This is a genomic window from Pseudomonas graminis, from assembly GCF_004364335.1.
Classification (GTDB): Bacteria; Pseudomonadota; Gammaproteobacteria; order Pseudomonadales; family Pseudomonadaceae; genus Aquipseudomonas; species Aquipseudomonas graminis_D.
Window position 1 is genome coordinate 518,690 of sequence record NZ_SOCR01000002.1, and the last position, 42,352, is coordinate 561,041.

Annotated in this window: 37 protein-coding genes and 4 tRNA genes (1 of these 41 only partly in view); 21 read left to right on the top strand and 20 right to left on the bottom strand. The window is 62.3% G+C overall.

What is annotated here, in order from left to right; all coding sequences use genetic code 11:
• Positions 1-993, top strand: partial view of an acyltransferase family protein gene (locus EC919_RS04765; RefSeq protein WP_166650486.1) — the 3' portion only. The gene continues 153 nt to the left of window position 1, outside the view; only the last 993 of its 1,146 coding nucleotides appear in the window; its start codon lies off the left edge, out of view; its stop codon occupies positions 991-993.
• A 1,007-nt stretch (positions 994-2,000) separates the two neighbouring features.
• Here the strand turns inward: EC919_RS04765 and asd are convergent.
• The 4 genes from asd to leuC all read right to left on the bottom strand — a co-directional run bounded on the left by asd (position 2,001) and on the right by leuC (position 6,529).
• Positions 2,001-3,113: an aspartate-semialdehyde dehydrogenase gene (asd, locus tag EC919_RS04775; RefSeq protein WP_065986059.1), complete on the bottom strand. Its 1,113-nt coding sequence runs from the start codon at positions 3,111-3,113 to the stop codon at positions 2,001-2,003.
• Positions 3,114-3,194: 81 nt separating this feature from the next.
• Complete coding sequence (leuB, locus tag EC919_RS04780) at positions 3,195-4,277, bottom strand: 3-isopropylmalate dehydrogenase (RefSeq protein ID WP_074885033.1); 1,083 nt, start codon at positions 4,275-4,277, stop codon at positions 3,195-3,197.
• A 172-nt stretch (positions 4,278-4,449) separates the two neighbouring features.
• Entirely contained in the window at positions 4,450-5,094 is a 645-nt protein-coding gene (leuD, locus tag EC919_RS04785; protein ID WP_133771699.1) for a 3-isopropylmalate dehydratase small subunit, read from the bottom strand.
• Between the two features lie 10 nt (positions 5,095-5,104).
• Positions 5,105-6,529, bottom strand: a complete 1,425-nt coding sequence (gene leuC, locus EC919_RS04790; protein ID WP_133771701.1) for a 3-isopropylmalate dehydratase large subunit — start codon at positions 6,527-6,529, stop codon at positions 5,105-5,107.
• 155 nt (positions 6,530-6,684) lie between these two features.
• Between leuC and EC919_RS04795 the strand changes: the two genes are divergently transcribed.
• Complete coding sequence (locus EC919_RS04795; protein WP_133771703.1) at positions 6,685-7,572, top strand: LysR family transcriptional regulator; 888 nt, start codon at positions 6,685-6,687, stop codon at positions 7,570-7,572.
• 407 nt (positions 7,573-7,979) lie between these two features.
• Here the strand turns inward: EC919_RS04795 and EC919_RS04800 are convergent, their stop codons facing one another.
• From EC919_RS04800 to gltX, 9 genes are all read right to left on the bottom strand, one after another.
• Positions 7,980-8,423 carry an Hsp20 family protein gene (locus EC919_RS04800; RefSeq protein ID WP_133771705.1) on the bottom strand — a complete coding sequence of 148 codons (444 nt, stop codon included), beginning with the start codon at positions 8,421-8,423 and terminating at the stop codon, positions 7,980-7,982.
• Positions 8,424-8,538: 115 nt separating this feature from the next.
• Positions 8,539-9,498, bottom strand: coding sequence for a tRNA dihydrouridine synthase (locus EC919_RS04805; RefSeq protein WP_133771707.1), 960 nt, complete (start codon positions 9,496-9,498; stop codon positions 8,539-8,541).
• Between the two features lie 75 nt (positions 9,499-9,573).
• Positions 9,574-10,014, bottom strand: coding sequence for an acyl-CoA thioesterase (locus EC919_RS04810; protein WP_133771803.1), 441 nt, complete (start codon positions 10,012-10,014; stop codon positions 9,574-9,576).
• Between the two features lie 147 nt (positions 10,015-10,161).
• Positions 10,162-10,701 carry a TetR/AcrR family transcriptional regulator gene (locus EC919_RS04815; RefSeq protein ID WP_133771709.1) on the bottom strand — a complete coding sequence of 180 codons (540 nt, stop codon included), beginning with the start codon at positions 10,699-10,701 and terminating at the stop codon, positions 10,162-10,164.
• A 190-nt stretch (positions 10,702-10,891) separates the two neighbouring features.
• Positions 10,892-10,967 (bottom strand) — tRNA-Glu (locus EC919_RS04820).
• 52 nt (positions 10,968-11,019) lie between these two features.
• Positions 11,020-11,095 (bottom strand) — tRNA-Ala (locus EC919_RS04825).
• A gap of 55 nt (positions 11,096-11,150) precedes the next feature.
• Positions 11,151-11,226: transfer RNA gene (locus EC919_RS04830), tRNA-Glu, on the bottom strand.
• An 83-nt stretch (positions 11,227-11,309) separates the two neighbouring features.
• Positions 11,310-11,385: transfer RNA gene (locus EC919_RS04835), tRNA-Ala, on the bottom strand.
• A 218-nt stretch (positions 11,386-11,603) separates the two neighbouring features.
• A complete protein-coding gene (gltX, locus tag EC919_RS04840; protein WP_133771711.1) occupies positions 11,604-13,085 on the bottom strand; it encodes a glutamate--tRNA ligase in 1,482 nt (493 codons plus the stop codon).
• Positions 13,086-13,342: 257 nt separating this feature from the next.
• Between gltX and EC919_RS04845 the strand changes: the two genes are divergently transcribed.
• Positions 13,343-14,398: an HlyD family secretion protein gene (locus tag EC919_RS04845; protein WP_133771713.1), complete on the top strand. Its 1,056-nt coding sequence runs from the start codon at positions 13,343-13,345 to the stop codon at positions 14,396-14,398.
• 49 nt (positions 14,399-14,447) lie between these two features.
• Positions 14,448-15,938, top strand: coding sequence for an MDR family MFS transporter (locus EC919_RS04850; RefSeq protein WP_208294948.1), 1,491 nt, complete (start codon positions 14,448-14,450; stop codon positions 15,936-15,938).
• Positions 15,939-16,112: 174 nt separating this feature from the next.
• Here the strand turns inward: EC919_RS04850 and uvrB are convergent, their stop codons facing one another.
• Positions 16,113-18,128 (bottom strand): excinuclease ABC subunit UvrB, encoded by a 2,016-nt coding sequence (uvrB, locus tag EC919_RS04855; RefSeq protein ID WP_074885065.1) that lies wholly within the window; start codon positions 18,126-18,128, stop codon positions 16,113-16,115.
• Positions 18,129-18,461: 333 nt separating this feature from the next.
• Between uvrB and EC919_RS04860 the strand changes: the two genes are divergently transcribed.
• The gene (locus EC919_RS04860) at positions 18,462-19,658 is read left to right on the top strand and encodes an amino acid aminotransferase (RefSeq protein ID WP_133771715.1); all 1,197 of its coding nucleotides are present in this window, start codon (positions 18,462-18,464) and stop codon (positions 19,656-19,658) included.
• An 870-nt stretch (positions 19,659-20,528) separates the two neighbouring features.
• Here the strand turns inward: EC919_RS04860 and EC919_RS04870 are convergent.
• The gene (locus EC919_RS04870; protein ID WP_133771719.1) at positions 20,529-21,491 is read right to left on the bottom strand and encodes an isopenicillin N synthase family dioxygenase; all 963 of its coding nucleotides are present in this window, start codon (positions 21,489-21,491) and stop codon (positions 20,529-20,531) included.
• Positions 21,492-21,797: 306 nt separating this feature from the next.
• Here EC919_RS04870 and EC919_RS04875 point away from each other — a divergent pair, with 306 nt between their 5' ends.
• From EC919_RS04875 to EC919_RS04915, 9 genes are all read left to right on the top strand, one after another.
• Positions 21,798-23,174: an FAD-binding oxidoreductase gene (locus EC919_RS04875; RefSeq protein ID WP_133771721.1), complete on the top strand. Its 1,377-nt coding sequence runs from the start codon at positions 21,798-21,800 to the stop codon at positions 23,172-23,174.
• Between the two features lie 135 nt (positions 23,175-23,309).
• Positions 23,310-24,161 carry a transporter substrate-binding domain-containing protein gene (locus tag EC919_RS04880; RefSeq protein WP_133771722.1) on the top strand — a complete coding sequence of 284 codons (852 nt, stop codon included), beginning with the start codon at positions 23,310-23,312 and terminating at the stop codon, positions 24,159-24,161.
• A gap of 205 nt (positions 24,162-24,366) precedes the next feature.
• On the top strand, positions 24,367-25,026 hold the full coding sequence (locus EC919_RS04885) for an amino acid ABC transporter permease (protein ID WP_133771725.1): 660 nt from the start codon (positions 24,367-24,369) through the stop codon (positions 25,024-25,026).
• Positions 25,023-25,694, top strand: a complete 672-nt coding sequence (locus EC919_RS04890; protein WP_133771727.1) for an amino acid ABC transporter permease — start codon at positions 25,023-25,025, stop codon at positions 25,692-25,694. Before EC919_RS04885 ends, EC919_RS04890 begins: the two co-directional genes overlap by 4 nt.
• A 62-nt stretch (positions 25,695-25,756) precedes the next feature.
• Entirely contained in the window at positions 25,757-26,569 is an 813-nt protein-coding gene (locus EC919_RS04895) for an amino acid ABC transporter ATP-binding protein (protein WP_133771807.1), read from the top strand.
• A 54-nt stretch (positions 26,570-26,623) separates the two neighbouring features.
• Positions 26,624-27,361: a histidine utilization repressor gene (hutC, locus tag EC919_RS04900; protein WP_133771729.1), complete on the top strand. Its 738-nt coding sequence runs from the start codon at positions 26,624-26,626 to the stop codon at positions 27,359-27,361.
• 93 nt (positions 27,362-27,454) lie between these two features.
• Positions 27,455-27,739 (top strand): hypothetical protein, encoded by a 285-nt coding sequence (locus tag EC919_RS04905; protein WP_133771731.1) that lies wholly within the window; start codon positions 27,455-27,457, stop codon positions 27,737-27,739.
• 318 nt (positions 27,740-28,057) lie between these two features.
• Complete coding sequence (locus EC919_RS04910) at positions 28,058-29,383, top strand: MFS transporter (RefSeq protein WP_133771809.1); 1,326 nt, start codon at positions 28,058-28,060, stop codon at positions 29,381-29,383.
• Positions 29,384-29,510: 127 nt separating this feature from the next.
• On the top strand, positions 29,511-30,344 hold the full coding sequence (locus EC919_RS04915; RefSeq protein WP_133771733.1) for an oxidoreductase: 834 nt from the start codon (positions 29,511-29,513) through the stop codon (positions 30,342-30,344).
• A gap of 471 nt (positions 30,345-30,815) precedes the next feature.
• Here EC919_RS04915 and EC919_RS04920 read toward each other — a convergent pair whose 3' ends face one another.
• Positions 30,816-31,577 carry a FadR/GntR family transcriptional regulator gene (locus tag EC919_RS04920; protein WP_133771735.1) on the bottom strand — a complete coding sequence of 254 codons (762 nt, stop codon included), beginning with the start codon at positions 31,575-31,577 and terminating at the stop codon, positions 30,816-30,818.
• Positions 31,578-31,822: 245 nt separating this feature from the next.
• On the opposite strand from EC919_RS04920, the gene EC919_RS04925 reads away from it, so the two are divergent.
• The 7 genes from EC919_RS04925 to EC919_RS04955 all read left to right on the top strand — a co-directional run bounded on the left by EC919_RS04925 (position 31,823) and on the right by EC919_RS04955 (position 38,455).
• Positions 31,823-32,563, top strand: a complete 741-nt coding sequence (locus tag EC919_RS04925) for an SDR family oxidoreductase (protein WP_133771737.1) — start codon at positions 31,823-31,825, stop codon at positions 32,561-32,563.
• An 80-nt stretch (positions 32,564-32,643) separates the two neighbouring features.
• Positions 32,644-33,489: a fumarylacetoacetate hydrolase family protein gene (locus EC919_RS04930; RefSeq protein ID WP_133771738.1), complete on the top strand. Its 846-nt coding sequence runs from the start codon at positions 32,644-32,646 to the stop codon at positions 33,487-33,489.
• An 80-nt stretch (positions 33,490-33,569) separates the two neighbouring features.
• The gene (locus EC919_RS04935) at positions 33,570-34,847 is read left to right on the top strand and encodes an L-fuconate dehydratase (protein ID WP_133771740.1); all 1,278 of its coding nucleotides are present in this window, start codon (positions 33,570-33,572) and stop codon (positions 34,845-34,847) included.
• 162 nt (positions 34,848-35,009) lie between these two features.
• Positions 35,010-35,903: an amidohydrolase family protein gene (locus EC919_RS04940; RefSeq protein WP_133771742.1), complete on the top strand. Its 894-nt coding sequence runs from the start codon at positions 35,010-35,012 to the stop codon at positions 35,901-35,903.
• The gene (locus tag EC919_RS04945; RefSeq protein WP_133771744.1) at positions 35,900-36,676 is read left to right on the top strand and encodes an SDR family oxidoreductase; all 777 of its coding nucleotides are present in this window, start codon (positions 35,900-35,902) and stop codon (positions 36,674-36,676) included. Before EC919_RS04940 ends, EC919_RS04945 begins: the two co-directional genes overlap by 4 nt.
• Entirely contained in the window at positions 36,673-37,035 is a 363-nt protein-coding gene (locus EC919_RS04950) for an L-rhamnose mutarotase (RefSeq protein WP_133771746.1), read from the top strand. Before EC919_RS04945 ends, EC919_RS04950 begins: the two co-directional genes overlap by 4 nt.
• 187 nt (positions 37,036-37,222) lie before the next feature.
• Positions 37,223-38,455, top strand: coding sequence for a sugar MFS transporter (locus EC919_RS04955; protein ID WP_133771748.1), 1,233 nt, complete (start codon positions 37,223-37,225; stop codon positions 38,453-38,455).
• A gap of 206 nt (positions 38,456-38,661) precedes the next feature.
• On the opposite strand, the gene fhuF is transcribed toward EC919_RS04955, so the two are convergent.
• From fhuF to EC919_RS04975, 4 genes are read right to left on the bottom strand one after another with little or no spacing between them, the layout of a single operon-like run.
• A complete protein-coding gene (fhuF, locus tag EC919_RS04960) occupies positions 38,662-39,375 on the bottom strand; it encodes a siderophore-iron reductase FhuF (RefSeq protein ID WP_133771750.1) in 714 nt (237 codons plus the stop codon).
• 42 nt (positions 39,376-39,417) lie between these two features.
• On the bottom strand, positions 39,418-40,251 hold the full coding sequence (locus tag EC919_RS04965) for a N(5)-hydroxyornithine transformylase PvdF (protein WP_133771752.1): 834 nt from the start codon (positions 40,249-40,251) through the stop codon (positions 39,418-39,420).
• Positions 40,252-40,262: 11 nt separating this feature from the next.
• Complete coding sequence (locus tag EC919_RS04970; RefSeq protein ID WP_133771755.1) at positions 40,263-41,255, bottom strand: TauD/TfdA family dioxygenase; 993 nt, start codon at positions 41,253-41,255, stop codon at positions 40,263-40,265.
• A 34-nt stretch (positions 41,256-41,289) separates the two neighbouring features.
• Positions 41,290-41,490 (bottom strand): MbtH family protein, encoded by a 201-nt coding sequence (locus EC919_RS04975; protein ID WP_074885105.1) that lies wholly within the window; start codon positions 41,488-41,490, stop codon positions 41,290-41,292.
• Between the last annotated feature and the right edge of the window lie 862 nt (positions 41,491-42,352).

Below are 42,352 nucleotides of genomic sequence, written 5' to 3' on the forward strand. Positions count from 1 at the left end.
CTGCTGTACCGGCGCTACGTCGGCACGCTGAACACCCCGCGGCAACTGGGCGACTTCATGATTGCCCGCGCCTGCCGGGTCATGCCGCTGCACATCGCGGTGTTGTTGTTCTTCATCGGTTTCGAGTGTTTGAAGCTGGTGCTGGAACGCTATGGTCTGCTGTTGAATTTCCCGGCGTTCAGTGGTGACCGGGCGCCTGGGGAGATCCTGCCCAATCTGTTGCTGATCCAGGCGTGGTGGCCGGGCTTCAATGCGCTGTCCTTCAACTATCCGTCGTGGTGGGTCAGCGTCGCGTTTTATCTGTGGCTGATCTTCGGGCTGATCTGCTACGCGCTGCCGGGGATGGCGCGGACGATTTTTACGCTGCTGGGCGGGTTGGCGTTTGTCGGGCTGTTCGCGGATTCCGATCTGCTGACGCGCTATGTGTTGTGGGGCGCAGCCTGTTTTTTTGCGGGCACGGTGACGTATCGGCTGTACGCGCGTCTGCGGAATTTCGCACCGGGGGGGGTGCTGGGCAGTGTGCTTGAGGTGGGGGTATTGGCGACCATCGGCTGGCTGATGGTGGACGGCGAAGCCCCGCTGACAATAGAGCTGGCGTTGCTGTTTTGCCTGGCGATTCTGGTGTTCGCCTGGGAGGCCGGGGTGGTTTCGCGGCTGTTGCAGGTGCGGGTGTTTCCGGCGCTGGGCACGTTGTGGCTGTCGATTTACCTGACCCATGCGGCGGTAATTTTCGTGGTCGCGACCGGGCTGACGCTGGCGGCGAAGTTTGGCGGTTATCCGCTGTTGGTGGACAAGCCAGGGGAGATTCCGGGGTCGCTGGTAAGGTATCTGAGTACGGGCAGTGCGTTGAACGACAATCTGTTGATGCTGTTGGTGGTCGTGGCGGTTGTGGTGGTTTCGATGGTGGCGCATCGGTATATCGAGGTGCCGGGCGTGCGGTTTGCTGCTGTCTTAAGATCAAGGTCAAATTCAAGATCAGAAGCATCTGCCTAGGGGCAGATTGTTTCTGCCTTCGGCGAGTTACTTGGAAAAGTCGAAAGTCGCACCATCCCCAAGTAACCAAGGGTGCTTGCTCCTGGTTTGGCCCCTCGTTCCTCGGGGTTCCCTCACTCCGACGACGCTCCGTGGGCCCGCGCCGAACGGACATCCATGTCCTGACGGCGCTCTCGCGGCATCCATGCCGCTCGGCCCACTGCGCGTCGTCTGCGTTCGGCCTGCACCCAAGTCGCGTTTTGCGGTGTTCGGGCTTTTTGCGTAGGAAGATCAAGATCAACAGCTTCCCGGCTGAAGCCGGTCCTACAGGACACCGCATGCATTCAGTGGGACCGGCTTTAGCCGGGAAAGCGTCAATGGGCACGGCGCGAAATTGATGGCGAATGAACCGGCCCCCTTATTGATTGTTGATCGTCCCCACGCTCCGCGTGGGAATGCATCCTGTGACGCTCCGCATCAGATCGCTGGCTTGATGCGCATACTCTGCAGGACGCCAAGCGTCCGAGGCGGCATTACCACGCAGAGCGTGGGAACGATCGGATTCGACGCCAAACCGTGCGGCGGATGAAGATCAATTGTAGGAGCGCGCTTGCCCGCGAATGATGGTGGGTCAGCTTCATCTGTGTGACTGACAGAACGCCATCGCGGGAAAGCGCGCTCCTACACTGGATTCCGTCAGCCTTTATCTGCTTTTGATCTTCATACGCAAAAAGTCCAGACGCCGCCAATCGCGACTTGGGTGCAGGCTGAACGGAGGTCTCGCGGAGTGGGTCGAGCCGCATGGATGCGGCGAGAGCTGCCCCCCGCCATGGATGGCGGATGGCAGCGGGCCCACGGAGCGGGGCCGGAGTGAAGGAACCCCGACGCAGGAGGGGCCAAACCGAGAGCAAGCACCCTTGGTTACTTGGGGTGCTTTTCCAAGTAACTCGCCGAAGGCGAAACGTCTGCCCCTAGGCAGACGCTCTTGAACTTGGCGTACTAAGTCACGCTGCAGGGCCGCCGGGCAATTACCGCTCTAGCAAAATCCGCAGCATCCGACGCAACGGCTCGGCCGCGCCCCACAACAACTGATCGCCCACAGTAAACGCGCCCAGATACTGCGAACCCATGTTCAACTTGCGCAAACGCCCCACCGGGATATTCAACGTCCCGGTCACCGACGTCGGGCTTAGCTCCTGAATGCTCGCTTCGCGATTATTCGGCACCAGCTTCACCCACGGGTTGTGCTGACTGATCATCCCCTCGATATCAGCGATCGGCACATCCTTGTTCAGCTTGATCGTCAGCGCCTGACTGTGGCACCGCATCGCACCGATGCGCACGCAAATACCATCCACCGGAATCGGGCTCTTGAAGCGGCCCAGAATCTTGTTCGTCTCCGCCTGCCCTTTCCACTCCTCGCGGCTCTGACCGTTCGGCAGCTCCTTGTCGATCCACGGGATCAGACTGCCCGCCAGGGGTACCCCGAAATTCTCGGTCGGGAAGCCCTCGCCACGCATCGCGTCCGCCACCTTGCGGTCGATGTCCAGAATCGCACTCGCAGGGTTCGCCAGCTCGTCGGCCACCGACGCATTGATCGCGCCCATCTGCTTGATCAGCTCACGCATGTTCTGCGCGCCAGCGCCGGAAGCGGCCTGATACGTCATGACGTTCATCCACTCCACCAGACCGGCCTCGAACAGCCCGCCCAGGCCCATCAACATGAGGCTGACGGTGCAGTTGCCGCCGATGTAGTTCTTGGTGCCGGCGTCCAGCTGCTGGTCGATGACCTTGCGGTTGACCGGATCCAGGATGATCACCGCATCGTCCTGCATGCGCAGGGACGACGCCGCGTCGATCCAGTAACCCTGCCAGCCTGCTTCGCGCAGCTTGGGGAATACTTCGTTGGTGTAGTCGCCGCCCTGGCAGGTCAGCACCACGTCCAGGGTCTTGAGCTCGTCGATGCTGTAGGCATCTTTGAGCGGCGCGACGTCCTTGCCCACCGACGGGCCTTGGCCGCCGACGTTGGAGGTGGTGAAAAAAACCGGCTCAATGAGATCGAAATCCTGCTCTTCCAGCATGCGCTGCATGAGCACGGAACCGACCATCCCGCGCCAACCGACCAGACCTACACGTTTCATCGCAACTACACCTTAATTAAAAGTGGGGCCCCGACCGCAGAGAGCCACAGGGCTCAACCTGACAGTCGTGGGCCCGAGATATTACAGATTGCGCAGCGCGGCGACTACGGCATCGCCCATTTCCTGCGTCCCGACCCGGGCATTGCCTTCGGACCAGATGTCGCCGGTGCGCAGGCCCTGATCCAGCACCAGGCTGACGGCTTTCTCGATGGCATCGGCGGCGGTGTGTTCGTTGAAGCTGTAACGCAGCATCATCGACACCGACAGAATGGTCGCCAGCGGGTTGGCCACGCCTTTGCCGGCGATGTCCGGCGCCGAACCGTGGCAGGGCTCGTACATGCCCTTGTTGTTCGAATCCAGCGACGCCGACGGCAGCATGCCGATGGACCCGGTGAGCATCGACGCTTCGTCGGAGAGGATGTCGCCGAACATGTTGTCGGTGACGATCACGTCGAACTGCTTCGGTGCGCGGACCAGTTGCATGGCGGCGTTGTCGACGTACATGTGGCTGAGTTCGACGTCCGGGTAATCCTTCGCGACCTGCTCGACGATCTCGCGCCACAACTGGCTGGAGGCAAGCACATTGGCCTTGTCCACCGAGCAGAGCTTCTTGCCACGCACGCGGGCCATGTCAAAGCCGACACGGGCGATGCGGCGAATCTCGCTTTCGCTGTACGGCAACGTATCGTAGGACTGACGCTCGCCGTTTTCCAGTTCGCGGGTGCCGCGCGGTGCGCCGAAGTAGATACCACCGGTCAGCTCGCGAACGATGAGGATGTCCAGGCCAGCGACGATTTCGGGCTTCAGGCTGGAGGCATCTGCCAATTGCGGATAAAGGATCGCCGGGCGCAGGTTGGCGAACAGGCCCAGTTGCGAGCGGATCTTCAGCAGGCCGCGCTCCGGGCGGATGTCGCGTTCGATGGCGTCCCATTTCGGGCCGCCCACGGCGCCGAGCAACACGGCGTCAACCGCGCGGGCGCGCTCAAGGGTCTCATCTGCCAGCGGCACGCCATGCTTGTCGATGGCCGCGCCGCCGATGACGTCGTGGCTCAGTTCGAAACCCAGCTGATATTTCTCGCTGGCCAGTTCCAGCACCTTGACCGCCTCGGCCATGATTTCCGGACCAATGCCATCACCTGGGAGAATCAGAATCTGCTTGCTCATAACGTCCTCGTTTCAATAAGTGCATCGGCGCTTTAAAAGCGCCGATTATGTAAGCAGGTGCTATGCCGTCTGTAGGAGCCGGCTTGCTGGCGAATGCGTCTTTTCAGTCACCATCGCGTCGCCTCGCACACTGAGTTCGCCAGCAAGCCGGCTCCTACAGGGCGCGCATCAATCAGGCATCCCTGAACAGCCACGGCTGCGCTGCGCGATGTTTGCTCTCAAACGCGGCAATCGCCTCGCCGTCCACCAGGGTCAGGCCGATGTCGTCCAGGCCGTTGAGCAGGCAGTGCTTGCGGAAGGCGTCGATTTCAAAGCGGTAGACCTTGCCGTCTTCACGGGTCACGGTCTGCGCTTCCAGGTCCACGTTCAGCTGATAACCCGGGGTTGCCTCGACCACTTTGAACAGCTCATCGACTTCGCTTTCGCTCAGGATGATCGGCAGCAAGCCATTCTTGAAGCTGTTGTTGAAGAAGATGTCCGCGTAGCTCGGCGCGATGATGCTGCGAAAGCCATATTCTTCCAGCGCCCACGGGGCGTGTTCGCGACTCGAGCCGCAGCCGAAGTTTTCCCGGGCCAGCAACACGCTGGCGCCCTGATAACGCTCGGCGTTGAGCACAAAATCCGGGTTCAGCGGGCGCTTGCTGTTGTCCTGATACGGCTGGCCCACGTCGAGGTAGCGCCACTCGTCAAACAGGTTCGGCCCGAACCCGGTCCGGCGGATCGACTTCAGGAACTGCTTGGGGATGATCTGATCGGTGTCGACGTTGGCGCGATCCAGCGGAGCGACCAGGCCGGTGTGTTGGGTAAAAGGCTTCATACGGGGCTCCTTATGCCTGGCTCATGGTGCGAACGTCGACGAAACGGCCGTTGACCGCTGCCGCTGCCGCCATCGCCGGGCTGACCAGGTGAGTACGCCCACCGGCACCCTGACGGCCTTCGAAGTTGCGGTTGGAGGTCGAGGCGCAGTGCTCGCCGCTCTCGAGGCGGTCCGGGTTCATTGCAAGGCACATCGAGCAGCCCGGCTCGCGCCATTCAAAGCCGGCTTCGATGAAGACCTTGTCCAGCCCTTCCCGCTCGGCCTGTTCCTTCACCAGACCCGAACCCGGCACGACGATCGCCTGCTTGATGGTCGACGCCACTTTGCGGCCCTTGGCGATGTCCGCCGCGGCGCGAAGGTCTTCGATCCGCGAGTTAGTGCAGGAACCGATGAACACGCGATCCAGTTGAATATCGGTAATCGCCTGATTGGCCTTCAGGCCCATGTACTTCAGTGCGCGTTCGATGGAGCCACGCTTGACCAGATCGGCTTCCTGCGCCGGATCGGGTACATTCTGATCCACGGCCACGACCATTTCAGGCGAGGTGCCCCAGCTGACTTGCGGCTTGATCTGGGTCGCGTCGAGCTCGACCACGGTGTCGAACACCGCGTCGTCGTCGGACACCAGGTCCTTCCACGCTTCGACGGCTGCGTCCCACTGCTCGGCAGTCGGCGCGAAAGGACGACCCTTCACGTAGGCAATGGTCTTTTCATCGGTCGCCACCAGTCCGACGCGGGCGCCGGCTTCGATGGACATGTTGCAGATGGTCATGCGGCCTTCGACGGACAGGTCGCGGATGGCGCTGCCGGCGAATTCGATGGCATGGCCGTTACCGCCGGCGGTGCCGATCTTGCCGATGATGGCCAGGACGATGTCCTTGGCCGTGACGCCGAACGGCAGCTTGCCTTCGACCTTCACTTGCATGTTCTTCATTTTCTTGGCGACCAGGCACTGGGTCGCGAGGACGTGCTCAACCTCGGAAGTGCCGATACCGTGGGCCAGCGCGCCGAACGCGCCGTGAGTGGAGGTGTGCGAATCGCCGCAGACCACGGTCATGCCCGGCAAGGTGGCGCCCTGCTCCGGGCCGATCACGTGAACGATGCCCTGACGGATGTCGTTCATCTTGAATTCGGTGATGCCGTACTCGTCGCAGTTGTCGTCCAGTGTCTTGACCTGCAAGCGCGACACCTGATCGACAATGGCGTCGACGCCGTCCTTGCGGTCCGGGGTGGTCGGCACGTTGTGGTCGACGGTGGCAACGTTGGCGTCAATGCGCCATGGTTTGCGTCGGGCCAGGCGCAAGCCTTCGAAAGCCTGAGGCGAGGTCACTTCGTGGATGATGTGACGGTCGATGTAAAGCAGCGCGGAGCCATCGTCGCGCTGCTTGACCAAATGCGAATCCCAGAGCTTGTCGTAGAGCGTTTTGCCGGCCATCAGACGGTTCCTCATCAGCGTATTTCTATGCCCCGGCCGCCGATGTCGCAATGACACCGTAAAGACCCTTGGCTTGTGGGGGTGATGCTATGGAATATGCTTAAATAACTCAAATTCATATTTTTCATGCTTTGCATAACCAACAGGAATCCGAGATGGATCTGGCTAATCTCAATGCCTTTATCGCCATCGCCGAGATGGGCAGTTTCTCGGCGGCTGGCGAGCGCCTGCACCTGACTCAGCCGGCGGTCAGCAAGCGCATCGCCGGTCTGGAGCAGCAACTGGACGTGCGGCTGTTTGATCGGCTGGGCCGCGAGGTCAGCCTGACCGAAGCCGGACGCGCCCTGCTCCCCCGGGCCTATCAGATTCTCAACGTGCTGGACGACACCCGTCGGGCGCTGACCAACCTGACCGGGGAAGTCACCGGGCGCTTGACCCTGGCGACGAGTCACCATATCGGTCTGCACCGATTGCCTACGTTATTAAGGACGTTTACCAAGACCTACCCGGACGTCGCGCTGGACATTCAGTTTCTCGATTCGGAAGTGGCCTACGAAGAAATCCTCCATGGCCGCGCAGAGCTGGCGGTGATCACCTTGGCGCCCGAGCCCCACGCTCTGGTGAAAGCCGTGAAGGTCTGGGACGACCCACTGGATTTCGTCGCCGCGCCCGAACACCCGCTGGCAACCCAGGCCAACGTCAGCCTGGCCGACCTGGCCCGCTACCCGGCAGTGTTTCCGGGCGAGAACACCTTCACTCACCACATCGTCAGCGAGCTGTGTGAGGCGCAGGGTCTGAAGCCGAATATCGCCATGAGCACCAACTACATGGAGACGATCAAGATGATGGTGTCCATTGGCCTGGCGTGGAGCGTGCTGCCCCGGACCATGCTCGACGAGCAGGTTACCCCCATCCCGTTGCCGGGTGTCCAGTTACGGCGCCATCTGGGGTATATCGTCCACACCGAGCGCACGCTTTCAAATGCCGCGCGGGCGTTCATGGCGCTGCTGGATGCCCAGGCCGCTGGGTTGGAGCAATTGTAGGCGCGCGCTCGATGGCGAACCCCGTCCAACCTCACCCACTCAGGCGGCTGACAGACCGCATTCGCCAGCAAGCCGGCTCCTACACCGGTTTTCGGAAAATGATCAGTCGTGGCTGATCGCGAGATCCGTAGGAGCCGGCTTGCTGGCGAACGCGGTGGGCCATTCTGCGCTGCGTCATCTGGATGACTGCATTCGCGGGCAAGCGCGCTCCCACAGGTTTTGCGGGGATCAGGGATTGGCCGGGTGCCAGGTCGAGCCCTTGATTCTGCCCGGAGGGCGTAGGAGCGCGCTTGCCCGCGATGGGCTGCGCGGCAATCGTGAATGCTGATCGGCGCGACACTCACGATGAGCACGCGACAGAAACAAAAAAGGCGCCCCGCAGGGCGCCTTCTCAAGCTGACTCGGGATCAGTGAGTCAGGGTTTTCTGTGCATTGATTTCGATGCGTTTTGGCTTGGCCTCTTCAGGCACCAGACGCAACAGATCAATGTTCAGCAGGCCATTGGCCAAAGCAGCGTTCTTGACCTCGATGTGGTCAGCCAGGCGGAACGACAGCTTGAACGCACGCTGGGCGATGCCCTGGTGCAGGAAGGTCACGCCTTCCGCGGTGTTCTCGCGTTTGCTGCCAGTGACGGTCAGTACGCCCTTCTCGACTTGCAGCTCCAGATCTTCCTCCTGGAAACCCGCCGCCGCGATGACAATGCGGTATTGGTCATCAGCGTGTTTCTCGACGTTGTAGGGAGGGTAGCTGCTGGCCGACTCGTTACGCGCCGCCGACTCGAACAAGTCGTTGAAGCGGTCGAACCCAACCGAGTGACGGAACAGTGGAGCCAGGGAAAATGCAGTAGTCATCTGAAAATCTCCTGATAAATCAGCAAGTGGTTATCTCCGCGACCCGCCTTCGGCATCGCGTAATCCCAAAATAGGGACGGCCATTTGCGTTTCAAGAGCCCTTCAAAAAAAATTTTCAGGCGGCTTCCGGCACGCTCACACCGAGCATCCGGCTGATCCGTTCGCAATCGGTTTCGCGGCGCAGGGCATCGAAGAGGACGGTCGCTTCGGGGTAGCTTTTGGTCAGCAGGACCACCCATTGCTTAAGCCGGCCCGGTGCCTGGACGCGGGTCATCTTGGCCATGGCCTGCAGCCAGAAATCCCGCAGCAGCGGCTGTAATTCGGCCCAGGTCATGGGGATGACGTCACGCCCGGCTTGCGCGGCGGCGATCTGCCGACCCAGGTCCGGACGCGCCACCAGCCCGCGACCGATCATGATGTCCCGGGCCCCGCAGATTTCCCGGCAGCGGCGCCAGTCGTCGACGGTCCAGATCTCGCCGTTGGCGATAATCGGAATCTTCACCACGTCCTGAATCTTGCCGATCCACTCCCAATGCGCCGGCGGCTTATAACCGTCGACCTTGGTGCGAGCGTGGACGACGATGAGTTCCGCGCCGCCCGCTTCGAGCGCCCGGGCGCAATCAAGGGCTGGCTCGGTGCTGTCATAGCCCAGGCGCATCTTGGCGGTGACCGGAATGTGCGCAGGCACGGCGCGGCGTACGTGGCTGAGGATGGTGTGGAGCAGCTCCGGCTCCTTGAGCAGCACCGCACCGCCCCGGGATTTGTTGACGGTCTTGGCCGGGCAGCCAAAATTCAGGTCGATGACCGGCGCGCCCAACTCGGCCGCAAAGGCTGCGTTCTCCGCCAGGCACACCGGGTCTGAACCCAGCAGTTGCACACGCAAGGGCACGCCGGCGCGGGTTTTCGAGCCCTGCAACAGCTCGGAGGCGAGCTTGTGGAAGTAATGCTCCGGCAGCACGCGCTCGGTCACCCGGATGAATTCGGTCACGCACCAGTCGATGCCGCCGACTTGCGTCAGCACGTCGCGCAAGATGTCGTCGACCAGGCCTTCCATGGGCGCCAGGGCAATTTGCATGGGTCACACTCGAAAAAAAGTCAGGCAGTTTACGCAGAGGCCGGCGGATTGGATACGGTTTACGCGCGCCGGACGTCAGGAGATGGCGCGGTGCAGGCCGGCGGCATATCCCTCGATGAATTCACCTGGCATGCGCTTGGGTTTGCCCGATGACAGTTCGATGCAGACGAAGGTGGTTTGAGCGCGCAGCAAGGTCACGCCGTCACTGGGACGTTTGAGCTGGAAGCGCCGGGTCATTTTCAGGCGCTGGTCCCAATCGACGATCCAGGTCGCCAGTTGCAGCTGGTCATCCTGATACGCGCTGGCCAGGTAGTCGATCTCATGCCGGACCACGGCCATGGCCCGGTCAAGTCGGCGGTATTCGGTCAGGTCCAGTCCCAACTGCTGCGAATGCCGCCAGGCGCAGCGTTCGAGCCAAGTGACGTACACGGCGTTGTTGGCGTGACCCAGGCCGTCGATATCCTCCTCGCCCACCTGCAGATCGATGACGAACGGCGTTGCCAGATCCCAGACCATGTCTTCCTGCCCTATTAAATTCATCACCCGGGCAGTGTAACCAAAAGCATCGGGCAAAACTGAAGGCGGTCTTGCATGACCAGAGGCCGGGGTTATCCACGCGTGCCTCTTCCCGGCTGAAGCCGGTCCCACTGGGTCCAGAGCGACTCAGAGCACCGCCGACTTCGCCGCACGCAGCACCCGATCCGACAGCTCACTGGGCCCCAGCGCTCGGGCAAGTGCCAGACCGCCGACCATCAAGGCGATGTCGGCAAGGGTCTTGTCGGTTTCTTCAGGGCTGGCGGCGAGCTGCGCCACCATCAGCTCGACGTGTTCAGCCAGGGCGTTGCGAAAATCGTCGGACAGACGCGCCATCTCCCCGATCGCCGCCGGCAAGGGGCAAGCGTGCTCTTGGGCGTCGCGGTGCCTGCGCGACAGGTAGAACGCCGCCAACAGCGCGCGACGCTCTTCACCCGGCAATCGATCGTCGATGCCGGCGACCATCTCACGACGTTCCGCCAGCAACTGGCTGAACGCTTCAAGCATCAAAGCCTCCTTGCTGTCGAAATGCGCGTAGAAACCGCCCACCGTGAGCCCGGCTGCGCCCATGATCTCGTTGACGCTGGGCTCGATCGGGCCGCGTGCAATGAGCGCGGTGCTGGCAGCGTTGAGAATGCGTTCGCGGGTCTGTGCTTTTTTGTCGTTCATGACCGTCTCCGGGATGATGGCGATAATATTATCCTCATCATGTGCGTTGGCAAGGACGTATCGGTGGGATGAACGACAGGCGGGATGAACGAGGGAGATAGACAGAGAAAGGGTCAGAAACCAAACCCCGAAAAAACAAAAGGGCCATTCAATAATCGAATGACCCTTGGTCTCGCAGAGCGAGAAATCGTGGCGTCCCCTAGGGGACTCGAACCCCTGTTACCGCCGTGAAAGGGCGGTGTCCTAGGCCACTAGACGAAGGGGACGCAAAACCTTCAGTCAGGTTCGTCGAACAACAATGACGAACCCTGGCGAAATTGGTGGAGCTTAGCGGGATCGAACCGCTGACCTCCTGCATGCCATGCAGGCGCTCTCCCAGCTGAGCTAAAGCCCCGACTTTACGCCTCTCGGCGGAGATCAGCTCTAACAACGGCCTCACTCGGTAAAAATGGCGTCCCCTAGGGGACTCGAACCCCTGTTACCGCCGTGAAAGGGCGGTGTCCTAGGCCACTAGACGAAGGGGACGTAACCCTTGCGTACCGCATCGGTGCTGGTTCCGGTGCGGGACAAACTTCAAGGCAGTAACGCAAACCTTGAAGCTTCTAATTTGGTGGAGCTTAGCGGGATCGAACCGCTGACCTCCTGCATGCCATGCAGGCGCTCTCCCAGCTGAGCTAAAGCCCCACAATACACTTACGTAGAACGCCGCGTTACCGCGTGTTTCTGCGTTGCCGTGTGGACGGGGCGCATATTAAGTGCGACCCACAAAGCTGTCAAACTCTTTTTCAAACAATTTCAAAAGAATTTTCCGGGATAACAATCACTTACCGCCTCCCGGAAAACCGGCCCACACCGGGCCATTGCCCAATCGCTCAATGGCTCCGGGTCGCTCGGGCAGCCGCTCAGCCAATGGCACCGAGCAGCTTTTCCCACTCCTTGTTCTCTTTCTTCGACACGCCGCCCAGCATGTCCAGCGCCTGGCGCAGACGGAAACGGGTCAGGTCGGGGCCCAGGATTTCCATCGCGTCAGTGACCGATACCGAGTTCGCCTGACCGGTAATGGCGGCGAACATCAGCGGCATGGCGTCACGCAGCTTCAGCTCCAGGTGCTCGACCACCGCCTGAATGCAACCGGTAATCTTGTCCTTCTCCCACTGACGCAGGGATTCCAGCTTCCACAGAATCAGCTGAATCACCTGACGCACCTGCTCCGGCGACAGCTTCTTGTGCTCGAACAGCTTGGCGTCCGGCGTCACGCCACCGGCGAAGAAGAAACCGCCCAGCGGTGCGATCTGGCTGAAGGTCTCGACGCGGCCCTGAACGTGGGGCGCGATCTTCATCATGTAGTCACTGTTGAACGCCCACTTCTGCACACGGGTGGCGAACTCTTCCACCGGCAGTTCACGCAGCCACTGGCCGTTGAGCCACGAGAGTTTCTCGATGTCGAAAATCGGGCCGCCGAGTGAGACGCGGGTCAGGTCGAAATGCTCGACCATCTCTTCCAGCGAGAACTTTTCGCGCTCGTCGGGCATCGACCAGCCCATGCGACCGAGGTAGTTGAGCATCGCTTCCGGCATAAAGCCCATGCGCTCGTAGAACGTGACCGAGGTCGGGTTCTTGCGCTTGGACAGCTTGCTCTTGTCCGGGTTACGCAGCAGCGGCATGTAGCACAGCGCCGGTTTTTCCCAGCCAAAGTATTCGTAGAGCAGGATCAGCTTGGGTGCGGACGGCAGCCATTCTTCGCCGCGCAATACGTGGGTAATGCCCATCAGGTGGTCGTCGACGACGTTGGCCAGGAAGTAGGTCGGCAGGCCATCGGTCTTCATCAGGACCTGCATGTCCATGCGGTCCCACGGGATTTCGACTTCGCCACGGAGGATGTCCGGCACCACACAGACGCCTTCGCTCGGGACCTTCATGCGGATGACATGGGGTTCGCCGGCGGCCAGGCGACGCTCGACTTCTTCTTTCGACAGCAGCAGCGCGCGGCCGTCGTAGCGAGGGGTTTCGCCACGGGCGGTCTGCTCGGCGCGCATCTGGTCGAGCTCTTCAGCGGTGCAGAAACACGGGAAGGCATGACCGGCGTCGACCAGTTCCTGCACATACTTCTTGTAGATGTCGCCGCGCTCGCTCTGGCGATACGGGCCATGGGGACCGCCGACGTCGGGGCCTTCGCTCCACTCGATGCCGAGCCAGCGCAGGGCGTCGAAAATCTGTTGTTCGGACTCGCGGGTCGAGCGCAGTTGATCGGTGTCTTCAATGCGCAGGATGAATTCGCCGCCATGCTGCTTGGCGAAGCAATAGTTGAACAGCGCGATGTAGGCCGTGCCAACGTGGGGGTCGCCGGTGGGCGATGGCGCGATGCGGGTGCGAACGGTGGTCATGGAAAATCCCGGATAGGTCGAACAAGCCGCGAATGTTAACAGGCGCGGCCTGCGCGGCTCCAGCGCCGGAGCTTGATGGACCGCAGAATCGTGATGATCGCAGGACCGGCGGCTCCGCCCTCGCCGCCCGGCACGCGTTGCGATGCGTCTTGCAACGAATGCCCCGCCATCAGTGCCGGTCATGATCACGACGATGGCTAGGTGCCAGACCGCCAACCCTGATAAATTCGCTTACATTCCAATAATTCAGAACGCCCATGCCCGCCCAACTCAAGCGCCGCCTGTTCATCTTCTTCATGGGGGTCCTGCTGATCGCCCTCGCCTTCTTCGCCCAGTGGTACCTCAAAGGACGCTTTCACGAGTCCACCGACAACGCCTACGTGCAGGGTGAAATCACCCGGGTGTCCAGCCAGCTTGGCGCGCGGATCAACGAGGTGCTGGTGCAGGACAACCAGCACGTGGAAAAAGGCCAGTTGCTGGTGCGGCTTGAGCCGGATGATTTCCGCCTGGCCATCGACCGGGCCCAGGCGACGCTGGCCACCCGCGAGGCGGAGCGCTTGCAAGCCCAGAGCCGTTTGACCCAGCAGTCGAGCCTGATCGCCGCCAGCGATGCGCAGGTACAAGCGAATCAGGCGACCCTTGGGCGCACGCAACTGGACCTGGCGCGGCTGCAAAAGCTGCGCACGCCGGGCTTCGTTTCCGAAGCCCAGGTCACGACCATGACCGCCGACAGCAACGTCGCCCGCTCCCAGGTCACCAAGGCTCAGGCCGACGCCCAGAGTCAGCGCCAGCAGGTCAACGCGCTGAACGCCGAGATCAAGCGCCTCGACGCGCAGATCGCCACCGCCCGCGCCGACCTGGCCCAAGCGCAGATCAATCAGCAGCGCACCGAGATCCACTCGCCCCTCAGCGGGTTGGTCGGGCAGCGGGCGGCGCGCAATGGCCAGTTCGTCCAGCCCGGCGCGTACCTGCTGTCGATCGTGCCGGACGAGGACATCTGGGTGCAGGCCAACTTCAAGGAAACCCAGATCGAGCACATGGAGATCGGTCAGGTCGCTCAACTGACGTTCGACAGTTTTCCCGGCACGCCCATCGAGGGCCGGGTCAACAGCCTGTTTGCCGCCTCCGGTGCGCAGTTCAGTCTGCTGCCGCCGGACAACGCCACCGGCAACTTCACCAAGGTCGTGCAGCGCATCCCGGTCAAACTGACCTTCGCGCCGGACAACCCGCTGCACGGCAAGATCCGCCCGGGCATGTCGGTGACTGTTTCGGTGGATATCCGGCCGCCGAATGACCCGCAACGTGGCCGGTGACGAGCTGATCCGCCCGGTCGGCGAACCGACCCGGCGCGACTGGATTGCCGTGATGAGCGTCATGCTCGGCGCATTCATGGCGGTGCTCGACATCCAGATCACCAACTCGTCGCTCAAGGACATTCAAGGCGCACTGTCGGCGACCCTGGAAGAAGGCTCGTGGATTTCCACCTCCTATCTGGTGGCGGAAATCATCATGATCCCGCTGACGGCCTGGCTGGTGCAGCTGCTCTCGGCGCGGCGCCTGGCGGTCTGGGTGTCGCTGGGTTTTCTGCTGTCGTCCCTGCTCTGCTCAATGGCCTGGAGCCTGGAAAGCATGATCGTCTTCCGCGCCCTGCAGGGCTTCACCGGCGGCGCGCTGATTCCGCTGGCGTTCACCCTGACCTTGATCAAACTGCCGGAGCATCACCGGGCCAAGGGCATGGCGCTGTTCGCCCTGACCGCCACCTTCGCCCCTTCCATCGGCCCGACCCTGGGCGGCTGGCTGACGGAGAATTTTGGCTGGGAATACATCTTCTACATCAACATCCCGCCAGGGCTGGTGATGATTGGCGGTCTGCTCTACGGCCTGGAGAAAAAAGCGCCGCACTGGGAATTGCTCAAGAGCACCGACTACGCCGGCATTGTCACGCTGGGGGTCGGGCTGGGCTGCCTGCAGGTGTTTCTTGAAGAGGGCCATCGCAAGGACTGGCTGGAATCGAACCTGATCGTCGGCCTGGGCAGCATTGCGCTGGTGAGCCTGATCAGCTTTGTGATCATCCAGTTTTCCAAGGCGAAACCGCTGATCAATCTGGGCATCCTCGGCAACCGCAATTTCGGGCTGTCGAGTATTTCCAGCGTGGGCATGGGCGTCGGGCTGTATGGCTCGATCTATTTGCTGCCGCTGTACCTGGCGCAGATCCAAGGCTACAACGCGCAGCAGATCGGCGAGGTGATCATGTGGATGGGCGTGCCCCAGCTGTTTCTGATTCCGCTGGTGCCGCAGCTGATGAAGGTTATTTCACCCAAGCTGCTGTGTACGCTGGGGTTTGGTTTGTTCGGGCTGGCGAGCTTTTCATCCGGCGTGCTCAACCTGGATTTCGCCGGGCCGCAGTTCAATCAGATTCAGCTCGTGCGGGCGCTGGGTCAGCCGCTGATCATGGTGACCATTTCCCTGATTGCCACCGCGTTCATTCAGCCCCATGACGCGGGGTCGGCGTCGAGCCTGTTCAACATTCTGCGCAACCTGGGCGGCGCCATTGGCATTGCGTTGCTGGCGACGCTGCTGGATGCGCGGACCAAGACCTACTTCGACTATTTGCGCGAATCGATCTCCCCCGCCAACCCGCAAGTGGCCGAGCGCATGGCGATGCTCACCGACCGGCTGGGCAGTGAAACGGCGGCGTTGGGCAAGCTCAGCGAAATCGCCCATCAACAGGCAGCGATTATGGCCTACAACGACGCGTTTCATTTTGTCGGGATTGCCCTGGGTGTGAGCATGCTGGCGGTGTTGCTGACGAAGAAGTTGCCGTCGGGGGTCAAGAGTGGCGCGGCGCACTGATTAGTCAGCGGTCAGGCGCACGTCTGTAGGAGCCGGCTTGCTGGCGAATACTGTGTGTCAGTCGCCGGGTGGGTGACGGGTAGAACGCGTTCGCCAGCAAGCCGGCTCCTACGGATTGAATGGCGCCGTGACGACGGTCTGCGCCATCACGACAGTCCGCGCGTTCTCGAGGCATCACACCGCCAACAACCGCTCCCGCAGTTTGCCGATCTCGTCGCGCATCTGTGCCGCGGCTTCGAACTCCAGATCGCGGGCCAGTTGGTACATCTTCTCTTCCAACTGACGAATGCGTTTGGTGATTTCGCTCGGCGAGCGCAGTTCGGCTTCGTACTTGGCGTTTTCCTCGGCGGCTTTGGCCATGCCTTTGCGCTTCTTGCTGCGCGAGCCGGGCACGGTGGCGCCTTCCATGATGTCGGCGACGTCCTTGATCACGCTTTTCGGCGTAATGCCGTTGGCCAGGTTGAAGGCGATCTGCTTCTCCCGACGACGATCGGTTTCGCCAATCGCCCGCTCCATGGAGCCGGTGATGCGGTCGGCGTACAGGATGGCGCGGCCGTTGAGGTTACGCGCGGCGCGGCCGATGGTCTGGATCAGCGAGCGTTCGGACCGCAGGAAGCCTTCCTTGTCGGCATCGAGAATCGCCACCAGTGACACTTCGGGCATGTCCAGACCTTCGCGCAGCAGGTTGATCCCCACCAGCACGTCGAAGGTGCCCAGGCGCAGGTCGCGGATGATCTCGACCCGTTCAACCGTGTCGATGTCCGAGTGCAGGTAACGCACGCGCACGCCGTGGTCGGCCAGGTAATCGGTGAGGTCTTCGGACATGCGCTTGGTCAGCGTGGTCACCAGCACCCGCTCCTCAATGGCCACGCGCTTGTGAATCTCGGAGAGCAAGTCGTCGACCTGGGTCAGCGCCGGACGGATTTCGATCTGCGGGTCAACCAGACCGGTCGGCCGCACCACCTGCTCGACGATGCGCCCCGCGTGCTCGGCTTCGTAGTTACCCGGGGTCGCTGACACGAAGATGGTCTGCGGGCTGACGTTTTCCCACTCATCGAAACGCATCGGCCGGTTGTCCAGCGCCGAGGGCAGGCGGAAACCGTATTCCACCAGCGTCTCCTTGCGGGAACGGTCGCCCTTATACATGGCGCCGACCTGGGGCACGCTGACGTGGGATTCGTCGATCACCAGCAGCGCGTCAGCCGGCAGGTAGTCGTACAGCGTCGGCGGCGGCGCACCGGACGGACGCCCGGACAGGTACCGCGAGTAGTTTTCGATGCCGTTGCAGTAACCCAGTTCGAGGATCATCTCCAGGTCGAAACGGGTGCGCTGCTCCAGACGTTGCGCTTCCACCAGCTTGTTGGCGCCGCGCAGGTATTCCAGACGTTCCTGCAGCTCGACCTTGATGCCTTCCATCGCGTCCAGCAGGGTTTCCCGCGGGGTCACGTAGTGGCTCTTTGGGTAGAAGGTGAAGCGCGGCAGTTTGCGAATGACCTCGCCGGTCAGCGGGTCGAAGGCAGAGAGGCTCTCAACCTCGTCATCGAACAGCTCGATGCGGATGGCTTCCAGGTCCGATTCCGCCGGGAACACGTCGATCACGTCGCCGCGCACACGGAAGGTCGCCCGGGCGAAATCCATGTCGTTGCGGGTGTACTGCAGGTCGGCCAGCCGGCGCAGCAGGGCGCGCTGATCGAGCTTGTCGCCGCGATCCACGTGCAGAACCATGCGCAGGTAGGTTTCCGGACTGCCCAGACCGTAGATGCACGACACCGTGGTGACGATGATCGAGTCCTTGCGCTCCAGCAACGCTTTGGTCGCGGACAGGCGCATCTGCTCGATGTGGTCGTTGATCGACGCGTCCTTCTCGATGAAGGTGTCCGACGACGGCACGTAGGCTTCGGGCTGGTAGTAGTCGTAGTAGGAAACGAAGTACTCGACCGAGTTGTTCGGGAAGAACGCCTTGAACTCACCGTACAACTGGGCGGCCAGGGTTTTGTTCGGCGCCAGCACCAGGGTCGGGCGCTGCACTTGCTGGATGACGTTGGCGATGCTGAAGGTCTTGCCCGAACCGGTTACACCGAGCAGGGTCTGGTGCGACAGGCCGGCGTCGATGCCTTCAACCAACTGACGAATCGCCTCCGGTTGATCGCCGGCCGGCTCAAAACGGGTAACGAGCTGAAACTCGGACATAAAATACCTCTGGACAGGCCACTGCCAGATAAATCCTGCAGCAACGCAATTGAGCACGAACGGCTGATCCCGCCAGGGAAAAGACGTACATAGAAGAAGTGATGGGACTACAAGTGGAGTCGACCGGTCCACCTTTCAAGCCACCCTCCGCAGATTAGTCAGCGGCACGGGACTAACGGTCGAAAAATTTCGCGAAAAACCCCGAAAAACCAGCCCCGACCTGTCGCCCGCACTGCCGCGGGCCTTTATACTTGCTCCCCGTTTGTGCACCGCTCTAGTGCAATCGGCTGGAGCGACGCGATCCATTCACTCCCCACTCAGAGCCCCTGCACAATGAGCCTGTTCTCCGCTGTCGAAATGGCACCACGCGATCCTATCCTGGGCCTCAACGAAGCATTCAACGCCGACACCCGCACGACCAAGGTCAATCTGGGTGTCGGTGTCTACAGCAACGAAGAAGGGAAGATTCCGCTGCTGCGCGCCGTTGTCGAAGCGGAAGAAAACCGGGTGGCCCAACACCTGCCCCGCGGCTACCTGCCGATCGACGGCATCGCCGCCTACGACAAGGCCGTGCAAACCCTGCTGTTCGGCGCCGAGTCGCCGCTGCTGGCGTCGGGTCAGGTGATGACGGTCCAGGCGGTGGGCGGCACGGGCGCACTGAAAATCGGCGCTGACTTTCTCAAGCAGCTGTCCCCTGACGCCGTCGTGGCGATCAGCGACCCGAGCTGGGAAAACCACCGCGCGCTGTTCGAAACCGCCGGTTTCCCGGTACAGAACTATCGCTATTACGACGCCGCCACCCATGACGTGAACCGCACGGGGATGCTGGAAGACCTGCAGAACCTGCCGTCCGGCTCGATCGTCGTGCTGCACGCCTGCTGCCACAACCCGACCGGCGTTGACCTGACCCTGGAAGACTGGAAGAAGGTCCTTGAGGTGCTGAAGGCCAAGGGTCATGTGCCGTTCCTGGACATGGCGTACCAGGGCTTCGGTGACGGCATCGACGAGGACGCGGCGGCGGTGCGTCTGTTTGCCGACAGCGGCCTGACGTTCTTTGCGTCCAGTTCGTTTTCGAAGTCGTTTTCGCTGTATGGCGAGCGGGTCGGCGCGCTGTCGATCGTGACGGATTCGAAAGAAGAGACGGCGCGGGTGTTGTCGCAGGTGAAGCGTGTGATCCGCACCAACTATTCGAACCCGCCGACCCACGGCGCGTCGATTGTGGCGGCGGTGTTGAACAGCCCTGAGTTGCGTGCGAAGTGGGAGGAGGAGCTGGGTGAGATGCGTCTGCGGATTCGCGGGATGCGTGAGGAGATGACGCAGCGTCTGGCGAATAATGCGGCGGGGCAGAATTTCAGTTTTGTCGCGCGGCAGCGGGGGATGTTTTCTTATTCGGGTCTGACGACGGCGCAGGTTCATCGGTTGCGCAATGAGTTCGGGATTTATGCGTTGGATACCGGGCGGATTTGTGTGGCGGCTTTGAATCAGGGGAATATCGGGGCTGTTACAGCGGCGATCCTGGCGGTTATCTAACGGCTCTTTTTAAGATCAAGATCAGGAGCGTCTGCCTAAGGGCAGACGTTTCGCCTTCGGCGAGTTACTTGGAAAAGCACCCCAAGTAACCAAGGGTGCTTGCTCCTGGTTAGGCCCCTCGTTCCTCGGGGTTCCTTCACTCCGGTCCCGCTCCGTGGGCCCGCCGCCATCCGCCATCCATGGCGGGGGGCGGCTCTCGCGGCATCCATGCCGCTCGGCCCACTCCACGAGACCTGCGTTCAGCCTGCACCAAAGTCGCGTTTGGTGTCGTCTGGACTTCTTGTGATTGAAGATCAAAAGCGCGTTTAAGCAGATCAAAGGCTTCCCGGCTGAAGCCGGTCCCACTGGGCGAACGCGATTTCACTGGGTGAACACGATTCCACTGTAGGAGCCGGCTTGCTGGCGAATACGGTTTGTCAGGCTACGCCTTCATGGCTGACCCACCGCGTTCGCCAGCAAGCCGGCTCCTACAAGGGGTCGCATCCGGTTAGAGAGACTGTGCAAACGCTGGTCTTCACAACGCAACTCCCGTTTGCTGTTTGCTGTTGCCGTGCTTTTGATCTTCGTACACAAATATTTCAGACGACGACAATCGCGACTTGGGTGCAGGCCGAACGCAGACGACGCGCAGTGGGCCGAGCGGCATGGATGCCGCGAGAGCGCCGTCAGGACATGGATGTCCGTTCGGCGCGGGCCCACGGAGCGTCGTCGGAGTGAGGGAACCCGACGAAGTCGGGCCCAACCAGGAGCACGGCCTTTTTGGTTACTTTTTCGGCTGTTGGAAAAAGTGACCCGCCGTAAGGGCGGAACCATAATCGGCGACACCCGAGATAACGGATATACACACGAATCTGAGATCCGCCTCAATCACTAACCCTTCTTCCGATACGCCATCGAATCATCAATCCGCTTGAGTATGTAATCCCCCGCTGCCACCGCCGGATAACGACTGTCAGCAACCTCAACCCCCAAATCGCAGGGATCAACAACCGCCCCATAGGTCGGGTCATAAAACGTCGCGATCGAATACCGCTCATGCCCTGAGTGATTGATCACCCGATGCAACGTCGACCGGAACCGGTCATTCGACCACCGCGCCAGCAAATCCCCCACGTTCACCACCAGACTGCCCTCGATCGGCGTCGCATCGATCCACGTCCCGCTGCCCAACTCACACACCTGCAGACCGCCACTGTTGTCCTGATGCAACAACGTAATGCACCCATAGTCCGTATGGGGCGCCACGCCGAACTGATCGCTTTCAGCTCGCGGTGGATGGGGCGGGTAATAGACCATCTGCGTACGCTGCAAACGCTTGCCGTATTTCGGCGCAAAGAAATCGGGCTCGATGCCCAAACCCACCGCCACCGCCTTCAACAGATCAGCGCCGGCCTTGCCCATCTCCTCGTAGTAGGCCTCCAGCGCCACCCGCAACGCCGGCATGAAATCCGGCCACTGGTTCGGCCCGCGCAACGCCTCCCCCGCCAGCACGCTCGGGTCATCCTCCGGCAGTTCCAGGCCGATGCTGAAAAACTCCTTGAAATCCGGCTTGGTCGCCTCGTACATCAGCGCCCCGCCCAACGCGTGCCAGCCACGATGGCGTTTGTTCACCGCGACCTGGCGCTTCACCTCCGGCGCGAAGGCGAAGAAGGTTCTTGCGGCCGCCATGGTGCTGTCGATCACCTGCCGGGGCACGCCGTGGTTGATGATGTAGAAGAAGCCGCTCTCGCTGCAGGCGGCGCGGATGGCTTCGCCGGCGCGACGGATCGCGGCCTCGTCGCCTTCACGGACGCCGGCCATGTCGATGATCGGGAGGTTGGCGGTGACGGTCATGGCAGGCTCCGGGCACAGGAAATGGACTGGGCGGTATAGACCGGATCAAGCATTTACTGTGCCGCGCCGCCCAACGCGTTATTCGTAGGACCGGCTTTAGCCGGGAATGAGGGAGTGCGTCCACCCTCAATTCTGCGGTGTGACATATGACGCATTCCCGGCTAAAGCCAGTCCTACAGGGAAGCTGTTAGCACCCTCAGCCTGATGGCGTCGATCAACTGGCCTGCATCTTGCCTCAGCTGTCTATACAGCCTCCCCGCTTCCAGGCACGCCCCACCCCTGACGCGAATTGATCGAGTGGATTCCATGAGCGACCTGCAACAGACCATCAGCCAGTTGCGCCAGGCCCTGGGCGATGCTCAGGTGCTGACCGGCGAAGCCATCAGCCCGCGCCATTACAGCGACTGGACCCGCCACGCGCCAGCCTGCCCCGCTGCATTGCTTCTGCCAACGAGCACCGAACAGGTCGCCCTCGCCCTGCGCATCTGCAACGCGGCGGGGCAAAGCGTGGTGCCCCAGGGCGGCATGACCGGGCTGGCGGGCGGCGCTGTACCGCGCACCACCGACATCGCGTTGTCGCTGGATCGCCTGCGCGGCATCGAGGAGATCGACACGGCCGCCGCCACCGTCAGCGTGCGCGCGGGTACGACGCTGGAGGACATCCAGCACGCCGTGGCCGACGCCGGTTTTCTGTTTCCGCTGGACCTGGGCGCCCGGGGCTCGTGCCAGATCGGTGGCAACATCGCTACCAACGCCGGCGGCAATGCGGTGATTCGTTACGGGATGACCCGCGACCTGGTGCTCGGACTGGAGGTTGTGCTGGCGGACGGGCGTGTGCTCGACCTGATGAACAAGATGATCAAGAACAACTGTGGTTATGACCTAAAACAGTGCTTCATCGGCAGCGAAGGCACCCTTGGGGTGATTACCCGGGCGGTGTTGAAGATGGCGCCGCCGCCGGGCCCGACCACCACGCAGCTCTGCGCCCTGCCCGATTACCCGAGCGCGGTTGCCCTGCTGCGGCGGATTCAATCGAGTGTCGGCACGCCTCAGGCCTATGAACTGATGTGGCAGGACTTCTTCCGCCTGGGCGTGTCGTGGCTAGAGAAGCCCGTCGCGCCGATGCCCGATCATCATCCGCTGTACGTGCTGATGGAATCGTCCGCCCCCCACGATGCGCTGGAACAGACCCTCGAAGCGGCGATCGACGCCGGCGAAGTGGTCGACGCCATTCTCGCCACCTCCCAGGCCCAGGCCCGCGGGCTGTGGAAGATCCGCGAGGCCACCGGCGAGTTCCCCCAGCGCATGGCGCCGTTGAACTTCGACATCAGCCTGCCCATCGGTCGCATCGGTGAGTTCGCCGAACGCTGCCGTGAGCGCATCGACGCGCGCTGGCCGGGTAACCGAAGCGTGTATTTCGGCCACATCGGTGACAGCAATCTGCACCTGACCGTGGACTGCAACTCGCTGCCGCAGCCCGCGCCGGTCCTGGAAATCGAAGAGCTGGTCTACAGCGCCGTCGGCGAACTGGGCGGCGCGGTGTCGGCTGAACATGGCATCGGCCTGCTCAAGCGCGAGTTCCTCCACCACTCGGTCAGCGCGGAAGCGTTGCAGGTGATGGCCGAGCTCAAGCGCAGTTTCGACCCCAACGGCATTCTCAATCCGGGGAAGATCCTGGGCTGATAACCACCTGCCGGTTGTATATACCGGTATGGCACGCTAACTGCAGTTGCAGAAGCCAGAGCAAGACCATGCACCCGCTCACCGAACATTCCGCAGCCTCGACGCCACACGCCCCATCCACCCAGGAGCCATCCCATGTCACTCGACTCTGTGTTCCGCAGGACGTTTAACCGCTTGAGCATCGCTGCCACGTTGGCGCTGTTGCCATTAGCGGTGCTGCCATTGTCGGCGCACGCCGATCAACTGGCCGATGTGAAAAAGGCCGGCGAGCTGGTGGTCGGCACCGAGATGCAGTTCGCGCCGTTCGATTTTCTCGAAGCGGGCAAGCAGAAAGGCTTGAACGCCGAACTGTTCGAGGCGCTGGGCCAGGAGCTGGGGGTCAAGATCAAGTTCCTCGACCTGCCGTGGCCGAGCGTGTTGCCAGGTCTTGAGGCGAAGAAATTCGACGTGGTCGCCGGCCCGATCATCGTGACCAAGGCGCGCAAGGAGCGTTACCACTTCGTGTCGCCGATTGCCGAAGCGACCGTGGCCTTGCTCGCGGGCGCCAAGGACGACAGCATCGGCAAGCCGGAAGACATCGCCGGTAAAACCGTCGGCGCCGGCAAGGGCTCGGCGCAGCTGGAAGAGTTGAAAGCCTTCGCCGCGACCCTGCCACAGAAGGTCACCATTCGTGAATACGTCGACAACAATCAGGCCTACGCCGACCTGGCGGCCAAGCGCATTGTCGCGGTGGCGAACTCGCTGCCGAACATCTCCTTCGTCGCCGCGCAGAAAAGCAATCTGTACAAAGTGGTGCAGCCGCCGTTCGGCAAGAAATCCTATTTCGCCTACCTGGGCCGCAAGGACGCCGATGCCGACAGCCTGATCGCCGCGCTGGATGCTGCCCTGACCAAAATGCATGACGACGGCCGCCTGGCCGCGCTGCAGAAAAAATGGCTGGGCGCAGAAATGGACGTGCCGAAGGGTGATTTCGAGCCGACGTGGTGAGGTTTGATTCCGTTGCATCAAGCACGATGAACACCCTGTAGGAGCGTGGATTGTCCCGCGATCTGCTACGAAGTGGCAGCAAAAGGGACGACCCGGCACATGTGGCGCAGCGTTGTCGAATCGACAGGCGTCTGCTTCGCAGACGATCGCGGGACAAGCCACGCTCCTACAGGATCTGCCTCAAGCACACAGCGGAGTATCCCCCGTGTTCGATTGGCCCTTGCTGCAGCAAAACGCGCCGTTATTACTCGGCGCCCTGTGGGTGACGTTGCAGGTGTCGATGGCTGCGCTGGTGTTCGGCTTTATCATCGGCATCGTCGTCGGTAGCCTGCGCTTGTCGCCGATTCCGCTGTTGCGCCGCTTAGGTGGCGCCTACATCTTCGTGTTCCGCGGCATTCCGCTGCTGGTGCAATTGCTGTTCATCTATTACTTCCTGCCCCGGGTCGGCCTGCCCAATGTCTCGCCCACCGTGGCGGCGATCATCGGCCTGTCCCTGGCCGCCGGCGCCTACATCGCCGAGATCATGCGCGGGGGCTTTCTTGCGATCCCTGGCGGTCAACTGGAGGCCGCGGGGCTGTTGGGCATGAGCGACGCGCAAATGCTCATGCGCATCCGCGTGCCCCAGGCCGTGCGCCTGACGCTGCCGGCGCTGGTCAATGAAATGATCCTGCTGATCAAGGCTTCGTCGCTGGTCTCGGTGGTCGGGCTGGCCGACCTCACCCGCACGGCGCAGAACCTTGCCGCCAGCGATTACATGTTCGTCCAGGACTACCTGATGCTGGCCGGCTTCTACTGCCTGATCAACGTGCCGCTGGCGTACGCCGCGAGCCTGCTCGAACGACGCCTGAAGGAGCGCACGGCATGACCTTCGACCCGAGCATTTTCACCGACCACCTGGGCGACATCGGCGCGGGGTTTCTGGTCACCCTCGGCACCTGGAGCAGCGGCGTCGTGCTCGGCCTGGCGCTGGGCATGCTGATTGCCGTCGCCCAGGTGTTCGGCAACAATTTCGTGCGCGCGCCGTTGCGGGTGCTTATCGAACTGATCCGCAGCACGCCGTTTCTGGTGCAGCTGTTTCTGGTGTATTACGGCGGGCCGTCGTTCGGCATCAGCCTTGACCCGATCCCCGCCGGCATTCTCGGCCTGGGGGTTTATGGCGGCGTGTACTTCGCCCAGATCTTTCGCACCGGCTTTCAGTCGGTCGCCCAGGGCCAGCTGGAAGCCGCGGATTGCCTGGGCATCACTCGCCTGCAAAGCATCTGGCGCATTCAGTTGCCGCAGATGCTGGTGATGATTCTTCCGGCGCTGGTGAACATGGTCACGGTGTTGTGCAAGGAAACCGCCGTGCTGTCGATCATCACCATTCCCGAGCTGACGATGGTCCTCACCGGCATCGGCTCGGAGACCTTCGCCTTCGTCGAAACCCTGCTGATGCTGTGCATCGGCTACCTGATTCTGGTGGAGCTGTGCTCGCGGCTGGGCATGCTGCTGGAAACCCGCATCGGCCGGTTCATGAGCAGGCAACCCCGATGAACAGTCTTCTGATTCCCGGCGGCAACGTGCCCGGCCAGTCCCCCGAAAGCATCGGTGAACGTATGAAAACCAACGACGAGCAGTCGACCGTCCTGACCCTGAACAAGGTAGGCAAAAGCTTCGGCCATCTGCGCGTGCTCAAGGGCATCGACTTGCAGGTGCAGCGCTCGGAAGTGGTGTGCCTGATCGGCCCGTCGGGCTCGGGCAAAAGCACCCTGCTGCGCAGCATGGCCTTTCTGGAGGAGTACGACGAAGGCGAGATCCGCATCGAAGGCCAACTGCTCGGCTGGCAGGACACCGACAAGGGCCGTCGCCGCGCGCCGCAAGCGCAGATCAACCAGGTGCGGCGCAACGTCGGCATGGTGTTTCAGCAGTTCAACCTGTGGCCGCACATGACCGCCCTCGGCAATGTCTGCGAAGCCTTGCGGCGGGTGCGCAAGCTCTCGGCCGACGACGCGAAAAAGCGCGGCATGGCGATGCTCGACAAGGTCGGCCTGGCGCACAAGGCCGACGCGTATCCCGCGCAATTGTCCGGCGGTCAGCAGCAGCGGGTGGCGATTGCCCGGGCGCTGGCGATGGAGCCGCACATCATGCTGTTCGACGAGCCCACCTCGGCCCTCGACCCGGAGCTGGTGGGCGAAGTGCTGCAGGTGATGAAGACCCTGGCGAAGGAAGGCATGACCATGGTGGTGGTCACCCACGAGATGGGCTTTGCCGCCCAGGTCGCCGATTCGGTGATTTTCCTCGATCAGGGCGAAATCGTTGCGCGCGGCACACCACAGCAGATTTTCCACAACGCCGAGCAACCCCGGCTGCAGCAGTTCTTGCAGAACTACCTGGACCGCAACGCGTTCTGGCAGGACGCCAGGCCGTGATGCGCTGTTTTTTAGGGCCGTCAACGCACGTTTGTTCGGAAAGGGAGAGAGACCATGGACAAGCTGGCACCCCAGGCCCTGTACCGGCGGGCGAAATCCTTCGTCAACGGCAAGCTGTCGTCGGGTGAGTGGCAGCCCGGCGACCTGATTCCGTCGGAGAACCGCCTCGTCGTCGAGCTGGGCATGTCGCGGATGACCGTCAACCGGGCGTTGCGCGAGCTGACCGAAGAAGGTCGCCTGCTGCGGGTGTCCGGGGTCGGCACCTTCGTCGCCGCGAGCAAGCCGCAATCCAATCTGCTGCGCATCACCAACATCGCCGACGAAATCCTTGCCCGGGGCCATCGCTATCGTTGCCAGGTGCTGCACCTGGCACGGGAATCGGCGTCGATGCCCATCGCCTCGGCCCTCTCGCTGGCCACCGGCGCGTCGGTGTTTCACCTGTTGTGCGTGCATTACGAGGACGATGTGGCGGTGCAGCTGGAAGACCGTTACGTCAATCCGCACGCCGCGCCGGACTTTCTGCAACAGCCTTTCGGCGATGAGCTGCAGTCGGCGCGCTATCTGCTGCGGATCATTCAGCCCGATGAAATGGAGCACATCGTCGAGGCCAGCCACCCGAGCGCCGAGGAGCTCAAGCATTTGCAGATTGAACCGGGCGAGCCGTGTCTGGTGCTGATGCGCCGCACCTGGAACAGCGGCAACGTGGTGACCTACGTGCGTTTGGTGCACCCGTCGTCGCGCTATCGCCTGGGCAGTCGCATGCCAGTGAGCGGCGCCAATCGGGACAGCTGACGCCTGCCGGTCAGCACATGGATCGAACCCTTGCGCGCCGTTGCCCTCGATATCTGTACGTCCTGTGAACGGGACATGACAGAAGAGGTGCATATGGCTACCCAAAGCAATGATCAGACCGTTAACCGCAACGACCCGGCGATTAATTCAGAGACGCCGGACAGCAGCCTGGCGCAGAACGATGCGCTGAAGAATCAGGGCGGATCGCAGAGTCAGTCCGAGGCCGGCGCGCAGAGTCAGGAGAACAACGGCAACCTGACGGGCGAGAACAGCTTTACCCCCGATTTCGAGCCTGAAGAGCATGAGTCGCCGGACACCACCAAAGAGGAACTGCAGACGGGTGAGCTGGATAAGGACATTGATACCGCCGGGGGTTGAGGTCGGTCGCTGAATGCTTGCCTTGCCCCATTCGTAGGAGCCGGCTTGCTGGCGAACGGGTCGGGTCAGTTGTGAAGCGGGCGGCTGACACACAGCATTCGCCAGCAAGCCGGCTCCTACAGTCGGATGCCGTCGCGATCACGGCCTCGGGCATCTTTCATTGCATAGCACCCTAACAAAACGGCACCATCACGCATTCGTCTGCGCCCGCAGACCTGCCTGAAGTCATCCCCCGGAGCGTTGTCGATAATGGTCGAGACCACCACTCAGGATGCCCCGCGCGTCGGTAACAAGCTCACGCCCCGCGAGTTTCGCGGCATGGCGGCGATTCTGATGTCCATCGCCCTCGCCACCCTCGACACGGCCATCGCCAACACCGCCCTCCCCGCCATTGCGGCTGATTTGAACGCCTCGCCGGCCGCGTCGGTGTGGATCATCAACGCCTACCAGCTCGCCGCCGTCGCCACGCTGTTGCCGTTCGCGGCCCTGGGCGGCGTGCTCGGCCATCGCAAGGTGTACTTGGGCGGGCTGATTCTGTTCGTGGTGTCGTCGGCGCTGTGTGCGCTGTCCTGGTCGTTGCCCACGCTGACCATCGCTCGCGTGTTGCAGGGCATCGGCGCCAGCGCGATCATGAGCGTCAACGCCGCACTGATCGGCTCGATCTTCCCCCACGAGCGGCTCGGCCGCGGCCTGGGCATGAACGCGCTGGTGGTCGGCACCTCGTTCTCCATCGGCCCGACCGTGGCCTCGCTGGTGTTGTCGGTGGCGAGCTGGCCGTGGCTGTTCGCGATCAACCTGCCCATCGGCCTGTTCGCCCTGGGGTTCGCCTGGAACTCGTTGCCCGCCACCCGCTTCGGCACCCTGACCTTCGACCGCTTCACTGCGGTGCTTAACGTCATCACCTTCGGCGCGCTGATCTTTGCCCTGAGTCAGGCGGCGCAACTGGGTTCCATGACCAGCGTGGTGATCGCCCTGGCAGTTTTTCTGGTGGGCGGCGCGCTGATGCTCAAGCGCGAGGCCGGGCACCCTGCGCCGATGTTTCCCCTGGATTTGCTCAAGCGGCCGCTGTTTGCGCTGTCGGCGCTGACGGCGTTCTGTTCGTTCGCCACCCAAGGACTGGCGTTCGTCTCGCTGCCGTTCTTTTTTGAAAGCACCCTGGGCCGCGACCCGATCCAGACCGGGTTTCTGATGACGCCGTGGTCGGTGGTGGTGGCAATGATCGCGCCGTTTGCCGGGCGCCTGTCTGACCGTTACGCGCCGGGGCTGCTGGGCGGAATTGGTTTGGCAATGCTCTGTCTGGGGATGATTTCCCTCGCGACCATGCCGGCAGACGCCAGCGTGATGTCGATCATCGCGCGGATGATGCTGTGCGGCATCGGCTTCGGTTTCTTCCAGGCGCCTAATCAGAAAGCGCTGATGACCAGCGCGCCGAAGGAGCGCTCCAGCGGCGCCAGCGGCACGATTGCGACGGCACGTCTGATTGGCCAGGCCACGGGCGCCGCGTTGGTGGCCTTGAGTTTCGGAATTTCCAACACCCACGGCCCGGTGCTGGCCTTGGGCATAGGCGCGGGCTTTGCCGCGGTGGGCAGTGTGGCGAGCGGGCTGCGGCTGGTGACGAAGAACACGGCCAATCCGAGGGTTTAATTTTCGTCAATCAAGCCCGGGCAGGATCAGGCAATCATCGCGTAGGACTGGGTCATCGGTTTGGCGCGCAGGGTTCCTACCATGGGGGCCTACGACCAACGGCTTAGGCCTCGTGAGGAAACGCACAATGAGCACATCAAAAACCTTGTTCATCACCGGTGTCAGCAGCGGCTTCGGTCAGGCCTTGGCGCAGCAGGCGCTGGCGGCGGGTCATACGGTGATCGGCACTCTGCGCAATGAAGACGCGGTGCAGGCCTTCGAAGCCCAGGCACCCGGTCGCGCCCACGGCGTGCTGCTGGACGTCACCGACTTCGACGCCATCGACCGCGTGGTCGCCGAGGCCGACAACGCCTTCGGGCCCATCGACGTCCTGGTCAACAACGCCGGTTATGGCCACGAGGGCATTCTCGAAGAGTCACCGCTGGAAGACTTGCGGCGGCAGTTCGACGTCAATGTGTTCGGCGCAGTGGCGATCATCAAGGCCTTCGTGCCGCTGTTCCGCCAGCGCCGCAGCGGGCACATCCTCAACGTCACCTCCATGGGCGGCTTCATCACCATGCCGGGGATTTCCTACTACCACGGCAGCAAGTTCGCGCTGGAAGGCATTTCCGAATCCCTGGGCAAGGAGCTGAAGCCGTTCAATGTGTTCGTCACGGCGGTGGCGCCGGGTTCCTTTCGTACTGACTGGGCCGGCCGGTCGATGCAGCGCACTGCGCGGCAGATTACCGACTACGACGCCAGATTCGACCCGATCCGCAAGGCGCGGGAAGAACGCAGCGGCAAACAGCCGGGTGATCCGGTCAAGGCGGCAGACGCGATGCTCAAGCTGATTGATAGTCCCAACCCGCCGGCCCATCTGTTGCTGGGCAGCGACGCGTTGAAGCTGGTGCGGGAAAAGCTGGCGCAGCTGGAAGCCGAGTTTGCGGAATGGGAAGAGGTGTCGCGTTCGACGGATGGGTGAAGTTCGATGAAAGTGCGTCGGCCTAACGGCCTCCTGTTTCGCCTTCGGCGAGTTACTTGATAAAGCCCCAAGTAACCAAGGGCTTTTGCTCCTGGTTGGGCCCTTCCTTCGTCAGGGTTCCTTCACTCCGGTCTGGCTCCGTGGGCCCGCGCCGAACGGACATCCATGTCCTGACGGCGCTCTCGCCGCATCCATGCGGCTCGGCCCACTGCGCGAGACCTGCGTTCAGCCTGCACCCAAGTCGCGTCTGGCGGTGACTGGACTTTTTGCGTATGAAGGTCAAAAGCAGATCAACATCAACATCAACGTCAAAAGCTTCCCGGCTGAAGCCGGTCCTACAGACCTGCTGCGTACCCCCTGTAGGACTGGCTTTAGCCGGGAAGAGGCCGGCATGACCACCATCATTTTTTTGGGAAACGCCCTCTGGGTGGGAGCCGTCAACCGGGAAATAGTGGCGTAGCTTCAAGAAAGCTACACCCCGCCCCGGCTGAAGATGCGGATCACTTCATCCAGATGCCCCGCCATCGCCTGCCTGGCGGCTGCCGCGTCGCGGTGTTGCAGGGCGTCGAGGATCAGGCGGTGTTCGTGCTCGGAGCGGAACGGCATGTCGTCGGAGGTGTAGTGCGCCTGCAAGCGCTGGAACATGCTGCCGTACTGATGCCCGAGCAGGTGCTTGATCATCAGCGCATAGGCCGGGTTGCCCGAGGCCTGGGCGATGCGGATGTGGAACAGGCGATCGCCGGGGTGGGTGTGGGAATGCTCGCGGTTGTCCCGGGCGTCGCGTTCAAAGGCCTCACGGATCGCTTCAAGTTCTTCGTCACTGGCGTTCTGCGCCGCTAGCGCCGCTGCTTCCGGTTCGATCAGCCGACGCGCCTGAAGCAGAGCAAACGGCGGGATCTCGGCGCTGAAATCCACCTCGATGCCCAGCTCCGGGTCGACGTCCTTCCATTGATCGCGGGTGACCTGGGTCATCACCGGTTCATCGGACAGCCTCTGCCCCGGCGGTTCGCAGACCAGCACGCCATTGCCCACGCGCACATCCACCAATCCGATCACCTCAAGGGCAATCATCGCCTCGCGCACCGACGCCCTGCTTACGCCCAGCATCTTTGCCAATTCACGTTCAGCCGGCAGGCGGCTGCCCGGTGGGAATTCGCCGCTGTCGATCAGCGCGCGCAGCTGATCGGCGATCTGGCGATAAAGTCTCTGGTTATCAATTACTTGGATTGGCATCGGGAATCGGCTCGGAAATTTACAGCGCACTGGGTCGACAAATGACCTTGTTGCGGTCCATGACAAGTGCTAAAAACAGGACCAATGGCCTGACCATTGGAGCGCTGCAGTGACGGGAGCATAGCAAAACCCGATGGGGTTCGCGTGCACCGAATCCACCCAACGTGCCGCACGGGTTGGACCCGCAGACCTCGACGGCAGCATGGCCAGTCAGGTCGTCTCAACAATAAAAACAAGGGAACATCATGGACCTCACCGGTAAGCGAGTGCTCATCACGGCCGCCGCCCAGGGCATCGGTCAAGCCAGCGTCGAGGCTTATCTCAAAGCCGGCGCGGAAGTCTTCGCCGTGGACATCAACGGAGCCGCGCTGGACCACCTCCAGGGCGTGCACAAGCGGGTGCTCGACGTCACCGATCACGCCGCCATCGAACGGCTGGCCGCTGAAGTCGGCGCGCTGGACGTGTTGTTCAACTGCGCGGGCGTGGTGCACAGCGGCAACATCCTCGAATGCTCCGACGACGACTGGCGGTTCGCCTTCGACCTCAACGTCACCGCGATGTACAAGATGATCCGCGCGTTTCTGCCGGCGATGCTCGCCAACGGTGGCGGCTCGATCATCAACATGTCGTCGGTCGCCTCGGCCATCAAGGGCGTGCCCAACCGCTTCGCCTACTGCGCGAGCAAGGCCGCCGTGATCGGCATCACCCGTTCGGTCGCCGCCGACTTCGTCGGGCAGAACATCCGCTGCAACTGCATTTGCCCCGGCACCGTGGAATCCCCTTCCCTGCGTCAGCGGGTGGCCGATCAGGCCGCGCGCGAGGGCCGTGAAGAGGCCGAAGTGTACGCAGCGTTCGAAGCCCGCCAGCCCATGGGACGTCTGGGCACGCCCGAGGAAATCGCCCAATTGGCGCTGTACCTCGGTTCGTCGGCCAGCGGCTTTACCACCGGCACCGCGCAGATCATCGACGGTGGCTGGAGCAACTGAGCCCGCCGCCGATCCCGCGTATTCGTCACACCGAATTCTGATCACTCAATCCTGATTTTTTCACCTGCAGAGGACACCCCATGAAATTGCTGCGTTACGGCGAACCCGGTCAAGAACGCCCTGGCCTGCTGGACAGCAACGGCCGCATTCGCGATCTGACCGATCTCATCGGCGACCTGTCGGGCACCGCCCTGAGCCCGGAAAGCATCGCGCACTTGCAGTCCCAGGACATCAACAGCCTGCCGCTGGTCGAGGGCACTCCGCGCCTCGGCCCATGCGTGGGCAAGATCGGCAAGTTCATCTGCATCGGTCTGAACTACGCCGACCACGCCGCAGAAACCGGTGCGGACATTCCGAAAGAGCCGATCATTTTCAACAAGTGGACCAGCGCCATCGTCGGGCCCAACGACAACGTGGAAATCCCGCGCAACTCGAAGAAGACCGACTGGGAAGTCGAGCTGGGTGTGGTCATCGGCAAGGGCGGTCGCTACATCGACGAAGCCGACGCCCTGGAGCATGTGGCCGGCTACTGCGTGATCAATGACGTCTCCGAGCGTGAATTCCAGATCGAACGCGGCGGCACCTGGGACAAGGGCAAGGGCTGCGACACCTTCGGCCCGATCGGCCCATGGCTGGTGACCCGCGATGAAATCGCCGACCCCCATCAGCTCAACCTGTGGCTGGAAGTCGACGGCAAGCGTTACCAGAACGGCAACACGCGCACCATGATTTTCCATATCCCCAAACTGGTGAGCTACCTGAGCCAGTTCATGAGCCTGCAGCCGGGCGACGTGATTTCCACCGGCACACCGCCGGGCGTGGGCCTGGGCATCAAGCCGGAGCCGGTGTTCCTGCGTGCCGGCCAGACCATGCGTCTGGGCATTGAGGGGTTGGGTGAACAACAGCAGTTGACGGTCGACGCCTGACGCTCTGACCGATTGAAAGGCCCGCAACGAGCGGCTGCGGGCCTTGGCTTACGCCCACAACAATGCCAAAGGGACCCGCCATGACCACCATCACCGCCTTGCGCGTCGAAGACATTCGTTTCCCCACCTCGCAATTGCTCGACGGCTCTGACGCGATGAACCCGGACCCCGATTACTCGGCGGCCTACGTCATTCTCGAAACCGATCACCCTACCCTGCAGGGCCACGGCCTGACGTTCACCATCGGGCGCGGCAACGAGATCTGTTGTGCCGCGATCAAGGCCCTGGCGGGCGTAATGGTTGGCTTGAAGCTGGAGTGGATCGCCGAAGACATGGGCCGTTTCTGGCGCCACGTCACCAGCGACAGCCAGTTGCGCTGGATCGGCCCGGACAAGGGCGCGATTCACCTGGCGACCGGCGCGGTGGTCAACGCGACGTGGGACTTGTGGGCCAAGTCCGAGGGCAAGCCGGTGTGGCAACTGGTGGCGGAGATGTCCCCGGAGCAGCTGGTGCGCTGCATCGATTTTCGCTACATCACCGACTGCCTGACGCCAGACGAAGCCTTGACGCTGCTGACCGAGCGCGCCGAGGGCAAGGCGCAACGGTTGCAAGCGCTACTGGCCGACGGTTACCCCTGCTACACCACCTCGGCGGGCTGGCTGGGTTACCCGGACGACAAGCTGCGCCGGCTGTGTCAGGAAGCGGTGGATGGCGGCTTTTCCCATATCAAATTGAAAGTCGGTCGGGATCTGCAGGACGACATCCGCCGTGTGCGCATCGCCCGGGAAGTGCTGGGGCCGGATCGCCATTTGATGATCGACGCCAATCAAGTCTGGGAGGTCAAAGAGGCCATCGACTGGGTCCGCGAGCTGGCGTTCGCCAAGCCCTGGTTCATCGAAGAACCGACCAGCCCCGACGACGTCGAAGGCCATCGCACGATTCGTCTCGGCGTCCACCCGGTCAAGGTAGCGACCGGCGAGATGTGCCAGAACCGCATCGTCTTCAAGCAACTGATCATGCGCGGCGCCATCGACGTGGTGCAGATCGACGCCTGCCGCCTCGGCGGGGTCAACGAGGTGCTGGCAGTGATGCTGATGGCCGCCAAATACCAGCTGCCGGTTTGTCCCCATGCTGGCGGCGTCGGGCTGTGCGAGTACGTGCAGCACCTGTCGATGATCGACTTCCTGTGCATCGCCGGCACCCATGAAGGTCGGGTGGTGGAGTACGTCGATCACCTGCACGAGCACTTCGAGGACCCTTGCGTGATTCGCGATGCGGCCTACCTGGCGCCGGCCGCACCGGGGTTTTCGATCCAGATGAAAGCCGCTTCGCGGGCGCAGTATGCGTACAAAGGCTGAGCACACCGCCGGACCCTTGCAGGAGCGCGCTTGCCCGCGAACGCGTCCGTTCAGACGCTGCTGGGTCGCCTGCCCCACCTGATTCGCCAGCAAGCCGGCTCCTACAAATGCCCGCCCGCGCAGGAATTTGCCAGGGCATGAAACGGACGGAGTACAACAATAATGTCGTCCCGACACTCAAGCGTACCGGCACCGCCCTTGCGGGTGGATGCCCATCAACATTTCTGGACCTACGACGCCAGGGATTACCCCTGGATTGACCAGCGCCATGCTGCGTTGCAGCGGGATTTTCTGCCGCAGGATTTGAAACCGCTGCTCGATCAGCACGGCATCGACGGCTGCGTCGCGGTGCAGGCGCGGCACAGCGTCGGCGAGACGGACGCATTGCTGGCCCACGCCGCAGCGCACCCTTGGATTCTCGGCGTCGTCGGCTGGGCGGATCTGCGCGCGGACGATGTCGACGCGCAACTCTCGCGCTGGGGCGACTCTCATAAAGGCGCGCAAAAACTGGTCGGCCTTCGTCACTTGGTTCAGGACGAGCCGGCGCCGTCGCTGTTTCTCCAAGACCCGGCGTTCGCCCGTGGCATGGGGCAATTGCAAGCCCACGGGCTGACCTACGACGTGCTGATAAAAGACAAAGACCTGCACGCCGCCACTGACTTCTGCCGACGGCACGATCAGCACCACCTGATCCTCGATCACCTCGGCAAACCCGACCTGTCCCGGGAAGACCCCATCGCCTGGGCCGATCGCCTCGCCCCGCTGGCCGCCCTGCCCCACGTCGCCTGCAAGCTGTCCGGGCTCATCACTGAAGCCGACTGGCAACATTGGCGCCCGGTGGAGCTGCTGCCGTATGTCTACCTGGCGCTGGAGTTGTTCGGTCCGCAACGGCTGATGTTCGGTTCAGACTGGCCGGTCTGTCAGCTCGCCGGCCGTTACAGCGACGTCCACCAATTGTTTGAAACCGCCATCAGCACGCTCTCGGTCGATGAGCAAGACGCGCTGCGCGGCGGCACCGCCATTCGCCTCTATGGCCTGCTAGGAAACTGCCCATGAATCTGCACCTGCACGACAAAATCATTATCGTCACCGGCGGCGGCTCGGGGATTGGCGCGGCCATCTCATTGGGGCTGGCCGAAGAAGGCGCAATCCCGGTGATCTTCGCCAATCAGCCGCTGCCTGCCGAATTGGCCGCCGAGCTGGACAGACGTCAGCCGCAGACCCTGTTCGTCCAGGTCGAACTGCGCGACGAGGCCGAATGTGCGGCGGCGGTGAGCCAGGTGCTGGAGCGTTTCGGGCGCATTGACGGGCTGGTCAACAACGCCGGGGTCAACGACAACGTCGGGCTGGAGGCCGGTCGCGGCGCGTTCATCGAGTCGCTGGAAAAAAACCTCATCCACTACTACGTCATGGCGCATTTGTGCGTCGACGCGCTGAAGGCCAGCCAGGGCGCCATCGTCAACATCGGCTCCAAGACCGCCCTCACCGGTCAGGGCGGTACCAGCGGGTACACCGCCTCGAAAGGCGCACAACTGTCGCTGACCCGGGAATGGGCCGCCTCGTTGCTGAGCGATGGCGTGAGGGTGAACGCGGTGATTCCGGCCGAGGTCATGACGCCGTTGTATGAGCGCTGGATTGCCAGCTTCGAAAACCCCGAAGCGAAGCTGGCGAAGATCGTCGAAAAAATCCCCTTGGGCCAGCGCATGACCACGCCGACGGAGATTGCCGACAGCGTGCTGTTTCTGCTGTCCCCACGAGCGTCCCACACCACCGGGCAATGGCTGGTGGTGGACGGCGGCTATACGCATCTGGATCGGGCACTGACATGAATACGGGGAAGGTTGCGCAGCGGTTCTGTCTGGCGCTGGACCTTGCCGATGACGAGGCGTTGACTGCCGAGTATGAGCAGTTGCATCGGCGCATCTGGCCGGAGATTGCCGAACACCTGCGCAGTCAGGGCGTGCTGGACATGCAGATCTGGCGACTGGGCACGCGGCTGTTCATGGTCATGGACACGGCGCCGGGCTTCAGTGCCGACGCGATGGATCAGGCGTCGGCGGCCAACCCCAGGGTGCAGGAATGGGAGGCGTTGATGTGGCGATTTCAGAAGCCGACGCCGTGGACCGAGCCGGGGAATAAGTGGCAGCCGATGGCGCAGATGTTCAGCCTGTCGGATCAGCCGCCTTAAGCACTTCAATGGTAGGAGCGCGCTTGCCCGCGATTATGCCGGCACATTCAACATCACGGGCGGCTGACATACCGCATTCGCGGGCAAGCGCGCTCCTACAGGTCCGTGGATTGATTCGATCCCGGCGTTAACCAGACATCCGCTTCATCACGCAGCACGCTTCAACAACAACAAAAAGGAGAGCGTTATGTTGACCAAACAAAGCAAAGTACAGACTGGGGTGTACCGGCACGCTGCACCATCGGTGCGGGTGGCGTTGATGCTGGTGACCAGCCTGTTTTTCCTCTGGGGCCTGTCGTACGGGCTGCTCGATGTACTGAACAAGCACTTTCAGGAAACGCTGCACGTCAGCAAGGCTCAGTCGGGGCTGCTGCAGGCTGCGTACTTCGGCGCGTATTTCATCATCGCCCTGCCCGCCGGCCTGTTGATGGACCGCTTCGGCTACAAGGCCGGGATCCTGCTCGGGTTGTGCCTGTACGCCGCCGGCGCGTTGTTGTTCATGCCGGCGGCCAATGCGGCGAGCTTCCCGTTCTTCCTGTTTGCGCTGTTCGTCATCGCGCTGGGGCTGGGTTGTCTGGAAACTGCGGCCAATCCCTACGCCACCGTGCTGGGGGATCCGAAAGGCGCCGAACGTCGGCTCAATCTGGCGCAGTCGTTCAACGGCCTCGGCCAGTTCGTCGGGCCGCTGCTGGGGGGCGCGCTGTTCTTCGGCGGCAGCAACGCCGGCAGTGACAACAGTTCGCTGCAAACCACCTACGTGGTCATCGCCGTCATCGTCCTGCTGGTCGCTGCGCTGTTCGCCCGCACCCCAATGCCCGATCTGCGCGAGCAGGAATCCAGCATTCAACGCCAGGACAGCAAGACCCTCTGGCAGCACCGCGAATTCGTCGGCGGCGTGGTCACTCAGTTCTTCTACGTCGCGGCGCAGGTGGGCGTCGGCGCGTTCTTCATCAACTACGTCACCGAGCACTGGGCGAGCATGACCAGCCAGAGCGCCGCCTATTTGCTGTCGGTGGCGATGATCTGCTTTATGTGCGGACGGTTCTTCAGCACCTGGCTGATGGGTCGCATCCCGGCGCAGCGCTTGTTGATGGTCTACGCATGGATCAACGTTGCGTTGTGCGCGGTGGTGGTCAGCGGCGTGGAAAGCGTGTCGGTGGTGGCGCTGGTCGCGGTGTTCTTCTTCATGTCGATCATGTTCCCGACCATCTTCGCCATGAGCGTAAAAAACCTCGGCCCCCACACCAAGCGCGGCAGCTCGTTCCTGATCATGGCCATCGTCGGCGGCGCGCTGATGCCGTATTTCATGGGACTGGTGGCGGATCACTTCTCAACGGCGCTGGCGTACCTGCTGCCGCTGGGGTGTTTTGTGGTGGTGGCGTTTTATGGACGCAGCGGGTTGCGTGGGCGGGAGGTGTGATCTCGCGTTTGCGGTGTGGCGACTGACGCCTTCCCGGCTGAAGCCGGTCCTACTATCAGGTTTCAGCCAGTCCCAATCGGTGTGCGCGACGCCTTTGTGGGACCGGCTTTAGCCGGGAAGAGGCCAGTGGCAGCAGCCTCACTTTTGCGGTGTGACCACTGACGCGTTCCCGGCTAAAGCCGGTCGCACAATGTGTACGCGGTCAGTCAGGAGAGCGGGCAGTTGGCGCAGTAGTCGAGGCCGTTTACCCGGTAACGGATGCAGCACACGCGGCGTTGGCGCTTTGGTTCGTCTTGCCCTTCGACCTTGAGGTAGCGCACGGGTTGGTAGAACGGATTGCGGCGTCCGTCGGGTAGAAGTTGCGCGTTGAGCAACTGATGACCGTGACTCATATCGCCATGGGGCATCGCGTTTTCGAGCACGCCCAACAGCCACTCGAAATAGTTGCCGGCGTTGCTCCACAGCACTTTCGGGGACAGGCGCACATGTCGGGCGAAGATGTCGATGAAGGGCCTGAGGTGATGTTCGAGTAATTCATCGAAACGCTCGAACGCATCCTCCGGGCCGGGCATCCAGCGCTGTCCCGCGTCAGGCAGTTTGAATCCGGCAGGCAGGCCATCGTCGTTGAGTATCAGTTGTAGGTGATCAAGGTGCAGCGGCAGGCGCTGGTCGAGGATCAGCGAAGCCGCGACTACGGGTGGGATCAGTTTGATGAAGTAGTGCTTGCTCCAGATCGACGCCAGTCCGCGCGGGTCGCTGTCGGGATAGGCAGTGCCGCGCCGACCGAGCATGTCGTCCAGGTATTTGCCGGTCAGAACCGTGCGCATAGGCACGCCCTCACGGGGATCGTCGGGCAGCACCAGGACGTCACGGTAGTGCTCGAAATCGGCAATAAACAGCGGCGCCAGCGCAGGAATCATGGGGCGATTCGCTGCGCTGGCGGTTTGTTCAACCGGGCACGGTCAATGGGACTGCTGCCGTGCCAGCACCCACAATCCCTGCTCCAGCGCGGGGAACAGGCTGTTGTTGAAGTTGTTCCAGCGCAGTTCGAGGATGGTGTCGTCCGGCGCGATGGGCGTGTCGAGCACGTCGAACACCACCTCGCCGGAATCGATGCCGGTGTCGACGTAGTGGAACGACGCGCCGGTCATGTTCACCACCGGAATGTCGACCATCTCCCGCGTGGTCCAGTCGACCACTTTCTTGCCCCGGGCGCCGTACAGCGCGTCGAGGGTGGCATAGGCGCCGCGTCGTTCGTAAGGCGACTCCAGGCGCGTGATGCCCGGGTGCACGTTGAAGATGCGCCGATGGAAATCAGCGCCCTCGCGCACCAGTTCGTCGAGGATCACCAGCAGCCCGTCGAGTACCACAATGTCGGCGCCCAGTGCGTGCAAGCGCTCGCCGAGGCGTCGCTCGAAATCCGACTTGCCGGCCGGCCGTGCGCTGTCGCCCAGGGGCAAGGCGCGGTAGCTCGACGGCACGTTTTCCAGCAGGTCATCGACCTTGCGCCCCTGCACCGTCAGGCCCGCCGGGTAGAACCAGTGTTCGCCCTGACCCGGCTTGAACCCATAGTCCTTGATGCTCTCGCGGTCCCGTGCGGATTCGGGGTTTTCGTCGTAGATGATCGCTTCCAGGGAGTAGTGATCGCCGAGGGCGGTGTCGTTGAGCGCCTTGACCAGGTACTCCAGTGGCGAGGTCATGTAACGCTGCTCGCCGTGGTAATCGACGTATTGACCGGCCTTGTCCGCCGCTGCATTACGCAACGACCAGACGTAAACAAGCTTGGTTTTCTGCATGAATATCGGACTCAGGAAAGGGTGTGCAGGGTGTTGCCGCTGACGCCTTCGGCCATGGCGACCACGACTTTTCGTTCGCCGCTGAACGGCTTGCGCGAGTGCGCCGTGAGCATGTTGTCGAGCATCAGCACATCGCCGGTCTGCCACGGGAAGACCACTTCGCATTCGCTCAGCACGCCGCGGATTTCCGCCAGCGCGTCGGCCTCCAGCGGGCTGCCGTCGCCGTAGTAGACGTTGCGCGGCAGGCCTTCCTCGCCGACGGTGTCGAGGAGGATTTCCTGCATCTCCTCGTCCAGGTTCGACAGGTGGAACAGGTGCGCCTGGTTGAACCAGACCCAGTCTTTGGTGCGCGGATGCTGGGCGACGCCTTGCACCAACTGGCGGGTGCGCAGGTCGCCGTCCTCGTTCCAGTCGCACTGGATGCCACGCGGACGACAGTAGTCTTCGACGTCGCTGTGGCGCTCGGTGTTGAAGACCTGTTGCCAGGTCAGGTCCAGGCCGTTGCCGTAGTTGCGCACGTACATCAGGCGCTTTTCTTCAAAGCGTTTGCGCAACGCCGGGCTGATGCGCTGGAACACCCGGCGGCTGTCGGCAATCGGTGTCTCGCCTCCGCTGACGGCGGCTTTGGCGCAGTAGAAGAAGATGCGCATGGGCCATTCGGTGGTGTAAGCCTGTTCGTTGTGCAGCGGGATCGAGCGATGGGCCGGGTATTCGGTGGAGGTGTAGACGCCTTTGCCATCGACCTGGCTGCGCGGGGTGGAGCCGAATTCGTAGTTGAGCAGCGGGTGGCCGAACGAGGCGGCGAATTGCTGGAAGCCTTCGACGCCTTCGGGGGTGAAGCCGCTGAAGAGGATGGCGCCGTCGCGTTCCAGGGCGTGGTCGACGACGCTGCGCAGGGCCTCGAATTCGGCAGACAGGGAGACGCCGGTCTGGCCGGGCTGGACACGCAGGGGGAAGCCGGCTTCAAGGCGCAGGCGTTCGGGGGTGAGCATGCGCATGTTCATGGGCGTAACGCTCCTGGGGCTGAAGGGGGTGGGTTCAGGCCATGGCCTTGCGCAGGCTGAGGGGGCGCATGTCGGTCCAGACGGTTTCGATGTGGTTGAGGCAGGTCTGTTTGTCGCCTTCGACGCCGACGCTTTTCCAGCCGTCCGGGATGGCTTTGTAGTCGGGCCAGATGGAGTACTGTTCTTCGTGGTTGATGACGACCCGGAATTGTGTGTTTTCGCTGTCGAAGCTCATGTGTAATCCCTCGTGGTGTTGGAACGGCGCAGGTAAGCGCGCCTTACCTGGAAGACGAATGAGGGGGCGGGATGGTTAGTGGTTTTTTTTAAAATCTTTAAGAGCTTGGAGATCACAAGCATCTGCCTAACGGCAGATCGTTTCGCCTTCGGCGAGTTACTTGGAAAAGCACCCCAAGTAACCAAGGGTGCCTGCTCTCGGTTTGGTTCCTCCTTCGTCGGAATACCCTCACTCCGGTCTTGCTCCGTGGGCCCGCGCCGAACGGACATCCATGTCCTGACGGCGCTCTCGCCGCATCCATGCGGCTCGGCCCACTGCGCAAAACCTGCGTTCAGCCTGCACCAAAGTCGCGATTGGCGGTGACTGGGCTTTTTGTGTAGGAAGATCAAAAGCAGATCGAGGGCAAATCAAAAGCTTCCCGGCTGAAGCCGGTCCCACTGGGTGTGCGGGTGTTTCAGTTGATCGTTATCAACGGCAACGGCAACGGCAACGGCAAATCATCGGATTTACGCGGTCTCTGTAGGAGCCGGCTTGCTGGCGAACGCGGTGTGTCATTCGACGTCTTTGTTTCTGACCCAACGCATTCGCCAGCAAGCCGGCTCCTACAGAAAAACGCGTTCAGTCAGCGAGCGACAGGTGGGAGTGAGCTTGCTCGCGAAGAGGTTTGTGATCGTTCCCACGCTCTGCGTGGTAACACCGCCCGTGACGCTCCGCGTCCCGTTTCGGTGGGGTGACGCGGAGCGTCACAGGATGCATGCCCACGCAGAGCGTCACTAGTGTCCGGGGAAAGTCCAGAGGGGGAGCTTGCTCCCCCTCTCTGACCGCATCCATACGGCATAATCAGTCTTTTCCCACTCGGTTT

Excerpts from the sequence above, each read along its gene's own strand:
- asd (WP_065986059.1), bottom strand. The coding sequence starts at position 3,113 with ATGAAACGTGTAGGTCTGGTCGGTTGGCGCGGGATGGTCGGTTCCGTG.
- leuB (WP_074885033.1), bottom strand. The coding sequence starts at position 4,277 with ATGAGCAAGCAGATTCTGATTCTCCCAGGTGATGGCATTGGTCCGGAA.
- leuD (WP_133771699.1), bottom strand. The coding sequence starts at position 5,094 with ATGAAGCCTTTTACCCAACACACCGGCCTGGTCGCTCCGCTGGATCGC.
- leuC (WP_133771701.1), bottom strand. The coding sequence starts at position 6,529 with ATGGCCGGCAAAACGCTCTACGACAAGCTCTGGGATTCGCATTTGGTC.
- EC919_RS04795 (WP_133771703.1), top strand. The coding sequence starts at position 6,685 with ATGGATCTGGCTAATCTCAATGCCTTTATCGCCATCGCCGAGATGGGC.
- EC919_RS04800 (WP_133771705.1), bottom strand. The coding sequence starts at position 8,423 with ATGACTACTGCATTTTCCCTGGCTCCACTGTTCCGTCACTCGGTTGGG.
- EC919_RS04805 (WP_133771707.1), bottom strand. The coding sequence starts at position 9,498 with ATGCAAATTGCCCTGGCGCCCATGGAAGGCCTGGTCGACGACATCTTG.
- EC919_RS04810 (WP_133771803.1), bottom strand. The coding sequence starts at position 10,014 with ATGGTCTGGGATCTGGCAACGCCGTTCGTCATCGATCTGCAGGTGGGC.
- EC919_RS04815 (WP_133771709.1), bottom strand. The coding sequence starts at position 10,701 with ATGAACGACAAAAAAGCACAGACCCGCGAACGCATTCTCAACGCTGCC.
- gltX (WP_133771711.1), bottom strand. The coding sequence starts at position 13,085 with ATGACCACCGTTCGCACCCGCATCGCGCCATCGCCCACCGGCGACCCC.
- EC919_RS04845 (WP_133771713.1), top strand. The coding sequence starts at position 13,343 with ATGCCCGCCCAACTCAAGCGCCGCCTGTTCATCTTCTTCATGGGGGTC.
- uvrB (WP_074885065.1), bottom strand. The coding sequence starts at position 18,128 with ATGTCCGAGTTTCAGCTCGTTACCCGTTTTGAGCCGGCCGGCGATCAA.
- EC919_RS04860 (WP_133771715.1), top strand. The coding sequence starts at position 18,462 with ATGAGCCTGTTCTCCGCTGTCGAAATGGCACCACGCGATCCTATCCTG.
- EC919_RS04870 (WP_133771719.1), bottom strand. The coding sequence starts at position 21,491 with ATGACCGTCACCGCCAACCTCCCGATCATCGACATGGCCGGCGTCCGT.
- EC919_RS04875 (WP_133771721.1), top strand. The coding sequence starts at position 21,798 with ATGAGCGACCTGCAACAGACCATCAGCCAGTTGCGCCAGGCCCTGGGC.
- EC919_RS04880 (WP_133771722.1), top strand. The coding sequence starts at position 23,310 with ATGTCACTCGACTCTGTGTTCCGCAGGACGTTTAACCGCTTGAGCATC.
- EC919_RS04890 (WP_133771727.1), top strand. The coding sequence starts at position 25,023 with ATGACCTTCGACCCGAGCATTTTCACCGACCACCTGGGCGACATCGGC.
- EC919_RS04895 (WP_133771807.1), top strand. The coding sequence starts at position 25,757 with ATGAAAACCAACGACGAGCAGTCGACCGTCCTGACCCTGAACAAGGTA.
- hutC (WP_133771729.1), top strand. The coding sequence starts at position 26,624 with ATGGACAAGCTGGCACCCCAGGCCCTGTACCGGCGGGCGAAATCCTTC.
- EC919_RS04905 (WP_133771731.1), top strand. The coding sequence starts at position 27,455 with ATGGCTACCCAAAGCAATGATCAGACCGTTAACCGCAACGACCCGGCG.
- EC919_RS04910 (WP_133771809.1), top strand. The coding sequence starts at position 28,058 with ATGGCGGCGATTCTGATGTCCATCGCCCTCGCCACCCTCGACACGGCC.
- EC919_RS04915 (WP_133771733.1), top strand. The coding sequence starts at position 29,511 with ATGAGCACATCAAAAACCTTGTTCATCACCGGTGTCAGCAGCGGCTTC.
- EC919_RS04920 (WP_133771735.1), bottom strand. The coding sequence starts at position 31,577 with ATGCCAATCCAAGTAATTGATAACCAGAGACTTTATCGCCAGATCGCC.
- EC919_RS04925 (WP_133771737.1), top strand. The coding sequence starts at position 31,823 with ATGGACCTCACCGGTAAGCGAGTGCTCATCACGGCCGCCGCCCAGGGC.
- EC919_RS04930 (WP_133771738.1), top strand. The coding sequence starts at position 32,644 with ATGAAATTGCTGCGTTACGGCGAACCCGGTCAAGAACGCCCTGGCCTG.
- EC919_RS04935 (WP_133771740.1), top strand. The coding sequence starts at position 33,570 with ATGACCACCATCACCGCCTTGCGCGTCGAAGACATTCGTTTCCCCACC.
- EC919_RS04940 (WP_133771742.1), top strand. The coding sequence starts at position 35,010 with ATGTCGTCCCGACACTCAAGCGTACCGGCACCGCCCTTGCGGGTGGAT.
- EC919_RS04945 (WP_133771744.1), top strand. The coding sequence starts at position 35,900 with ATGAATCTGCACCTGCACGACAAAATCATTATCGTCACCGGCGGCGGC.
- EC919_RS04950 (WP_133771746.1), top strand. The coding sequence starts at position 36,673 with ATGAATACGGGGAAGGTTGCGCAGCGGTTCTGTCTGGCGCTGGACCTT.
- EC919_RS04955 (WP_133771748.1), top strand. The coding sequence starts at position 37,223 with ATGTTGACCAAACAAAGCAAAGTACAGACTGGGGTGTACCGGCACGCT.
- fhuF (WP_133771750.1), bottom strand. The coding sequence starts at position 39,375 with ATGATTCCTGCGCTGGCGCCGCTGTTTATTGCCGATTTCGAGCACTAC.
- EC919_RS04965 (WP_133771752.1), bottom strand. The coding sequence starts at position 40,251 with ATGCAGAAAACCAAGCTTGTTTACGTCTGGTCGTTGCGTAATGCAGCG.
- EC919_RS04970 (WP_133771755.1), bottom strand. The coding sequence starts at position 41,255 with ATGAACATGCGCATGCTCACCCCCGAACGCCTGCGCCTTGAAGCCGGC.
- EC919_RS04975 (WP_074885105.1), bottom strand. The coding sequence starts at position 41,490 with ATGAGCTTCGACAGCGAAAACACACAATTCCGGGTCGTCATCAACCAC.